57 protein-coding genes, 1 tRNA gene, 1 pseudogene and 1 riboswitch (1 of these 60 only partly in view) are annotated in these 56,886 nt (G+C 46.3%); of the genes and pseudogenes, 32 read left to right on the forward strand and 27 right to left on the reverse strand.

The features are described from left to right. The first annotated feature begins 111 nt into the window (after positions 1-111). From L5M71_RS11110 to L5M71_RS11120, 3 genes are all read left to right on the forward strand, one after another. Positions 112-188 (forward strand) — tRNA-Asp (locus L5M71_RS11110). Positions 189-556: 368 nt separating this feature from the next. Further along, positions 557-1,069 (forward strand): DUF1993 family protein, encoded by a 513-nt coding sequence (locus tag L5M71_RS11115; RefSeq protein ID WP_063885021.1) that lies wholly within the window; start codon positions 557-559, stop codon positions 1,067-1,069. A 411-nt stretch (positions 1,070-1,480) separates the two neighbouring features. Next, the gene (locus L5M71_RS11120) at positions 1,481-1,690 is read left to right on the forward strand and encodes a hypothetical protein (RefSeq protein ID WP_220591706.1); all 210 of its coding nucleotides are present in this window, start codon (positions 1,481-1,483) and stop codon (positions 1,688-1,690) included. Positions 1,691-1,795: 105 nt separating this feature from the next. Here the strand turns inward: L5M71_RS11120 and L5M71_RS11125 are convergent, their stop codons facing one another. From L5M71_RS11125 to L5M71_RS11155, 7 genes are all read right to left on the reverse strand, one after another. Next, positions 1,796-2,263, reverse strand: coding sequence for a GNAT family N-acetyltransferase (locus tag L5M71_RS11125; RefSeq protein ID WP_220591707.1), 468 nt, complete (start codon positions 2,261-2,263; stop codon positions 1,796-1,798). A 130-nt stretch (positions 2,264-2,393) separates the two neighbouring features. Further along, on the reverse strand, positions 2,394-3,710 hold the full coding sequence (locus L5M71_RS11130; protein ID WP_263207333.1) for a sensor histidine kinase: 1,317 nt from the start codon (positions 3,708-3,710) through the stop codon (positions 2,394-2,396). 5 nt (positions 3,711-3,715) lie between these two features. Next, positions 3,716-4,375: a response regulator transcription factor gene (locus L5M71_RS11135; protein WP_263207336.1), complete on the reverse strand. Its 660-nt coding sequence runs from the start codon at positions 4,373-4,375 to the stop codon at positions 3,716-3,718. Further along, on the reverse strand, positions 4,375-4,641 hold the full coding sequence (locus L5M71_RS11140; RefSeq protein ID WP_105251051.1) for a PepSY domain-containing protein: 267 nt from the start codon (positions 4,639-4,641) through the stop codon (positions 4,375-4,377). Before L5M71_RS11140 ends, L5M71_RS11135 begins: the two co-directional genes overlap by 1 nt. Further along, positions 4,634-5,197: a diheme cytochrome c gene (locus tag L5M71_RS11145; protein WP_263207338.1), complete on the reverse strand. Its 564-nt coding sequence runs from the start codon at positions 5,195-5,197 to the stop codon at positions 4,634-4,636. The genes L5M71_RS11140 and L5M71_RS11145 overlap by 8 nt, the downstream gene beginning before the upstream one ends. A 103-nt stretch (positions 5,198-5,300) precedes the next feature. After that, entirely contained in the window at positions 5,301-5,747 is a 447-nt protein-coding gene (locus L5M71_RS11150) for a DUF1924 domain-containing protein (RefSeq protein ID WP_263207340.1), read from the reverse strand. 26 nt (positions 5,748-5,773) lie between these two features. Next, positions 5,774-6,388 (reverse strand): cytochrome b/b6 domain-containing protein, encoded by a 615-nt coding sequence (locus L5M71_RS11155; RefSeq protein ID WP_263207342.1) that lies wholly within the window; start codon positions 6,386-6,388, stop codon positions 5,774-5,776. Between the two features lie 216 nt (positions 6,389-6,604). Between L5M71_RS11155 and L5M71_RS11160 the strand changes: the two genes are divergently transcribed. After that, on the forward strand, positions 6,605-7,060 hold the full coding sequence (locus L5M71_RS11160; protein WP_263207344.1) for a DUF2809 domain-containing protein: 456 nt from the start codon (positions 6,605-6,607) through the stop codon (positions 7,058-7,060). A gap of 71 nt (positions 7,061-7,131) precedes the next feature. Next, positions 7,132-7,635 carry a hypothetical protein gene (locus L5M71_RS11165; protein WP_263147896.1) on the forward strand — a complete coding sequence of 168 codons (504 nt, stop codon included), beginning with the start codon at positions 7,132-7,134 and terminating at the stop codon, positions 7,633-7,635. 165 nt (positions 7,636-7,800) lie between these two features. Here L5M71_RS11165 and L5M71_RS11170 read toward each other — a convergent pair whose 3' ends face one another. Next, entirely contained in the window at positions 7,801-9,321 is a 1,521-nt protein-coding gene (locus L5M71_RS11170) for an aldehyde dehydrogenase family protein (protein WP_263207346.1), read from the reverse strand. 381 nt (positions 9,322-9,702) lie between these two features. Here L5M71_RS11170 and L5M71_RS11175 point away from each other — a divergent pair, with 381 nt between their 5' ends. The 4 genes from L5M71_RS11175 (at position 9,703) to L5M71_RS11190 (ending at position 15,257) form a co-directional block, all read left to right on the forward strand. Further along, entirely contained in the window at positions 9,703-11,604 is a 1,902-nt protein-coding gene (locus L5M71_RS11175; protein ID WP_263207348.1) for a sigma-54-dependent Fis family transcriptional regulator, read from the forward strand. Positions 11,605-11,886: 282 nt separating this feature from the next. Further along, positions 11,887-13,407 carry a catalase gene (locus L5M71_RS11180; protein ID WP_173497778.1) on the forward strand — a complete coding sequence of 507 codons (1,521 nt, stop codon included), beginning with the start codon at positions 11,887-11,889 and terminating at the stop codon, positions 13,405-13,407. 177 nt (positions 13,408-13,584) lie between these two features. Further along, the gene (locus L5M71_RS11185) at positions 13,585-14,103 is read left to right on the forward strand and encodes an ankyrin repeat domain-containing protein (protein WP_263207350.1); all 519 of its coding nucleotides are present in this window, start codon (positions 13,585-13,587) and stop codon (positions 14,101-14,103) included. Positions 14,104-14,276: 173 nt separating this feature from the next. Beyond that, positions 14,277-15,257: an MDR family oxidoreductase gene (locus L5M71_RS11190; RefSeq protein WP_263207352.1), complete on the forward strand. Its 981-nt coding sequence runs from the start codon at positions 14,277-14,279 to the stop codon at positions 15,255-15,257. Positions 15,258-15,350: 93 nt separating this feature from the next. On the opposite strand, the gene L5M71_RS11195 is transcribed toward L5M71_RS11190, so the two are convergent. Together L5M71_RS11195 and L5M71_RS11200 are read right to left on the reverse strand one after the other, a co-directional pair. Further along, a complete protein-coding gene (locus tag L5M71_RS11195) occupies positions 15,351-16,700 on the reverse strand; it encodes an ATP-binding protein (protein WP_113941371.1) in 1,350 nt (449 codons plus the stop codon). 14 nt (positions 16,701-16,714) lie between these two features. Next, complete coding sequence (locus L5M71_RS11200; RefSeq protein ID WP_105251061.1) at positions 16,715-17,401, reverse strand: response regulator; 687 nt, start codon at positions 17,399-17,401, stop codon at positions 16,715-16,717. A gap of 284 nt (positions 17,402-17,685) precedes the next feature. Between L5M71_RS11200 and L5M71_RS11205 the strand changes: the two genes are divergently transcribed. From L5M71_RS11205 to L5M71_RS11220, 4 genes are all read left to right on the forward strand, one after another. Then, complete coding sequence (locus L5M71_RS11205) at positions 17,686-18,195, forward strand: Spy/CpxP family protein refolding chaperone (RefSeq protein ID WP_106648427.1); 510 nt, start codon at positions 17,686-17,688, stop codon at positions 18,193-18,195. Between the two features lie 51 nt (positions 18,196-18,246). Then, entirely contained in the window at positions 18,247-19,137 is an 891-nt protein-coding gene (locus L5M71_RS11210; RefSeq protein WP_131525141.1) for a cation diffusion facilitator family transporter, read from the forward strand. 14 nt (positions 19,138-19,151) lie between these two features. Continuing rightward, positions 19,152-19,604, forward strand: a complete 453-nt coding sequence (locus L5M71_RS11215; protein ID WP_198572482.1) for a hypothetical protein — start codon at positions 19,152-19,154, stop codon at positions 19,602-19,604. 208 nt (positions 19,605-19,812) lie between these two features. Continuing rightward, on the forward strand, positions 19,813-20,370 hold the full coding sequence (locus tag L5M71_RS11220) for a porin family protein (RefSeq protein ID WP_131525140.1): 558 nt from the start codon (positions 19,813-19,815) through the stop codon (positions 20,368-20,370). 138 nt (positions 20,371-20,508) lie between these two features. Here L5M71_RS11220 and glnG read toward each other — a convergent pair whose 3' ends face one another. The 8 genes from glnG to L5M71_RS11260 all read right to left on the reverse strand — a co-directional run bounded on the left by glnG (position 20,509) and on the right by L5M71_RS11260 (position 27,950). After that, complete coding sequence (gene glnG, locus L5M71_RS11225; RefSeq protein ID WP_198572483.1) at positions 20,509-21,921, reverse strand: nitrogen regulation protein NR(I); 1,413 nt, start codon at positions 21,919-21,921, stop codon at positions 20,509-20,511. Positions 21,922-21,959: 38 nt separating this feature from the next. Beyond that, a complete protein-coding gene (glnL, locus tag L5M71_RS11230) occupies positions 21,960-23,006 on the reverse strand; it encodes a nitrogen regulation protein NR(II) (RefSeq protein ID WP_105251067.1) in 1,047 nt (348 codons plus the stop codon). Positions 23,007-23,159: 153 nt separating this feature from the next. Then, positions 23,160-23,666 carry a DUF4124 domain-containing protein gene (locus L5M71_RS11235; protein ID WP_263140863.1) on the reverse strand — a complete coding sequence of 169 codons (507 nt, stop codon included), beginning with the start codon at positions 23,664-23,666 and terminating at the stop codon, positions 23,160-23,162. Positions 23,667-23,870: 204 nt separating this feature from the next. Further along, on the reverse strand, positions 23,871-24,497 hold the full coding sequence (locus L5M71_RS11240; protein ID WP_131525136.1) for a glutathione S-transferase family protein: 627 nt from the start codon (positions 24,495-24,497) through the stop codon (positions 23,871-23,873). A 133-nt stretch (positions 24,498-24,630) separates the two neighbouring features. Next, complete coding sequence (locus L5M71_RS11245; protein ID WP_212600234.1) at positions 24,631-25,323, reverse strand: type 1 glutamine amidotransferase domain-containing protein; 693 nt, start codon at positions 25,321-25,323, stop codon at positions 24,631-24,633. A 59-nt stretch (positions 25,324-25,382) separates the two neighbouring features. After that, complete coding sequence (locus L5M71_RS11250; RefSeq protein ID WP_212600235.1) at positions 25,383-26,540, reverse strand: iron-containing alcohol dehydrogenase; 1,158 nt, start codon at positions 26,538-26,540, stop codon at positions 25,383-25,385. Positions 26,541-26,714: 174 nt separating this feature from the next. After that, a complete protein-coding gene (locus tag L5M71_RS11255) occupies positions 26,715-27,311 on the reverse strand; it encodes a TetR/AcrR family transcriptional regulator (RefSeq protein ID WP_263207357.1) in 597 nt (198 codons plus the stop codon). A 327-nt stretch (positions 27,312-27,638) separates the two neighbouring features. Beyond that, positions 27,639-27,950 carry a pyrimidine/purine nucleoside phosphorylase gene (locus L5M71_RS11260; protein ID WP_063884943.1) on the reverse strand — a complete coding sequence of 104 codons (312 nt, stop codon included), beginning with the start codon at positions 27,948-27,950 and terminating at the stop codon, positions 27,639-27,641. Positions 27,951-28,307: 357 nt separating this feature from the next. Here L5M71_RS11260 and L5M71_RS11265 point away from each other — a divergent pair, with 357 nt between their 5' ends. After that, positions 28,308-30,263 (forward strand): methyl-accepting chemotaxis protein, encoded by a 1,956-nt coding sequence (locus L5M71_RS11265; protein ID WP_263207360.1) that lies wholly within the window; start codon positions 28,308-28,310, stop codon positions 30,261-30,263. 141 nt (positions 30,264-30,404) lie between these two features. Here the strand turns inward: L5M71_RS11265 and ovoA are convergent, their stop codons facing one another. Further along, complete coding sequence (gene ovoA / locus L5M71_RS11270; RefSeq protein ID WP_263207362.1) at positions 30,405-32,519, reverse strand: 5-histidylcysteine sulfoxide synthase; 2,115 nt, start codon at positions 32,517-32,519, stop codon at positions 30,405-30,407. A 365-nt stretch (positions 32,520-32,884) separates the two neighbouring features. Between ovoA and L5M71_RS11275 the strand changes: the two genes are divergently transcribed. The 5 genes and pseudogenes from L5M71_RS11275 to L5M71_RS11295 all read left to right on the forward strand — a co-directional run bounded on the left by L5M71_RS11275 (position 32,885) and on the right by L5M71_RS11295 (position 37,865). After that, positions 32,885-33,280 carry a hypothetical protein gene (locus L5M71_RS11275; RefSeq protein WP_105251074.1) on the forward strand — a complete coding sequence of 132 codons (396 nt, stop codon included), beginning with the start codon at positions 32,885-32,887 and terminating at the stop codon, positions 33,278-33,280. A 459-nt stretch (positions 33,281-33,739) separates the two neighbouring features. Next, entirely contained in the window at positions 33,740-34,591 is an 852-nt protein-coding gene (locus tag L5M71_RS11280) for a PfkB family carbohydrate kinase (protein WP_263140851.1), read from the forward strand. Positions 34,592-34,905: 314 nt separating this feature from the next. Beyond that, a complete protein-coding gene (locus tag L5M71_RS11285) occupies positions 34,906-36,366 on the forward strand; it encodes a diguanylate cyclase (protein ID WP_263207364.1) in 1,461 nt (486 codons plus the stop codon). Between the two features lie 135 nt (positions 36,367-36,501). Further along, positions 36,502-37,191 (forward strand): MOSC domain-containing protein, encoded by a 690-nt coding sequence (locus L5M71_RS11290; protein ID WP_263207366.1) that lies wholly within the window; start codon positions 36,502-36,504, stop codon positions 37,189-37,191. A 309-nt stretch (positions 37,192-37,500) separates the two neighbouring features. Beyond that, positions 37,501-37,865, forward strand: a pseudogene (locus L5M71_RS11295) (DUF4870 domain-containing protein). Positions 37,866-37,941: 76 nt separating this feature from the next. Here L5M71_RS11295 and L5M71_RS11300 read toward each other — a convergent pair. Both L5M71_RS11300 and L5M71_RS11305 read right to left on the reverse strand, forming a co-directional pair. Further along, complete coding sequence (locus L5M71_RS11300; protein WP_263207369.1) at positions 37,942-39,858, reverse strand: methyl-accepting chemotaxis protein; 1,917 nt, start codon at positions 39,856-39,858, stop codon at positions 37,942-37,944. Positions 39,859-40,205: 347 nt separating this feature from the next. Next, a complete protein-coding gene (locus tag L5M71_RS11305) occupies positions 40,206-41,855 on the reverse strand; it encodes an electron transfer flavoprotein-ubiquinone oxidoreductase (RefSeq protein WP_263207371.1) in 1,650 nt (549 codons plus the stop codon). 247 nt (positions 41,856-42,102) lie between these two features. Further along, positions 42,103-42,236, forward strand: a riboswitch (molybdenum cofactor riboswitch). Between L5M71_RS11305 and moaA the strand changes: the two genes are divergently transcribed. The 7 genes from moaA (at position 42,224) to L5M71_RS11340 (ending at position 47,265) form a co-directional block, all read left to right on the forward strand. Further along, entirely contained in the window at positions 42,224-43,204 is a 981-nt protein-coding gene (gene moaA, locus L5M71_RS11310; protein ID WP_105251082.1) for a GTP 3',8-cyclase MoaA, read from the forward strand. It overlaps the preceding riboswitch by 13 nt. A 96-nt stretch (positions 43,205-43,300) precedes the next feature. Next, on the forward strand, positions 43,301-43,777 hold the full coding sequence (gene moaC / locus L5M71_RS11315; protein ID WP_263207374.1) for a cyclic pyranopterin monophosphate synthase MoaC: 477 nt from the start codon (positions 43,301-43,303) through the stop codon (positions 43,775-43,777). Between the two features lie 116 nt (positions 43,778-43,893). After that, positions 43,894-44,145 (forward strand): molybdopterin synthase sulfur carrier subunit, encoded by a 252-nt coding sequence (gene moaD / locus L5M71_RS11320; protein WP_006079756.1) that lies wholly within the window; start codon positions 43,894-43,896, stop codon positions 44,143-44,145. A 1-nt stretch (position 44,146) separates the two neighbouring features. After that, entirely contained in the window at positions 44,147-44,614 is a 468-nt protein-coding gene (gene moaE, locus L5M71_RS11325; RefSeq protein ID WP_006079757.1) for a molybdopterin synthase catalytic subunit MoaE, read from the forward strand. A 77-nt stretch (positions 44,615-44,691) separates the two neighbouring features. Next, the gene (gene modA, locus L5M71_RS11330) at positions 44,692-45,492 is read left to right on the forward strand and encodes a molybdate ABC transporter substrate-binding protein (RefSeq protein ID WP_263169698.1); all 801 of its coding nucleotides are present in this window, start codon (positions 44,692-44,694) and stop codon (positions 45,490-45,492) included. A gap of 8 nt (positions 45,493-45,500) precedes the next feature. Continuing rightward, the gene (gene modB, locus L5M71_RS11335) at positions 45,501-46,181 is read left to right on the forward strand and encodes a molybdate ABC transporter permease subunit (protein WP_011845539.1); all 681 of its coding nucleotides are present in this window, start codon (positions 45,501-45,503) and stop codon (positions 46,179-46,181) included. After that, positions 46,162-47,265: an ABC transporter ATP-binding protein gene (locus L5M71_RS11340; protein ID WP_263164946.1), complete on the forward strand. Its 1,104-nt coding sequence runs from the start codon at positions 46,162-46,164 to the stop codon at positions 47,263-47,265. The genes modB and L5M71_RS11340 overlap by 20 nt, the downstream gene beginning before the upstream one ends. 14 nt (positions 47,266-47,279) lie before the next feature. On the opposite strand, the gene L5M71_RS11345 is transcribed toward L5M71_RS11340, so the two are convergent. Beyond that, entirely contained in the window at positions 47,280-47,441 is a 162-nt protein-coding gene (locus L5M71_RS11345) for a hypothetical protein (RefSeq protein ID WP_263164948.1), read from the reverse strand. A gap of 484 nt (positions 47,442-47,925) precedes the next feature. Here L5M71_RS11345 and L5M71_RS11350 point away from each other — a divergent pair, with 484 nt between their 5' ends. The 4 genes from L5M71_RS11350 to L5M71_RS11365 are packed head-to-tail and all read left to right on the forward strand — an operon-like array spanning position 47,926 to position 51,217. Next, the gene (locus L5M71_RS11350; RefSeq protein ID WP_105251096.1) at positions 47,926-48,447 is read left to right on the forward strand and encodes a hypothetical protein; all 522 of its coding nucleotides are present in this window, start codon (positions 47,926-47,928) and stop codon (positions 48,445-48,447) included. Positions 48,448-48,507: 60 nt separating this feature from the next. Beyond that, complete coding sequence (locus tag L5M71_RS11355) at positions 48,508-49,185, forward strand: response regulator transcription factor (RefSeq protein WP_006079763.1); 678 nt, start codon at positions 48,508-48,510, stop codon at positions 49,183-49,185. A 49-nt stretch (positions 49,186-49,234) separates the two neighbouring features. Further along, complete coding sequence (locus L5M71_RS11360) at positions 49,235-50,491, forward strand: sensor histidine kinase (RefSeq protein ID WP_263207377.1); 1,257 nt, start codon at positions 49,235-49,237, stop codon at positions 50,489-50,491. A 33-nt stretch (positions 50,492-50,524) separates the two neighbouring features. Beyond that, complete coding sequence (locus L5M71_RS11365) at positions 50,525-51,217, forward strand: TIGR01621 family pseudouridine synthase (RefSeq protein ID WP_263207380.1); 693 nt, start codon at positions 50,525-50,527, stop codon at positions 51,215-51,217. Positions 51,218-51,243: 26 nt separating this feature from the next. On the opposite strand, the gene L5M71_RS11370 is transcribed toward L5M71_RS11365, so the two are convergent. Then, positions 51,244-52,413 (reverse strand): GGDEF domain-containing protein, encoded by a 1,170-nt coding sequence (locus L5M71_RS11370; RefSeq protein WP_105251099.1) that lies wholly within the window; start codon positions 52,411-52,413, stop codon positions 51,244-51,246. Positions 52,414-52,672: 259 nt separating this feature from the next. Here L5M71_RS11370 and L5M71_RS11375 point away from each other — a divergent pair, with 259 nt between their 5' ends. Continuing rightward, positions 52,673-52,840: a YqaE/Pmp3 family membrane protein gene (locus L5M71_RS11375; protein WP_006079767.1), complete on the forward strand. Its 168-nt coding sequence runs from the start codon at positions 52,673-52,675 to the stop codon at positions 52,838-52,840. 72 nt (positions 52,841-52,912) lie between these two features. Here L5M71_RS11375 and L5M71_RS11380 read toward each other — a convergent pair whose 3' ends face one another. Continuing rightward, the gene (locus L5M71_RS11380) at positions 52,913-55,090 is read right to left on the reverse strand and encodes a TonB-dependent receptor (protein WP_168826443.1); all 2,178 of its coding nucleotides are present in this window, start codon (positions 55,088-55,090) and stop codon (positions 52,913-52,915) included. 424 nt (positions 55,091-55,514) lie between these two features. Here L5M71_RS11380 and L5M71_RS11385 point away from each other — a divergent pair, with 424 nt between their 5' ends. Continuing rightward, a complete protein-coding gene (locus L5M71_RS11385; RefSeq protein WP_113941341.1) occupies positions 55,515-55,706 on the forward strand; it encodes a DUF2986 domain-containing protein in 192 nt (63 codons plus the stop codon). Between the two features lie 19 nt (positions 55,707-55,725). Here the strand turns inward: L5M71_RS11385 and L5M71_RS11390 are convergent, their stop codons facing one another. The 3 genes in view from L5M71_RS11390 to L5M71_RS11400 are tightly spaced (at most 37 nt apart) and all read right to left on the reverse strand, a layout consistent with a single transcriptional unit that may run on beyond the window. Then, positions 55,726-56,238 carry a M23 family metallopeptidase gene (locus tag L5M71_RS11390; protein ID WP_168826445.1) on the reverse strand — a complete coding sequence of 171 codons (513 nt, stop codon included), beginning with the start codon at positions 56,236-56,238 and terminating at the stop codon, positions 55,726-55,728. A 37-nt stretch (positions 56,239-56,275) separates the two neighbouring features. Next, positions 56,276-56,866, reverse strand: coding sequence for a hypothetical protein (locus L5M71_RS11395; protein ID WP_263147834.1), 591 nt, complete (start codon positions 56,864-56,866; stop codon positions 56,276-56,278). Positions 56,867-56,878: 12 nt separating this feature from the next. Next, a protein-coding gene (locus L5M71_RS11400; protein WP_263147831.1) for a CHAP domain-containing protein crosses the window boundary here: on the reverse strand, positions 56,879-56,886 show its final stretch. 658 nt of this gene lie beyond the right edge of the window; the window shows 8 of its 666 coding nt (coding positions 659-666); its start codon lies off the right edge, out of view — the gene reads right to left on this strand; its stop codon occupies positions 56,879-56,881.

Genomic DNA, 56,886 nt, shown 5'->3' on the forward strand with positions numbered 1-56,886 from the left:
GAACTCAGAAGTGAAACGCAAACGCGCCGATGGTAGTGTGGGGTCTCCCCATGTGAGAGTAGGTCATCGCCAAGCGCCTAATTTAGGTTAACGTGTAGACGTTAAGCTAAAGGAGCGGTAGTTCAGTTGGTTAGAATACCGGCCTGTCACGCCGGGGGTCGCGGGTTCGAGTCCCGTCCGCTCCGCCAACATTAAGAGATAAGCCTCATCGAAAGATGAGGCTTTTTTCGTTATGGCGTCGCGGATAATCCGTCCCAGTGATGCTATCGCTCAAATGGTTATCGTCATAGCCGGCCATCCCAATTCCTACGAGTGTACGTTATTGTTATTCGGATCAGTCTGAGATAATTTTAATCTCTTGGCCTTGTAGCTGACGCCCTATCCCTACTGGTAACGTCTATCTTTTTCTCGTCCTAATTGACTTAATATCGTTTATATTGAAGTATTTATTATTAAGCAGATACTTAAATTCCAAGAATGATTGAAATTGAGTAATTTGCCCCAAGATCGTCTTAAGTGCTGCAGTTTTGTAGCGTCCATCAATGAGGTCTATGCCATGCTTTATGATTTAACGGTTGTACAATTTAGCAAGATGCTGAAAAATTTAAGCGTTATTCTTGAAAAAGGCGAATGCTTCGCAAACCTCAAGAAAGTTGATATGGCGGTGCTATTAAACTCACGTTTAGCGCCGGATCAATTCAATCTTATTCGCCAAGTTCAAATTGCCTGTGATACTGCCAAAATTGGCGTAGCACGTTTGACTGATAACTTAGATACAGTACCAAAGCATGATGATAGCGAGACGACGCTGGCTGAGTTGCAAGCGCGTATTAGCTCGGTTTTGGATTATTTAGCGACGTTTAAAGCGGATGATTTTGCTAATGCGGCCACGATCCATGTCTCACAACCACGATGGGAAGGAAAATATCTTACAGGTTATGAGTTTGCCATTGAGCACGCTATTCCGAACATTTACTTCCATGTAACAACAGCCTACGCGATTTTGCGCCACAACGGTGTGGAAATTGGCAAGAAAGATTACCTCGGCGCTATGCCATATAAGTCGTAAATCTAGGCTAGATGTAGTACTGTTGCGTAGCCTAATTGTTGCGCAGCAGCGCTTTGCCGCTCGAGCTTACCAACCTTTCTGCATTACTACCTGTTCTTTCTCTACCTATGTTATGCCGCTTTGTCGTCGGAAAATTTAGGACTCGTTAGGGTTCTGTTGCGTCGATGAAGTAAATCAATACTCAGTTTTTCATTTCGACCTTATGTCTCGATCATCTTCATCTTATCAGCATGTATTTAATCTTGTTGGCTTAGGTGAATGATATGGACCGTAAGTTTATGAGTCGCCAAATTATCTGTTACTTAAATAGTGAATGGCGAATTGACTCATTATAAAGATGACCTGTTTGTTCGTTTTGAGCAGGGATTTACTGGAAGAGCCTATTTAAGGTTCTAATTAAAGGAGTTAGCTATGTCTATCGAATCTCAAGCCGTCGAGAGTCCAACGGATGCGACGACAACTGATTTACCGATAAAGAGCACGAAAGCAAAAAAAGCCGCCATTACTAGTGGTTTGCGCCTCAAAGACAAGTTGACCCAAGACACTCGCCGCCGAATTGAAATTCTGCACGAGCAACGCCAACTATCCAATCGTTTCGGCGTGGATATAGAAATTGACTAAAGCCATTGGCTTGTCGCTAAGTATTGGATATCACATCTAGATATTTAGCCAGCATGTACAGCTTCACGACGCCCGTCGTGGGGCTTGCTCACTCTCCTTAAGCATTCACTTCTTAAATTCATATTCCATTATCGTGACCATCTCGCCCATATAATCTTCCCGTGAAATCTTTGACCAACCAAGCGTTTGATAAAAGTCTGCTTTGTCTGCGGTAAACAAATAGATTTTTTGTAATCCGAGTGCTTTGGCATAATCAACGACGGCATTGACTAATATTTTCCCCAAGCCTTTATTTCGATAGTGTCCATTAACATACACATTGGCGAGCCAAGGACTTAGGTCGGTTCGGGTATCCATATCTGCTGCAGTTAATGAGGAGGAGCCCATGACTTGGTTAGCGTCTTCACAGATAAACATCTTAGGAATGGCGGCGTCAGAGAGGTACTCGCTCATTTGCTCGATGAGTGTGGTGACTGTGGCGTCCGCAGAACTTAAATGTGCCCATTCTTGATGATGCCATTGTGCCAGTTGTGGAATGTGCTGTGGGGCCGATTTTAGGTCGATAACTTTCATATAAATCTCTGACGTGTGTTATGCAAAGGACTTAATGGTACGACATTATGGCGCGAATACTTAAGTCCGTTCGCTGGTCTACATTATGTGGCGGCAGGTTTGATTGAGCAGGTTTGACTGAGTATACCGCTTAACTTGGGAGTGGTAGAAATACGCTGGCTTCGAGTCCACCTTGTTGCGCGTGGCTAAAGCTAAGTTCGCCCTGATAACTGTCGACGATATCTTTGCAGATAGATAATCCTAAGCCATGGCCTTGGATGCTTTCATCTAGTCGAATGCCGCGCTCAATGATAACTGACAGCGCGGCATCGGAGACGCCTTCGCCATCATCGCTGACTATGATCCCATAACCTGCGGTGGCAGCCGTTTGATGCACTATACGGATCTCAATGTTCTTGCGGCTATGTTTGCAGGCGTTATCCAGTAAATTGCCTAAGAGTTCGAGTAAGTCATCGCGGTCAAATGGCATCACTAAGCCACTCGTGTAATGGCTATGAATAATGCGGTCTGGGTAGATACGCTGCATCACTTGAATCAGCGGCGCGAGGTCGTCATCGAGCACGGTATAACGCCCCGGAGTGGACAGCCCGACAATCTTAGTGCGCTTAAGCTCTCTCTCGATGATGTGGTGCAGATTTGCGAGCACCTTGCTGCCCTCACTCCTCTGTTCCGGTGGAAGGCTTTCTAGGTAGGACTGCAGCCCTTGTAGCGGACGTTTCATTTCGTGGGCTAAGTTACCTAGGGCATTACGGGAGCGTTGCACTCGCTGGCCCAATTGATTGACTAAGCGATCTATCTCCTCAATCAGCGGGATGATTTCGCTCGGCATTTGGTCTGGATTAATTTCTTGCCCTTGGGTGCGCATCTGCCGTATGGCTTCAGGCATCTGCTCTAAGGGTTTAAAGCCGCGTTTAAGTAGCTGATACTGCGCTAGTAATAGAATAACAATCGTGAGTAACACGGCCGCGCTGGCAAAGGCTAAAAAGTGGATTTGGGTTTGTTCGAGCTCGCTGATGTCTTCTGTTACCCACAGAGTCACTAATTGATCATCTTTGATTACGGCCTGACTGAACATCAGCCAATGTTCTTTGCCGACAAACTCAGTGGCTTGGTGCTGCTCACCGGCGGTCAGTTTTGGCATGTCCACTTTATGGTCGAATAGGGAGCGTGAGCGCAGGGTTTGTTCGCCGATTTGAATTGCAAAATAATGCCCAGAATTAACCCTGTGGTACACATTGGGTAAACGGTCGGAGGTGAGCGCCCAGGTGCCATCGGGATTGTGATTCAGGGCGGAGATCAGGCTGTCGGCATCGTGTTGTAATCGCGAGGCAACAAAGTCTTGGGTTAATACTTGGATACCTTGGTACAGAAAATACAGTAACAGCACCATGGCAAAGGTGAGCGTGATCAGCAGATTGCGCGTCAGATAACCCTTGAGTGAATACACGCCTTTTACTCCTTGAGTCGATAACCTTGGCCGCGACGGGTTTCGATATAATCCTTGCCTAAGCGCTGACGCAGGCGGTTGACGTACACTTCGATGACATTGCTGTCTTTGATTTGATCTTCTTCGTAAATGCGTTCACTGAGCTCTGACTTAGAGACGATTTTGTTGGGATTGACCATTAAATAATGCAGTAGGCGATATTCAATCTTAGTCAGCTCTATCACTTCACCTTCGACATTGGTGACGGCTTGTTTGTCGACATCGAGGGAAACGCCCGCATGTTGCAACACATTGTCGGCGCGGCCAAAGTGGCGGCGGATCAACACTTCGAGCCTTGCGAGTAGTTCTTCAATATGAAAAGGCTTGCCAAGGTAATCATCGGCACCCGCTTTGAGGCCATCGACGCGTTCGTGCCACGCATCGCGGGCGGTGAGGATCAGCACTGGCATGGCTAAGCCTTTTTGTCGCCATTGGCCGAGGACTTCTAAACCGGGTTTGCCGGGTAAGCCGAGATCGAGGATCACGGCTTCGAAGTTTTCTTCTTCGCCTAAAAAGGCACCATCAATACCGTTATCGGCGTGCTCGACGGTATAACCCGCCTTGTTAAGGGCGGGAATGAGGCGCGCGACCAGATCGGTATCATCTTCAATCAATAGCAAACGCATCAGTCGACCTTTTCCTTTAGCCACTCGCCGGTTTTGGCGTCAATCTTGATTTCATACACTATGCCATCGTCACGAAGGATTTCGAGCTCGTAGATGATCCTTCCATGTTTTTGCTCGACTTCGAGATCGAGCAATCGTCCCTTTAGCCTTGATTCATAGCGTTGCATTATGGTGTCGAAGGGCAAAACCTTGCCCTCCTTAACCCACTCGACCACCTTGCTGGAAAGATCATCGTCGTGGGCATTGCAGCTTGGACTGCTAATCATCCCAACGGCCAAAGCCAGGAATATTAACGGTATCTTCATCGAATATGCCCTTCTCTGCGAGGTTGTGACAATTGCTGCATTGACTGAATGAGCCGACTTTGGGGTTATCTTGCACCATACGCCTTGGGATCTCATCGTGTTTGCGAATAAAAAATGCCTGTTCTGTGATCTTCTGCGGCCCAGAACCTACGAGCAGCGGCGTGCTGTTTTTCATCACCTTACCATTTTGTGCTGCATGTTGAACCAGATATTCCTCAATTCTGGCAGTGGCTTGAGGCTCTACGCTGGCGTTGTCACCAAAGTGATTCTCAAGATTTTCGGTAATGGCGCGCCACTTGTCGGCGGGGAGTAAGTTTGCGGGATAAGCCATGTGGCAGCTACCACATTCCGCCGTGTATTCCGCATTCTGTGGAATGGCGCGGCTGAGCTCGCGGCCATCGTCCGCATAGCCTGTGCCAGTTAAGGTTAGGCTGATGCCGATAACGCCAATGGCTAATGCCGCGGCTGTGAGTGATGAGCCGAGGAGCCAGCTAATAGAGTGTGCTTGTTGAGTCATGACATCTTCCTTTTTGTGCCGTTACCTTCTGTGGAAGGTATTGAAATTAATTGATCTAATTAAATTAGCTAATTGAATGAGTTATAAGGTAGACATTTGGCGGTTATTGCAGGCTTAACCAGAGTAAGGCATCGCCTTTTTCCTGCGGCGTGCAGTCGCGTTTAAAAGTCCAGTTACAGTTACGGGTAAACCATTTCTCAATTTTGGCTGAGTCGGTTAACCGATCTGCGGTAATCGACGGCGCCATAGGGTCAATGGGTTTACGGGTATTTTGGTGCATCCCAATGTCGGCGACTTTGGCGGTATGGCAACTGGCGCAGCTACGACCGTCCATGTCCTGTAGCCAAAGCTTTTGTCCTGCGGCGGCGGTAAAGGGTCCTGCGCCTTGGGCTTGATAGCGTTGCAGTTGCGTGCCGATACGCTCAGCGCTAAGTGGTAGGCTTGGCACTTTACTGTTGACGGCGCTAACGCTGAGGCTAGTCAGCAGCAAGGTGGAAATTGCGACAATGGCAAGGCAACTTTTATTCGTGTGTCTGGTTAATCTGTTCATAGGGCATTCCTTTTGGGCTGGATGTCTTATTGCGAAGCAAAATGGCTAATGGATTGATCTTCTTGTTCCACAGGGCGTTGTTTCTTGCCCGTGACCATGGCTCTGACTAAGTTTTCTTTGTGTAACAGGCTGCTGACGATGACGCCGCCAACATGGATGACCACAAGGAACACGGTGAAGTTGGCAAAGAATTCATGGACTTCTTTTATGGCGCCTTCGGGCCAAGTGGCGAAAAAGCTCGTAGCTAATGGGCCGTGTCCGTCGGTTGCGTACAGAGCCATGCCTGAGAATCCCGTGATGGCTATGCTGGCAATCAAGGCCACTATCATCATTGCCCCTGCGGGGTTGTGGCCTATGTAGTCTTTGGCTTTGCCCGTGACGAGCCCTTTGAGGTACACCAGTACTTCTTTAGGGCGAGTGATAAAGTTGCTAAAGCGCGCATTGTGGGTACCCACCACGCCCCATAACAGGCGAAACACCAGTAAAATTAAGATGCTATAACCAGCGTAACTGTGGATGGTCATCCATTCGTCTTCGCCTTCAGTGAGGTAGGCTAAGGTAAAAAAGCCGACGAGTGACCAATGGAATATGCGGATCAACAGGTCCCAGACTTTGATGGTTTGCAGTGTGTTTGATGACATGGTGTGACGCTCCTAAGTGGGTTTAGGTGTAGGCTACTTAACCCAAACTTAAACCTCGCTTAAATTTTGAGGCGCGAACATTTATCGAATTGATGGGGGTGAGTGGTGCGGTTGCTCGGGTGGTGAGCCTTAAATGTCAACGAAAACTCACTTGTTAACCTATTGGTATTACGTTAGATTCTGCCACCTCAATCGAGTGAAGGGATTAACTTATTTATGTCTACCGCCGTTATTCGCGCTTTTATCAGCCGCAATCCGAGTCATAAATCCTTTTGTATTTATGCCGTTTTATTATTTTTGACCGAAGTCTTAATCGCCTTATATGCACCTGCGGGTTTTATTCGTGGTTTTGTGGGCGATGTATTGGTGGTGATCTTACTGTTTTGCATGGTGCGCGTTGTTGTACCCCCAGTAGTCAATCCGGTAGCCAATAGTACAGACGAGGGTATTAAACGCTTTTTTCAAACGCCTTGGCTGGCGTTGGCGGTATTGCTGTTTGCCTTTGCTATCGAGTTTGGCCAATATTGGGGCTTAGTCGATAAGCTGGGCTTGGGCGGAAATCGTTTGGCGCGAATAGTGATAGGTAGCCATTTTGATCCACTAGATCTCGTGGCATATTTTGTCGGCTATTTGATATTACTGGGCTGTTATTGGAAAAGCCGTCAGTCCTAGTGATTTGAGTTTGCAAGAGCCGCGTGACGTGTGTTTTCGCGGATAGGAATGCGAGATAAGTGGGGTAAGGGATGCAGCCGATAACGGGGTTTTCACTGCTAACAGCACGTACTGATGGACTTGAGCCTGATCCACTGAAAATGCCTTTGTATTTCAATGGCCAACCTACTCACTCTTTTATTGCAGGCCTAGTGATTGAAGGCCAATACCGCTGCGTTTTACCCAATAAAACCTCGGGGTATTTGGTCATCACTTCTTTCGATTGTCCCTTCGAAGAATCGACCGAGTTTAGTTTGCTTGATGAAGGGTTTAAGCTCATTGCGACAACCTCTTTGGCGCAAATGTACGATTCTTTTCTGCTTTATGCCCATTGGCCTATGACGGATAACCGACTGAGGTTGCACTATTATGGTCAGTTTGTGCTGGATTTAGTGATTACAACGGGTAGTTCTTGGTTAACTTTTCAGCCAAAACTTAAACTGGTTGAAGTTATCGATCCCCAAAGCGATCCACAAACAGCCTCATCTCTTGCTGAATTAGCTCAGCGTTTAGCGCGGATTGATAATATAAACTGAGTGAGGTTTGAATTAAATTCAGTTAAAAAAGAAAGGGCTATTCGCCCTTTCATGTTTATCACTTGTATCTATTACTCATGCGGAAAGTTTTATAAGCTTGCTTGCAAAGACGTTTAAAAACCTAATAAAAGCTTCCTCACATCAGCTTGTTTGAGCCCCAAAACCTTAGAAGAAACCTAAAGGATTAACATCGTAACTCACCAAGAGATTCTTGGTATTTTGATAGTGGTTGAGCATCATTTTATGGGTTTCGCGACCGATGCCGGATTTTTTGTAACCACCAAAGGCGGCATGGGCAGGATAGGCGTGGTAACAGTTAATCCACACTCGACCAGCTTGAATGCCACGCCCCATACGTTGAGCCGTATTCATATCACGCGTCCACACACCAGCACCTAGGCCGTACTCAGTATCGTTCGCGATCGCTAAGGCTTCGGCTTCATCTTTAAAGGTGGTGACCGAAATGACGGGGCCGAAGATCTCCTCTTGGAAGATACGCATCTTATTGTGGCCTTTCATAATCGTCGGGCTGATGTAATAACCTTCACTTTGGCCGCCATCGAGTTGGCAAAGTGTGCCGCCCAGTAGCACCTGCGCACCTTCAGCCTTACCTATGGCTAAGTAACTTAAGATTTTATCGAACTGTTCTTTAGAGGCTTGAGCGCCAACTTGAGTGTCGGTATCTAATGGATCGCCTTGCTTAATGGTTTGCGCACGGGCGAGTACTTTCTCGATAAAGCGATCGAAAATCGACTCTTGGACTAACACCCGTGATGGGCAAGTACAGACTTCGCCTTGGTTAAAGAAGGCCAGCAACATGCCTTCGACGGCTTTATTTAAATACTCGTCTTCATGGTCCATCACATCGGCAAAAAACACGTTAGGCGATTTGCCGCCAAGCTCAACGGTCGATGGAATTAAGGATTCGGCGGCGCATTTTAAAATGTGATAGCCAATTTCGGTGGAGCCCGTAAAGGCCAATTTAGCGATGCGTTTGCTGGTGGCCAATGCTTGTCCCGCCTCCGCGCCAAAGCCGTTGACTACGTTAAGAATACCCGCAGGTAATAGGTCTTCAATCAGTTCGAGCAAGACCAGAATCGAGACTGGTGTTTGCTCCGCAGGTTTGAGTACCACACAGTTACCCGCCGCTAGCGCAGGTGCGATTTTCCATGCGGCCATTAAGAGTGGAAAGTTCCAAGGAATGATCTGGCCGACCACGCCTAAAGGCTCTGGAAAGTGATAACTGACTGTGTTGCCATCGATATCGGCAGCGCTGCCTTCCTGTGCGCGGATACAACCCGCAAAGTAGCGGAAGTGATCGACGAATAAGGGCAAGTCGGCATTTAAGGTTTCACGCACCGCTTTACCGTTTTCCCAGGTTTCGGCAACGGCTAAGTATTCGAGATTTTGCTCGACGCGATCGGCAATGCGCAGTAACAGGTTTGAGCGCTCGGTGACTGAGGTTTTACCCCATGCTTCTTTCGCTGCGTGAGCGGCATCTAATGCTAATTCAATATCTTGTGCATCGGATCGCGGGATTTGGCAAAAGTTTTGGCCATTCACGGGTGAGCGATTGTCGAAGTATTTGCCATTGACTGGGGCGACCCATTTTCCGCCGATAAAGTTGGCGTATTTTTCTTTGAAGTTAACGATTGCGCCTGCGGTTCCGGGTTGAGCATAAATCATAGAATCATTCCTTCTTGTGGATGGCCTGCTGGGCGTTGGCGATTTTTACGCTCTTGGCTTCAGCAAGGGAGTCTTGTTGATGCATCTCTGCTGGATGCCTTTTTAAATATTTTTCGTTTTGCTTTAAGCCAATCCTATTGATTGGCTTAGTGTTCTCTTATGCAACACCTGAGGCTTGCATACCAAGGGTGCATCGCAAGGAGAGTGCCAAACTGGCAGGAGTTGTACACTTGTTGTGCTAACAGTATGATGAAAAGCTAATTTTGCAGATTTGAATAAGTATGGGCACTCAGGGAGAGAAGTGTGTCCTGTGGTTACTTTGTCATTGAGTGGCACACAGCAATTGTGCCGAAACGGAACACAGCTCTGGGGAGCACGGCTATGGCAGTTAAACCGCATTTACCATCGACACAGGCGTGGTTGGCCGATTCGTGGCAGCGCAGCATTGGCGCTGGCTTGTCAGAGTTTCAGTTACCCCAGGAGCTCAGGCTCGATGCCTGCGAACTAAAGCAGAAACATGAGCAATATCAAATGCTAATAGCATTAGCGCAATCCCATGCCTTGCCTTTGTTTAATCAGTTGATGGCGCATTCTAATAGCCGACTCCTGCTCTCCGATGCCGAGGGTTATGTACTTAGGCATTGGGGCGTGAGCCGTTACTCCACAAAACTGGCGGATGTAGCTCTGGATATTGGGGTGAATTGGCTCGAGCAGCACAAGGGCACCAATGCGATAGGGACGGCACTTACCGCCAAACAAGCGGTATCCGTGGTGGGTGAGCAACATTTTATTCGCCAGAACCGTTTTATGAGTTGCACTGCTTGCCCGATATTTTCCCCCCAAGGTGAGATGCTCGGGGTGATTGATATCACCAGCGAGCAGCAAAGGCACACCCAGCAGACGCTGATGTTAGTGTCCAGTTTGGCGCAACAGGTCGAGACCGCGCTTTTGTGCCATCTGCCCGATAGTCATTATCGAATCGATTTAGCTGCGCAGCCAAACCTGTTGAATTCGGGTTGGCAAGGTATAGTGATTGCCGATAGCGATGGTCGCATTGTGGGGTGCAATCCCATGGCGAAACAATTGCTTAATCATGCCAAGGTGGGCGATGCCGTCGAACAGTACTTAGGCGATAATTGGAGCCGTGCGGGTGGCTTTAATCAACATTTAGCTTTGCATTTACAGACTCAATCCTTAAATATTCCCAGCGCTAAGGGTCGAGTTGCGATTAGCAATAAATCGCTCAATCAATTGGGGGTTCGGTTTCGCGATCCTCAACTTGAGCGCGCTTGGCAACATGCCAATAAGGTGATCACCAAGCAAATTCCGCTGCTAGTGCTCGGAGAAACGGGCGTAGGTAAAGAGCAGTTTGTTAAAAAGCTCCATGCCCAGAGTGCACGTCGCACCGAGCCCTTAGTGGCAGTGAACTGCGCCGCATTGCCCGCTGAATTAGTCGAATCTGAACTTTTTGGTTATCAGGCTGGCGCTTTTACTGGGGCAAACCGCACTGGATTTATCGGTAAAATTCGCCAAGCCCACGGCGGCTTTTTGTTTTTAGATGAGATTGGTGAAATGCCGCTGGCGGCCCAGAGTCGTTTACTCAGGGTATTGCAAGAGCGCGAAGTGGTACCCGTTGGCAGTAATCAAAGCTTTAAAGTCGATATCCAAATCATTGCCGCAACCCATATGGATTTAGAACAACAGGTGACTCAAGGGCTGTTTCGGCAGGATTTATTCTATCGATTGAATGGTCTGCAAGTACGTTTACCTGCGCTGCGTGAGCGGCAGGATATCGAGCGTATTATCCATAAATTGCATCGTAAACATCGTATCGCCGCGCAGGATATCTGCCCAGAACTGTTAGGGAAAATGATGCAATACGACTGGCCGGGGAATTTGCGTGAGCTGGATAACCTCATGCAAGTCGCTTGCTTGATGGCTGAAGGCGATGACACTTTAACTTGGCAGCATTTACCTGATTATCTGGCGGCCAAACTCACATGCGAGCCGTTAAAAGGAGACCTGTTACAAGCTGCATCTTTATGTGATGAATTTAAAGAGGTAAGCCGTCAATGTTCTGCATCACCCCTGCAAAGTGGTAAGTTCGCTGTGGAGCCAAATGCCACAAAGGCTCAATCGGATTCCCTAAATGAGGCGATTTATAGCAATGTGCTGCAGGCATACCAAGCCTGTAATGGCAATGTGAGCCAATGCGCTAAGCGTTTAGGGATCAGCCGTAATGCCTTGTACCGTCGATTAAAACAGATGGGGCTTAAGGATTAATACTCGCTTACGGCTCTTGTTACGAAGCTCAATCAATCGCCAAATATCTCCTAATCACCCCACGTTTATCCACTTCGCAATAGACTAAAACCGAGAGGTTTTAGTCCACAATCTCTAGCTTCAGTATCTGACAATGTGACTTTTTGTTGTTGCCAATTTATGTCTAATAGGTTTTATTGATTCATATAATCGATAAAGATCGTTTCTTCTAATTACAAATTCAGAACTATACTGCGGGCAGGCAGAAAAGAGCTTGGCGTTATGCATAGAAGAGGAACTGTTATGCATCTTACTAAAAGCCTTTTAATTATTTCTATGGGTCTGACATTGAATGTGCAGGCTCAAACTTTACCAACAAATACCCTGACACGTGACAATGGTGCACCTGTGGGTGATAACCAAAACTCGACCACAGCGGGTAGTAATGGCAGCGTGTTATTGCAAGATGTGCAGCTTATCCAGAAGCTACAACGCTTTGCCCGTGAACGTATTCCTGAGCGTGTCGTCCACGCCAGAGGCACAGGTGTCCATGGTGAGTTTGTATCGAGTGGCGATTTTAGTAACCTAACCCAAGCGGCACCCTTTGCACAAAAAGGTAAAGTGACGCCCGTATTTGTGCGCTTTTCTACTGTGATCCACTCGAAAGGTTCGCCAGAAACGCTGCGTGATCCCCGTGGGTTTGCGACCAAATTTTATTCGGACCAAGGTAACTGGGACTTAGTCGGTAATAACTTACCCGTATTCTTCATTCGCGATGCGATCAAGTTTCCTGACATGGTGCATTCACTCAAACCATCGCCAGTGACCAATATGCAAGATCCGAATCGTTTCTTCGATTTTTTCAGTCACGAAGCGGGTTCAACCCATATGTTGACTCAGGTTTACAGTAACTTAGGTGTACCTGCCAGTTATCGTGAAATGGACGGTTTCGGTGTGCATGCGTACAAATTTGTGAATCGAGATAACCAAGTTAAATACGTGAAATTTAACTGGAAGAGTCTGCAAGGTGTTAAAGGCTTACGTCCCGATGAAGTGGTTAAAGTCCAAGGGCAAAACTTTAACCATTTAACTGATGATCTTTATAGTGAGATCAACAAGGGTAACTATCCTAAGTGGGATCTGTACGTTCAATTACTCGACCCGACTGAGCTTAATAAGTTTGATTACAACCCGTTAGATGCCACTAAGGTGTGGCTAGATGTGCCAGAACAAAAAGTGGGCACTATGACGCTGAACCGCATGCCTGCAAACTTCTTCCAAGAGACTGAGCAAGCGGCATTTGCGCCATCGAATTTGATCCCAGGGATTGAGCCGTCGGAAGACAGATTACTGCAAGGCCGTATGTTCTCCTACGCCGATACTCAGCTGTATCGACTCGGCGCGAATTTGTCGCAATTGCCGATTAATAAACCCTTAGTGGCGGTGGCAAACCACAACCAAGAAGGTGCGGGCAATATGGGGCATACCCAGTCCGATGTGAACTATCAACCGAGCGTACATTTAGCCTTGGCCGAAGATAATCGTTATCGTGCGGTAACAACTGCGCTGACGGGGACTGTGCAACAAACGGCTATTAGCAAGCAGGATAACTTTAGCCAAGCGGGCGTCTTTTATCGCAGCTTGAGCAAGCAAGATAAAGCAGATCTGATCACTAACTTGGCCGGTGACTTAGGCAAAGTGAACGATACCAATGTGAAGCATCAGATGCTCAGTCACTTTTATCGCGCAGACCCAGAGTTTGGTGAGCGTTTAACCAAGGCCGTAAAGGGGGATCTGGCCGACGTTAAACAGCGTTCAATCTGATTTTGTTATTTTTAGGACTGTTTTGGTCGCAGAGATTTGCGCGTTAACAGTCCGAACCTAGTAAGTCCCGCAAGACGTAAACAAGCTCTTTTCTGCCCAGTTTAAGAGGGCGTCTTGCGGGCATTTCGTCACGTCTCATTGTTTAAATCTCTATTTTAGCTGTGCTGGGAGCCATTGATGAAACACACTATTGCTATCTTATTATTGATTATTGTGGCCCTGAGTATGTCGGTGGCAATGGGGGCGGGTTCGCTTCAAGCGCCATTGGTTACACCCGCAACTGCCAGTCAAACGGACGAGCCCGATACCGCACAAGTACAATTGCTGGTGGACTACTTTTTTGCTGCAGCGCGTACCGGCGATATCACAGTGCTTGAGCATTTTCTCGATGCGGGCTTCCCTATTGACCAGAGAAATAGTCAAACCTATACCGCGCTAATGGTGGCGGCCTATAACGGCCAAGAGGCTGCAACGGATTTATTGCTTGAGCATGGTGCTAATGCTTGTTTGCAAGATAAGCGTGGTAATACGGCAATGATGGGCGCAGTGATTAAGGCCGAATTCACTATCGTAAAGCGGCTATACGCGAAAGAATGCGATGCGAACCTAACGAATAATGCCGGAATGACCTTGACTGAGTTTGCCCGCTACTGGGGTCAAAGCGGCGCTTTACAGCAGGCGAGTTTAAAGCAATAAAGACGCTAGATCTTGCCATCTCTTGCGCTCGATCACTTTTGGTCATTATCTTTAATCTGTTTAGATCTCAGCATTTACTATTAGCAATAAGTCTGCTTGTTAATGATGTCTATGCCTTTTATGGTAACTTTTTGAATATCGTTTAATACGGTTTGGCCTTCGGAGAGCGATTTATGTTTGATGCCTTACTACTGACACAAGAAGATAAACGCACGTTTGCTCAAGTTTCACAGATCACAGAAGCTGATTTGCCAGAAGGGGAAGTCTTGGTTGATGTCGACTATTCCTCGCTGAATTATAAAGATGGTTTAGCTGTGACTGGTGCTGGCAAAATCATTCGTCAGTTTCCTATGGTACCAGGCATCGATTTTGCGGGCGTGGTGCGCGAATCGACGGATGTAAGATACCAAGTTGGCGATCAGGTGATTTTGACCGGCTGGGGCGTGGGCGAAAATCACTGGGGTGGTATGGCGCAAAAAGCGCGAGTTAAAGCCGACTGGCTGGTGCCCATGCCGCAAGGTTGTGATGCCGCTAAATCCATGATGATAGGCACGGCTGGGCTTACGGCTATGTTGTGCGTGCAAGCGCTGCAGCAGGCTGGGGTAACACCGCAAAGTGGGGATATTCTTGTTACAGGTGCCAGTGGTGGTGTGGGTTCTGTGGCGGTGACTTTGCTCGCCAATGCTGGCTATCGTGTGGTCGCCTGCAGTGGTCGAGTTGAACAGAATGCGCCTTTATTGAAGGAGCTTGGTGCCGCAGAAGTGATTGATCGCAGTGAGCTTGAACAAGATGCTAAGCCGCTTGAGGCGCAGCGCTGGGCGGGTGTGGTCGATACCGTTGGTAACAAGATCCTTGCCAAAGCATTAGCGCAAATGCAATACGGTGGTGCAGCCGCTATCTGTGGTTTAGCGGGCGGTTTTGCATTACCCACAACCGTAATGCCATTTATTTTACGGGGAGTGAGTTTGCTGGGAATCGATTCTGTTTCTTGTCCATTTGAGAAACGAAAAGCGGCGTGGGAAGCTGTGATTAAAGCACTACCCGAACATTTTTATCAGCAAGCTTGCCAGCAGATATCATTGGCAGAGGTGCCTGATTTCGCGAATAAAATTATCCAAGGTCAAGTTACCGGACGTGTATTAGTTAAGCTATAATCTCGTTTTCTACGTTTTAACACAATGGCAACACTGAGGTGTTGCCAATTACGATTAATTAGTTCAGCCTCCTGTACTTGTTCTTCATATCGGCTATTTCGGCAGTGTAATCGTCACTTTAAGGCCCGTTGGTATACGGTTCTCGGCTTTAATCTTACCTTTGTGGGCGGTAATCGCCGCTTCAGTGATTGCCAGCCCAAGTCCCCAGCCGCCGCTTTCTCTCTGTCGTGCCGAGTCGGGGCGGTAGAAAGGTTTAAAAATGGCATCGAGTTCGGCGGCATCTATGCCTGGACCATCGTCTTTTATGGTAATTTGTACTTGATCAGCCGTCGCACTCGCCTGTAGGTGAATGTCGCTTGCGGCATAACGGATCGCGTTACGCAGCAGATTTTCAATCGCGCGGGAAAGTGATTTAGGAAAATGCGCTAACTCAATTTCTTCATCGATATCGATAGTAATGCTTTTACCTTGCTGTTCTGCTTCAAATTCCGCATCGTCTAAAACTTGGCTCAGGGATTCGGCCAAGCCTAAATGTACTTTGGTTTCGTTAGTACTGAGCTTGACCCGCGAGAGCTCTAATAATTCACTGATAAGCTTTTCGAGTTGCTCAGCTTCATAACCTATGCGTTCCGTTTCGGTGGTCTGCTGACCTTTTTTACGGGCGAGGGCTAGGGATAATTGCAGTCGCGTCAATGGGGTGCGTAGTTCATGGGAAATATCCCCCATGAGCCGCTGCTGATTATTAACCATAGCTTCGATGGAGTCGGCCATGCTGTTAAAAGCCGTGGCGAGCTGACCAATTTCATCGTTGCGCTGAGTGGTGGACTTATCGACTCGGTGACTTAAGTCACCCTCAGCGAGGGCATTAGCACTCTTTTTAAGTGAATTTAATGCCTTACCTAAATGCCACGCGAGCAAGCCACATAATAATCCCGAAAGGAAAATCGCTAGGCTTAAGGTTAATAACTTATTTTCGGCGAAGAAGAAGAACCAAGGCCGTGGATGGTTATCCGGTAGGCGGCCATAAAGTGAATAGGTTTCAGCGCCCAGATTGAATTGATAGGGACCAAACACCAGCTCATCTTTAAACTGATGGCTAATCGGTTGTTTTTCTTCATCTGCCATCAGCATAAAGCTGCGCACACCGCGACTCACCCTGTGGGTGTTGATCACTTGGCCTTGGCTGTTGACAAGATAGACCCGCAGAGGTTTGCCTTCCATGTCTCTGTGTCTTTCCCAGCGCCGAAGAAAATCGGATTCCAGTAAGGCTGGGTTTTCTTGAATGCGCTTAGCTATAGTCGATAGGACTTTTTCAAGGTGAGGTGGCAGTGGCGCACGGTCGTGATTTTGTTGCAGCAATGGTAACAGACCCACTAAGGCAATGATTAGCGAGCTGCAAAGCCAAAATCCGAGCAATAATTTGATAAATAAACGATTAGGCACAGTCGATACCGCCGTTATGGAAGCCAAATATAACCTTTGCCACGGATGGTTTTCACCCTTGGCCGACCATCGCTACGCTCGGGGAGTTTTTTACGTAGATTCGATAAATGCATGTCTAAGCTGCGATCGAAGGGCATGAGTTTTTTGCCGAGCACTTTCTCGTTTAACTCTTCCTTGTTCATCAACTCTCCAGCGTGCAGTGCTAGGGTGTGCAGCAGAGTGAATTCGGTGCCTGTGAGTATGATTAATTGCTCATTACAGTAAGCTTCTTGGCGCGATGGATCTAAGCGTAGATCGCCAAACTCTTGGGCGGGCGCGGCATGGATTTCTTGGGTTGTTAAGTTCGAACGACGAATAATGGCGCGGATACGGGCAATTAATTCTCTGTCATTAAATGGTTTTGGCAGGTAATCGTCGGCGCCTATCTCAAGCCCAACCACGCGATCGATTTCATCGCCGCGGGCGGTCAACATTAATACTGGGGTTTGTTTATGTTGGCGCAGTGCGCGTAGCACTTCAAAACCGTTTAATTTAGGCAGCATGACATCGAGTAGGATCAGATCGTAATCTGCGGTCAGTGCCAGATCTAAACCTTGTTTACCGTCGTAGGCCAAGGTTAATTGAAACCCTTCTAACTCGAGCAGTTGCCCTAGTAGCTCAGATAACCCCAGATCGTCATCGATTAATAATATCCGACTCATACTGTTCCTTAATCTCAGTAATGTGGCCTCATGTGCCTGTTTATCATAGGCACTTTTAGCGCTTTGGCTGAGTATACCTGTTTTGATGTCAATTGCTGTGTAGCAATGTAAGCCAAAGTAAAGAATAGAGTTATTGCCGCAACTTTACAGTGATTTACTCAGGCAACGCCCTCACTTACATATAGGGGTTTAGACTGGAAGGGTCGAAAGTGACTCGGCTTAAAAGGGTCGTCACTGTGTCTTATTACTTGCCATATTAAAGTTGAACCATCGAGGTTAACACTATGAAAACATTATCACCTTTGAAAGCGAGCCTGTTTGCCATTCTAGCGAGTTCTGCGGTTTTCGCGACGGCAGTTAATGCTGCACCTAAGGATGCTGGCTGTGACTTCTCTAAATCTGAATTCCATAAAGGCGACCGCATGGAACATGGCGGCCGACATATGGACCACGGTGGCATGCATCGTATGTTTGAAGGGCTCGATTTAACGGATGCCCAGAAAGCTGACGTCAAAAAGTTGTTTGCCGATCAGAAAGCCACGCGTGCTGATAATCGTCCAACGAAAGAGGAACGCTTGGCCCATCGCACTGAGATGCAGGCCTTAATTACCGCGCCTAGTTTTGATGAAACACAAGCAAAGGCACTGATGAGTGCGCAGCAAGAGCAGCGTCAAATTCAAGCCATTGAACGTATGAAGCTGCATAATCAAATATTTAATCTGCTGACACCAGAGCAGCAAGCTAAGTTTAAAGCGCGATTTGAAGCACAAGCTGGTAAAGAACCTCGCGGTTAAGCGTCTTAGCTGATATACAATAGGGTCATAGCTTCCCAAGATAGATCCCTTATGACTCAAACTTCCCAATACGATTTTTGGGTCAAACTGGCTAGCCGCGCTTCCGTGGCTACCGCTTTGATCCTTATTCTTATCAAGATGTTCGCTTGGCTTTATTCCGGCTCTGCCAGTATGTTGGCATCTTTGACGGATTCCTTTGCCGATGCTCTCGCTTCTATTATCAATTTTATTGCCATTCGTTACGCGCTTGTGCCGCCGGATCATGACCACAGATATGGCCATGGTAAGGCTGAGCCGTTAGCGTCTCTAGCGCAATCCGCCTTTATTATGGGCTCCGCATTTTTATTACTTTTCTATGGTGGCGAGCGTCTATTAACACCTGTTCCGGTTGAAAATGCCACCATAGGTGTAGTTGTTTCTATCATAGCGATTGTGATGACGTTAGCTTTAGTCATGTTGCAGAAACGCGCATTAGCGGCGACAAAAAGTACTGTGGTTGAAGCTGATTCGCTGCACTATAAATCAGATTTATTCCTTAATGGTGCGGTATTGTTGGCATTAGTATTAGCGCAATACGGTTGGTGGTGGGCTGACGGTTTATTTGCGGTAATGATTGCATTTTATATTGGTCATCAAGCCTTTGGCTTAGGTTATCGCTCAATTCAAGCCTTGTTAGACAGAGAGCTAGACGAAGAAACTCGCCAGCAAATAACGCAAATCGCGATGGAAGATCCACGGGTGCAAGGGCTGCATGATTTACGCACTCGTCAAGCAGGCAAAACTGTTTTTATTCAATTTCATTTAGAACTCGATGGCAATTTGAGTTTGAATGAAGCCCACAGTATTGCTGATACAACAGGGATAAGAGTCAAAGCCGCCTTCGAAGATGCTGAGGTGATTATTCACCAAGATCCAGTCAAACCTGAAGTCAACGAAACATAAATTAAGGGCAAGCTATGGCATGGATGCAGATGCAAAGTCACAGATGGGATCATTCCACTCGATTGATATGCCGCTATCATAGGCTATCGACTCGCTTTGAGTTGATAGCCGAATCTGTGATTTCTGACATTAGCATTCCTATGAGTACAGAAATCACGCTCCTGATGGAACAGAAACCTTCGATAGTAAATCAAGCGGATAGTACCGTATCTCCTGTGATAGCGGGGGCTTGGAGTCAGTTAGTCCTGCGTAAACATCTTTATTACTTACCGCAGAAAATTGATCTCGACATTGCTAACCAAGCTTATCGAGTCCATATTTGGCCATTATTCCTTTGGTGCACCCGTATTACTTGTGTGGCGACTAGCAGAGTTGTCGTATCCGAATGTTTGGATGTGAGAAGGCGTCGTTCCCTCATCCGTTGGCTATATGCAAGTTTTATAGGATTGTTGCGGGTGCTAAGTTAAAATCGTTAGTTGTTTCAATTTAAAAAATAATACCTACAGTAAATATGGTTTTGTTACATAACGAATAACTATAACTTCCATTTTCCGACTCAAGCTGAATCAATGCTGTATGATTTGTATTTTGATAATTTAAACCATGACACTTCTGAATTGCTTATTGTAATATCCGCGCCGTCTAATACTTTCGTTAAATCATTAGGGAATTATGATGAATAAATTATCAATTGTTGCTATCTCTTTACTATCAGCATTAGCGGCCACTCAAGTCTCTGCAGCAACCGACACTACTGGATTTTATGTGGGTGGTGCATTAAATAGAGTCACAGCTGATGCTTTTGATGGTTCAGAAACCGGTACTGGTGTAGGCGTATACGGTGGCTATAACTTCAATGAATGGTTTGGTTTAGAAGCTAACCTGTTTGCCACTGGTGACTTAGGCGATAAGGATGTTGATATTAGTGCAGGTGCATTAAGCTTCACACCTAAATTTACTGCACAAATTAATGATATTTTTTCTGCCTATGCCAAAGTGGGTATTGCATCTATGGCGGCGAATGTTGATGGCTATGGTTACGATGAAGACTTTACTGGTTTTGGTTGGACTTATGGTGTAGGTGTTAATGCCGCCGTAACAGAGCACTTAAATATCCGTGTAAGCTATGATGTCACTACAGGTGATTTAGATGCCGACCGTAGCTATTTAGGATTAAAAGATATTGACACTGATATTAAGCAATTCGCTGTAGGTATGCATTATCAATTCTAATTTTTTAGATTTGGCATATTTAATTCATGCCAATGAAAATTAATTTCAAATAGAAAGGGATGTGAAGATATCCCTTTTTATTGTTTGATATGAATAAGCTTGTATTGATATAACGAGTAGTAACGTTATTTTATCTACTCAATCCATCGACAGTTCTTTTAATTTCCGCGTTAAGGTATTTCGTCCCCAGCCTAAACGTTTCGCCGCTTCTTGTTTATGGCCTTGAGTATGGCGCAGCGCAGTTTCTAACAGTATGCGTTCGAATGCGGGCTGCACCTCAGTTAACAGATCGCTGTTTCCTTCCGAGAGTTTTTGGTCTATCCACTCAGTCAGTGCCGATTGCCAATCTTGGCTGCCTTTTGCCGTGTGGGTGACACTCACAGGGTCTTTCAGTAATTCTGGCGGTAAATCTTGGGGTAAAATTTCTTGCCCCGATGCCATTACGGTTAACCAACGACAGGTGTTTTCGAGTTGTCGGACATTACCGGGCCAAGGTAATTGGGAGAGTTTTACCGCAGTCTCCTTGGTCATGATCTTAGTTTCCACGCCAATTTCCTTTGCTGCAGAGGCGAGGAAATGGGTAGCGAGCTGGGGAATGTCCTCCCGTCTTTGTGATAGTGGCGGCAAGTGCACGCGGATCACGTTGAGGCGATGGAACAAGTCCTCTCTAAAGCCACCTTTTTGTACTAATAATTCAAGATCTTGGTGGGTCGCCGCTATGATACGCACATCGACTTGTACCGCATTATGACCTCCGACGCGGTAGAATTGGCCATCGGCGAGCACTCTGAGTAACCGTGTTTGTACGTCTAACGGCATATCGCCGATTTCATCTAAAAAGAGCGTGCCACCGTTTGCTTGTTCGAAGCGACCTTGGCGCACATTGGCTGCGCCAGTGAAGGCACCTTTTTCGTGGCCGAATAGCTCAGATTCGATCAAATCCTTAGGGATCGCTGCCATGTTCAGCGCGATAAATGGCTTGTCTTTACGTGGGCTGTGTTTGTGTAACGCACCTGCCACTAACTCTTTTCCCGTACCCGATTGCCCATTGATCAGCACGCTGATGGATGAGCGTGAAAGTCTGCCTATGGCGCGAAACACTTCCTGCATCGCTGGCGCTTCACCTATGATTTCGGGTGTTTTGACTTGGGTTTCCTGCGCGGGTGCTGGGCTCTGTTCAGTGGCATGGGTAAGTGCGCGCTCAACCAGAGAGATTGCCTCATCGATATCGAAGGGTTTAGGCAGATACTCAAATGCGCCCGCTTGATAGGCACTCACTGCACTGTCTAAGTCTGAGTGCGCTGTCATAATGATCACGGGAATATGGGGATAATGCACCTGCAATCGTTCGAGCAGGCTTAAACCGTCCGTGCCGGGCATACGGATGTCCGACACTATCACGTGCGGTTGCGATATTTCTAATGCCTGCCACAGGGATTCGGCGGCGGCAAAGCTGGCGGTGCTGAGCTTAGCACCTTGCAGTGCCTTTTCGAGTACCCAGCGTATCGAGCTGTCATCGTCGAGGATCCACACTTGTTCACTAATTCGCATCTTGCTTCCTCATACGGTATGGGTAGGTACTGTCGAAATTATTTAGCGCTTAAAATTGGTAATGAAATGATAAATTCTGTGTGCCCTGCGCTGGAGAGGCAATCGATCCTTCCCGAGTGTAAACGGGCAATATTATGAGCAATCGAGAGGCCTAAACCTGAACCTTGCTCACGGCTTGTCACCATGGGATAAAATAATGTGTCCATTAGCTCAGGCGGTATACCGGGGCCGTTGTCGATAATCGATAGGGTTAACACTAGCTTGTGGCGCTGTGAGCCTATGGTGACTTGGTGTTGAGTGCGAGTGCGGATCAAAATTTCGCCGCCCGTATGTTCAAGCGCCTGCACCGCATTTTGTAAAATGTTCAGCACAGCTTGCTGCATTTGGTCAGGATCCATCTCGATATCGGGAATGGATGGATCGTAATCCCGTTTGAGCTGGATGTTAGCGGGCAGCGCCATTTCAACTAACTTATAGACCTTTTGCACCACTTGATGGATGTTGTGCAGACTGTGCTGTGTCGGCCTTTGGGGGCCGAGCAGACGGTCCACTAAATTACGCAGCCGATCGGCCTGCTCTATGATGAGCGTAGTGAATTCCTTCAGCGCCGGATCATCCAGCTCCCGCGATAATAGCTGTGCCGCACCGCGAAGGCCGCCTAAAGGATTCTTGATTTCATGGGCTAAGTTGCGCACCAAAAACTGCGCCGCTTGTTGCTGTGCATCTTGACTCAGTTGCTGATGAATGCGTCTTTGTTGGTCAACTTGGCGCAGTTCGAGCAGGCTGAGTTCAGCCTCGTCATCGAGGGGAATAAGGGTTAAATCAACGGTATGATGTTGGCCATCGAGCGTGACTAGTGCTGCCGTATTGACCGTTAAGCCTTGGCCGGCTGTTACTGCATCCATTAATAGCTTGGCGTCGACACCGAGGATTTGATAGTGCTCAGGCAAAGTTTGTTCTACGAGTCTATGGCTACCAACACCTAATAATTGCTCTGCTGCTGCGTTGGCATAACAAGGCTTGAGATCCTTATCTATGACAAGTACAGCGGTAACTAAATGATTGAGCAGTGTCTCTTTATCCATCGACCGTTCCTAGAAATAGGGTTGCACCACTATGGTGCACCAATCTGGTGCAAGCTGCAACTTGTCTTCATCAAACGGTTTAGTCAGGAGGAGTTAATCTAACTTCATGTATTTAAAGTTTTTATACTAACTTTTACTATACAAATAGTGACATTAACGCTTAGCTGCTTGATGAAGAAATATCTTTCTTGGTGAACTTGATGCAAAGACTTTGCCGTTTTGAGTCAAAGCGTCAACGACTAAGGTATGTTCACCTCGGTCGATGTTTTTGAGTTTGAAGGTACCGCCAATTTGTGGCTGACCTATGGGGTTGCCATCGAGCTTGAGGGCCATCAAATACTGACTTTTTAGCTCTGGGGTGATAGTCGCAACGACGTCGAAATCGCCATTGTTATCTCTGACGGTTTCCTCTTCGGTCGGAGAGGTAATATTGACTTGATATTTAATAGATTCAATTGCTTGATTTGAGCTGTTTAAGTCTGTTTTGGGCAGAGGAAGGGCAATTTGATTTAAGGTCTTATCTTTTAGCTCAACGACTTGGGCATTTGGCTGCGGCTCATCGGAGTAATGGACTTTGCCATCTTTATCGACCCATTTATAAACAGTCGCTTGCGCTAACATGCTAAATAGCACTAAGCCGATGAGTGTGAGTGAACGCATGCTAAAGTCCCTGTAGCCTTGAGATAGAGTTAATCAAGATTAGTCTCTTTTACATCAAAAATCATGGTGTTTGTTGCGCTAAGTGGTTAAGGACGTCACCACTGAGAAGGTATAAAGTCGACAGAAAATGGGGAGGCAGAAACAGGGGTTAGTTAAAGTGGGTTAAGCTCGGGCACTAACATGTGCCCGAATTCGATCCATCAATTACAGGCTTGCATCGAGTTGTTTCTCGATCTCACTCGCTTTGACCCAAGCGGCATGTTGGGATAATTGAGTGGCATAGCGTTCAATGTGTTCAAATTTCGCGAGATCGCCACTGTTAGCCAGTAGCTCCACCACGAAGGACATCATGATATCCGCACCCGTGAGCTTGTCTGCAACAAGATAGGTTTTATCAGCCAACATATCATTGAAGTAATGACTAATCTTACTGACTTCCGTCGCGGCATAACCTTCAAGGAAATTGGTTTTACAACCGTCCTTTTGCACGAACATACGCAGTAACAAAGGCAGCATGGCTGAGCTTTCGGCAAAGTGTAGCCATTGCAGATAACTGACATAGTCTGCGCTGTCTCTGGCGGGGGCTAAGGTATCCGCCGCATATTTTTCAATCAGATATTCGGTGATCGCACCCGATTCTGCTATCACTTGACCGTCCATTTCGATAACGGGTGATTTGCCTAACGGATGAATTTGCTTAAGTTCGGGTGGCGCGAGAAAAGTCTGGCTATCACGTTGATAACTCTTAATTTCATAGGGTTGACCGAGTTCCTCTAGCAACCAGATGATACGTTTAGAGCGTGATTTATTGAGATGGTGCAAGGTGATCATGGGCTTTCCTTTGGACACTGAGAGTACATTTTGGCTGTCGCACCATTATGGTGCTACAGCTCTTTTTAACGCATTTAGCACACTTGTGCGCCTGTCTTTGTTCATTTCAAGCTGAGCGTCGCGTATTTATCGCTTAGCCTCTCGCGTTCAATTGCGCAACTATGGTTTCGGCTACGGCTTCGGATGATCCCGGATTTTGGCCTGTGATCAAATGGCCATCTGCGACGACAAAGCTTGTCCAGTCATCACCTTTGACATAATTGCCACCATTTTTCTTCAGCATGTCTTCAACCAAAAATGGCACGACATGAGTGAGTTGCACGGTTTCTTCTTCAGAGTTGCTGAAACCGGTAACACGCTTGCCGCCGACCAATGGCTTGCCATCACTGGTTTTAGGGTGCAGCAATGCAGCAGGCGCATGACATACGAGCCCTAGGGGTTTATTGGCTTGATAAAACTGTTCAATCAAGACGATAGAATGTTTATCTTCGGCAAGATCCCACAGTGGACCGTGGCCGCCCGGATAAAAAATCGCATCATAATCGGCTGCATTGATTTCACTTAAGCGAGTGGTATTCGCTAGCAGTGCTTGAGCCTCAGGATCTTTGCTAAAGCGCGCAGTAGCTTCGGTCTGAAAGTCTGGCTCATCACTTTTTGGATCGAGTGGTGGTTGACCGCCCAGTGGCGAGGCTAAGGTAATGTCAAAACCTTTATCTTTAAAAACATAAAAAGGTGAGGCGAATTCTTCTAGCCAAAAGCCGGTTTTTAAACCCGTATCACCGAGTTTATCGTGTGACGTGATTACCATTAATATATTCATTTTCATACCATTACCTAAGTTGCTCACATCAATATGTGTGAGCTTTGGGTTTAGTTCATTTGACGTTATAGGGCTAAGGTCAAAATGTCACGGCTCATGGTTGGGTCAATATTGCCATGTTCGCCTAGTGCCACCATGCCGTGCAGTTCAAGCTGTTTCACTACAGCATCAACGTGGCTGGCATCGAGATCATAGGCAGATAAATGTGTCGGTATGCCCATGGCTTCGAAGAAAGCCTTGGTTTTTGCGATAGCGGCGTCGATACGCTCGTCATCTGTACCTGTGTTGATGTGCCACACACGGTCGGCGTACTGGAGTAACTTGTCGCGTTTAGCCTCTTTTGTACATTGCAGCAGGGCAGGCAGTATGATTGCCAATGTGCGCGCATGGTCGATATCGTAAAGTGCAGTTAGTTCATGGCCAATCATATGGGTTGCCCAGTCGTGGGGAACGCCGACGCCAATTGTGCCGTTGAGTGCCATAGTGGCAACCCACATTAAGTTCGCGCGAATGTCGTAGTCTTCGGGTTGAACTAGTACCTGTGGACCAAGCTCAATCAAGGTTTGTAACAGACCTTCGGCAAATCTGTCCTGTACGGCGGCGTTAACTGGGTAAGTGAGGTATTGCTCTGTGATATGTACAAAAGCATCGACAACACCGTTGGCCACTTGGCGTTCTGGCAGAGTGAAGGTTTTCGTCGGATCAAGTATTGAGAATTGTGGATAAACCAAATCATTACGGAATGGCAGTTTAGCCTGTAGTGATTTACGGGTCACTACGCTGGCGTTGTTCATTTCGGAACCGGTCGCAGGTAAGGTTAAGACTGAGCCAAAAGGCATAGCTTGAGTCACATTGGCGCCCCAGCTAGTGAGAATGTCCCAAGGTTCACCTTCGAATACCGCTGCAGCGGCAACAAATTTAGTGCCATCGATAACCGAACCACCGCCAACCGCGAGGAGGAAGTCGATATTCTGCTCACGCACTTGGGCGACGGCTTTCATTAAGGTTTCATAGGTTGGGTTTGGCTCAATGCCATCGAACTCGACAACGAAACGATTACCCAATGATTGTTTAACTTCGTCTAACGTGCCTGTTTTTCTAGCACTGCTGCCGCCAAAGAGGATCATCACTTTAGCATCGCTCGGTACTAGGGAATCAATTTCGGCGATAGTGTCTTTACCAAAACGGATGCGGGTCGGGTTGTAATAGTTAAAATTTAGCATGGATGATGTTATTCCTATTATTACTTTAAATGAGCAGCGTTAATTGAGCCGCATTTATTAATCGCCCGTTAAATTAGTAGACCAGTCGTCTAATGTTGGGGCGTGAAAATGTATTCTTTAAAAAATCTTTGGCTGATCGATATCAGCCAGTATTAGTTTTGAGTCGGTATTAGGTTAAAGGGCCGTTTTAGGCGTTAAAATGGCTTTAGTCGTTACGAGTGCACGTTCGAGTGCCGCAGGGCTGTGGCCCAACTTGTTCATTAAGCTGGCGCCTAACCACATGTGATACAACATTTCTGCGGTCGATTGCGGATCTTGCTGGGCGATTGATCTATCGGTTATGCCCACTTGAACGCAAGTCGTTAACCTCTCTATGATGCCGGCGGAGCCTTTAAGTAAGGCAACACGCATAGCTTCCGATAAATCGGCCACTTCGGCGCTGAGTTTCACGACCAGACACTTTTGATCTACGCAGCCATCGGCTTGTACGCGCAACCATTGTTGCCAGTATTGCATCAAGCGTTGATGGCCTGTTAGTGTCGAGTCATTGAATAATGCGTCTAAATCTAATTGATATTTTTCAAAATAATCAGTAATAAGCGCTTCGCCAAATTGTTCTTTGGATTTGAAGTAGTGATAAAACGAGCCTTTTGGCACTTCGGCCGCCTGCAGCAGTAGGGATAAGCCGACGCTGGAGAAGCCTTTGCGTACGATCAGCTTGTAGCCGATGTCGAGAATATGCTGGCGAGTGGATTGAGTTTCAATTTTCATGGGGGTTAGGATAAATCAAATTAGACCGGTCGTCTAGTGTTGTTTTTATCGACGATTTCAACATATTCGATTTAGTATGCTTTGCATTGTGACTTTTGCGCTGCCTTGAGCCAAGTTAATAAAATTGCCAAATTGATAAATGTTAGACGGATAAGGCATTCTGATGGTGAAATGGTGAAATGGTGAAATGGTGAAATGGTGAAATGGTGAAATGGTGAAATGGTCGGGTGGACAACATACTCACAGTGCTGAGATAAACCGTCACTGTGAGCATTCGATTCACGATTGATGTGAAATATTAATCGTACTGCCACTCAATCGAGATGATTAGAGGTAGCTACAGCAATATTCGGCAATGGCTGTGTTACGAATTTTAAAGCTAACATTTGCAGCCAGCTCAAACTGAGTTCCTTCGCTAAATTCTTGCCAAGTCGTTGTTTCTGGAAGTAACACCTCAAAACGGCCGCTAGTCACTTCCATGATTTCGCCTTGGGAGGTTGAGAACTCATATTCCCCTGGTAATACAACACCTAAGGTTTGCTTGCTGCCATCGGCAAAAAATACGCTACGGCTAGCCACTTTGCCATCAAAGTAGATGTTGGCTTTTTTAGATACTGACACTTGCTCGAGTAAACTCATTATTAATCCTCTATAAATTGGCTTGATATGAATTTATATGCATATTTAATAAATTTCAATGCATCATTGTCGCATGGATGTGCGCATTCAATATCAGTTGATGCTAACGTTCGGTTTATCGCTTATTTCCCACTATATCATTTTATTTGAAATGGTCGGTATGGCGTGGCTGTCATTTAAAGTTGTTAATCATTTTTTTACTTAAAAATAATGAGTTGTCGGCATTTTAGTGAACTTTTGATGAAAATAGTCGGCACCGCTTTGTTTAGCTGAGATTCTTCTCCTATAGTTTTAAGGCAGGTTTGATTCTGCAAAGATTGAAGGAATGGAATTCGACGCGCGACAAGGAGTCTCACCATGGGTTTTACTCGTAAAATTCAGCTTATCAGTTTATTGATTGTCCTATTACCCCTCATATTTGCCACCGCAATAGTGACTTACATTGCTCGCGATGAATTGTTTGCCGAGGCTCAGTCTCGTTTAGTGGCTGTGCGTGAGATCAAGCAACGGCAGATTGTTGGCATGTTTCAGGACTTTTCCGATAACCTGCAGGCCGTCAGCGCCGTAATTGCCAGCCAAAAAAGCCTCGATACTCTTACTGACATAGATCAAACCTTGCAGTCATTAAATAAATCCCTCGGTTTTTATGACCTATTTATTATTAGTGACGATGGCACCGTTTTATATACAGTGGCGAAGGAGTCTGATTTCGGCACCAATTTGCGTACTGGACCCTTCCATGATTCGGGATTAGCACAGTTATTTAATAAGGCATTGGGATCGGCGGGCACAGTATTACTACAAGATTTTTCCGCATACGCGCCTTCAAATGGTCAACCTGCGGCATTTATTGGCCAGTCGATTCAGTTCAATCAGCAAAGATTGGTGGTGGCGGCTCAAGTATCAATCGATCGCATCAACAGAGTTATGCAAATTCGTGAGGGTATGGGGCAAAGTGGTGAAACTTATCTTATTGGCCCAAATAATCGTATGCGTTCCGATTCCTTTCTTGACCCCATTAATCGCACGGTTACGGCTTCGTTTGCGGGAACGGTAGCTCAGAATGGTGTTGATACGCTGGCGGTAAAGGAGGCGCTGGCTGGTAAATCGGGTGTGATGCAAGTGAATGACTATAACAATAATCCCGTTTTATCCGCTTATTCTCCTGTCGTTGAGCTCGGTTTACGTTGGGGTTTGATGGCTGAAATTGATGTGAGTGAAATAGCAGCTCCCGCCTACCGTATGATGTTTATCGGCTTATCTGTTTGTGCAGCAGCCTTAGTGTTGGCGTTCGCTGCCGCTAAGTTAGTTACAGGGTTTGTATTAAAGCCGCTCGGCGGTGAGCCTGAGGACATGTGTAACTTGACCAGTATGATCGCCTCTGGCGATTTAACTCATAATTTACCGCATGTTCAAACGGATAATCACCTGATGAGTTGGTTGGCGCGGATGCAAACTAAGCTCAAAGAAATCATCAGTCAGCTGGTGGGCGTTGGACATGAACTCGAATCCGCCGCTGAACAAAATTCTGCCGCTATGACCCAAGCCGATTGCAGTATTCAGATGCAGGCGAAAGAAACCGATATGTTAGCAACCGCGGTCGAAGAAATGAGTTATGCCGCCGCGGAAATCAGCACGAATACGCTTAAATCCTCCGATGAAGTGTCAGCCTGTACCCATTCGAGTGAAATTCTTTCGCAAAATTTAGCCAGTACACGTAAAAGCTTGAAAGTGACCTTGAGCAGTTTTGCGACCATACATCAACAGGTGGGCAGCCTTGAGGCCGACAGTCAGAAAATCGGTTCGGTATTGGCTGTGATTAATGCCATAGCCGAACAAACGAATCTGCTGTCACTTAATGCGGCGATTGAAGCTGCGAGAGCTGGCGAGCATGGTCGTGGATTTGCTGTGGTTGCGGATGAGGTTCGCCAGTTAGCGGTGAAGGTTCAATTAGCAACTCAGGATATTGGGCAAGTGTTAAAAGGTATTCAGCAACAGTCAGGTGTGCTGGCGTTGCATAGTGTGACTTGTTCCACTGAAGCCTCTAAAACCGCAGAAGATGCGGATGGAATGCAGACCGCGGTGGATGATATTGCTTTGCGCTTAGAAACCTTAAAGGCATTAATGATTCAAACTGCAACCGCTGCGGAAGAACAAACAACGGTTTCGGCGACGATTGCGCAGGGGATTGCGGGCTTAAGCGTGGCGGCGGAGGAAAATAGTGCGGCTATCAGTCAAGTAGCAGCGAGTACGCGGAGTCTGTTGGGGTTAGCAAATCAGCTTGGTTTAACAACGGCACAGTTTAAGGTGTAGATATTTTTCGCTGCATTTACAGTGTTCTCACCTTAGTTGGTGCTGTAAATGTGACTGAGCTGGATGTTACACATCCGCCAGAAATGGATTTCTGGCGGATATTTTTATCAGGACTTCAGTTGGTTATCCCATGAGTGAGCATTAACGTTTACGCCAAATTGTCATTTCTGAGATGGAATGTTGGAATTTACGTTTAGTCTCGCGGATCACGAAGGGGATTTCCTTCACTGCGACCAGCTCAAATTGGCCGATCAAGGTTTCGGTCAAACCATCTAAGGTGGTGAAGTTCTCTCCTTTGACTTTAACGCCACCTAACCATTTATCCTTGGGCGTATAATCTTCAAGCCAAGTGTATGGCGAGGCAATCACAAGGTATCCTCCTTGATTAATCCGCTGGGCAATACTGGTTAAAAAGTGTTTAGGCTCGTTCAACCTGTCGATAAGATTTGAGGCATAAACCAAATCATAACCTGTGTAGATGGGCTTTAAATTACAGGCATCACCTTGTATAAAGTTGACCTTTTTCGCCTCAAGCTCATATCCCAGTTTCGCGAGACTCGCACTCTTAAATTCCTGTAAGTCGCCTTCGGTGCGTATGGTGTAACGTTTTTCACCTTGTTCTGTCAGCGCATAGGCCTGTTGAATAAAGCGCGCCGAGAAGTCGATACCATCAACATGATCAAACACTTTTGCCAGCTCGAAACTCGCGCGACCAACGGAGCAGCCGATATCAAGGGCTTTAGCTGTATGAGTCAATTGAATTTCACTCAGCGCTTGCTGCACACCATTGACGCAGAAGTTAGCAACCCCGAAATATTCGGCGCCATAGTGGAATTCAAGGTATTGGGAAATCAGTTCATCTGTTTCGTACACATTGACCTCGGCCATTTGAGCTGGATTTTGGGGGGATTCCACATAGCGAAAGCCCGCGTGTTGATAAAAATGTCGACGAAACGCATAGCGTGATGAAGCTATTGCCTCATTACCCGTAGAGATCCACGAGCCGCCTTTGATGAGATTATGTTTGCCATCGAAGGTTGGGGTGGAGAAATCATCGTAAAGTGGGTGTACGGCGAAGCCGTCAAAACCGTCGATTGCGCTTTCTGTCCATTGCCAAACATTACCGACAATATCGAAAAAGCCATTATGTTCGAAGCGATTCACTGGGCAAGAAGAGGCGTAATAAGCCAAAGCAATATTGCCCGGCACTTCATGCCAATCGGGCGCATCTGCGGGCACATTCTCGCGTAAGATGTACCACTCAGCTTCAGTTAATAGACGTATATTGCTTTGCTTTTGTTCGGCTTTCCAATTACAGAAGGCCTTAGCTTCGAGCTGATTCACTTCAACAGGCCAGTTTAATGGCAGCGGAATTTCTTCCACTAAGTTACGTTGCCACCATTTATCTTGTCTTAAGCGCCAAAAACGCGGCATTTGTGCTTGGGTATAGGCAAGCCAAGCTTGGCCTTCTTCATTCCAAAATTGGGGTGAGCGATAGCCGCCAGCTTCGACGAATGCGAGATACTCTTGATTCGAGACTAAGAATTTAGCCGCCTTAAAGTCGTTAACGTTAAATATTTTATGGCCGTACTCATTGTCCCAGCCGTAGGTTTGGTCTTGTTCTGTTTTGCCTAAGGTCACTTTTTGCCCTTTTACAGCCAATAAACTGTTGGTCTCGGCAGGGGCGGTGTCTTGGCACGCAGGCCAGAGGTGGTTGGGCGCGACATACTCCAGCGGCAGTTGGCGGATGATCACCGATGAGGTTTCTAAATGAATACGCTCATGTTCAATGCCCATCAAAATGATCCAAGCTGGACTATTTTGAGTGATAGGTAACGCTAGAGGCATTTCATCGATAACACGATTGATGACAGCATTAACTTGTTGGCGATAGCTTCGCACCTCTGCTACATCCGGCCACGGATAATGTTGTTCGTTCAAATCATCCCAAGACATCTCATCGACACCAATGGCGAACATGGATTCGAAGTTGTCGTTTACTCGTTCATCGAGAAATTTACCAAGTTTGAGTTTGTTGATATAGAAAGTGGCCGTATGGCCAAAGTAAAAGATTAACGGATGGCGCAGCGGCTCGGCTTTGAGGTAATAGGCGCTATCTTCTTGGATCAAATCATACAGAGACTCGTATAAAGCCCATGTCTGATTAAAGTATTGCTTAAGCTCTTGACGCTTTCCGGCCTCAGTTTCACCAATGAGCTTAAGGGTTTGAGGGGGTTGCGTTATGGGCTTATCCATAGACAAGTAAACTCCGTATTTATCGGCCTGCGGTGCAAGCATGGGAAGATTAATCTATCGTGTGTGACTCTATACGCGATTACTGAGCTCAGGATCACTTTGTCAGCTTAATGTGTCGGTTTGAGGCAAAGTGTTTTACAAACTAACAGAAAGACCAATGGGGTCCAACATCAGTGCTGGAGCTTAAAGCATCTCAGGTATGACCCTTTGGTTTGGAATTATCTTACAAAGAAAGTGATGCGCTCAATTTAGTGATGCTATCCCTTACAGGGATTAAAATTATTTTATCCCTGAAGAGTATTTTCTCTGTCGGGGTTAAGGCAGAATGATCCCGTCCGTAAAATTATTATGCAGGATATAACGGGATGACAATTAACGCATTATGGATACCCGCCTGGTATGAGCTTGATCCGTCGATCGTAGTGGGTGTGACTGAGGAGTTTGTTTTTCACAAGACTGCCGCAAACGAGGCGTTAAAGTTTTACAGCGGTGCAAAGGAAAACGATGCCGTTAAGGCAACCGGAACTATTTCGGCCATTAAGCACAATGTCTTGGGGGACATTGAAAGTGTCGATGCGCAGGGGCTCGATTATACGCTTGTGTTGCAAGATGGACGGCGTTTGTTAGTCAACGCAGAGGAAAACCCTGGCTTGGTTTATGAGTGGGTTGATGACAGTTGGCAGCCTTCAGATATGGTCATTACAGATTGGACATTAGCAGTACAATTTGCGTCTTTATCACCATTGACACCAATAAAGTAATTGAAGGTTTATCGTGAGTAACTAGATGGCAAAGTGCAGTTAGCGCTCGAGATCCGAGGTTGACTGCACTTTTACTTGTTCAGCAAGTTGTTGGTATTCTTGTTTGATTCCATTCATAAATTTAATATATGTATCCTGCATGCATTTTAACTATGTCTACTGATAATTAATCGAGTCGGCTTCAAAATGGTTACGCTTCATTTTGTCCTGAGACGTTATCTTTTCTATAAATCGATTTTAAACAAAGTGTTAGAGTTAACAGCTATGTTATACCGTATGAGTGTATAACTGTTTTCCTCGTCTTCTTCGGGACAAATGCTTACATCAAGGTGCTGCCATATCCTTATAGTGTTTCTATCTCGATGATTGGATTGTGCCTGTGAGCATTTTGCTCTAGATTGATATTTCTTTGTTTTTATCTTCTGGCCTTGATGCTTTTTTGCCCTTTGGAGCCTTGTAATGGCTAATATTCTGTTAGTTGCCAATCTCAACTGTGATCGGATTTTACTGCTTGATAAACCTTTAAAAACAGGTGGACGTTTCCATTATCAAGATGGCGGCCAAAGGCTCGGCGGCGGTGGGGCAAATACCGGATTAGGTTTAGTCTGGGCTGGGCATAGCGTCGCGCTGGTGAGTCAAGTGGGCCGTGATGACATGGGGGATTGGCTCATTGCAGAAGCCAGTACGCAAGGGCTCGATTGTCGCTTAGTGCAGCGCCGCACCGGCAATACATGCGAAATGCTGCTTGTAATGACGCCAGACGGCGAGCGCACCATTATTCGGCCACAAAGACCCATATTTGAATTATCTGTACCGCCGAAATGGCAGCCATGGGACGCGTTGTATTTTAATACTTCCGCTGAAGGCTCTGTCAGCTGGGCAAAAACAGCTTTAGAACATTGTCTTGTGGTCGCGCAATTAGCCAAGGACGACAGACAGAGACCTTGTCATATTTTATTGGCCTCCATGAGTGATATTCAGGGGCGTTGTGATGGCGCATCTTGGGAATATGGCAAAAGCATTGGTGGCGATTGTCTGCGTTACTTTATTGTCACCGATGGTATCAATGGGGCTAAGGTTTACACGCACGATCAAGTGCAGCATGTTGCTGCTATCCCTGCCACAGTTGTTGATACCACTGGCGCGGGTGATGCCTATGCGGCAGGGTTGATCCACAGTCTCTGCATTGGCCAATCAATTACTGAGGCCATGGCAGAAGGGGCGATTTGGGCGGCATTTGCGGTGGCAACCGATAGTTCTATTCCGGGTGAGGCACTAAAACAGTATTTAGAGACAAAGCAAACGACATGATAAGTATTATTGTGACCAGTTTGAGTCATCTTTTTGTCATACGTCCTTGCTAGAGTATGTCTTGTGGCGCATAGCTTGTCCCTTAACGTTTTCTTGTACTTTTCTCCCATTTATTGGTTAGTATGTTTTTGCCTCGTTTCCCCAACGAGGCATTTTTTTGCTCAAAATAAAGTTATTCCATCGTAGAACGCCAATACGACAGAAATCTTGTGCGGCCATGGCGCAATTGCGTTAACATTTATTCAACTAAAATAGTTATCGTTAAATTAAAATAATAAGCCACTCAAGGTGTTCTGTAGTCTTTGGAGTTGAGAATGGGCAATAACGCTTGGAATGATAAAAATAAATTTATTTGGCTTCTGTCTGTTTTGCTTTTGGTCGCCTTTTTAGTGACCAGCGGTATCAGTTACAAAGTGGCCCATGATTCACTGAGCCAACAAATAGAGAGCAATACCTTACCGCTCACAAGTGACAATATTTATTCAGAAATTCAACAGGATTTGTTACGACCCATCTTTATTTCATCCTTGATGGCGCAGGATACCTTTGTTCGGGATTGGACCTTAAGTCATGAGCAAGAGCCCGAAAAACTCATTCGTTACCTTAAGGAAATCCAAGAAAAATACGGTACTGTCACGAGCTTTTTTGTGTCTGAGAAAAGTCGAAATTATTACCATTCCACGGGCATTTTAAAAAAAATCCAAGATGTAGAGCCTGACGATGCTTGGTATTTTCGAGTGCGTTCTTTACCTGAATCTGAACATTATGAGGTTAATATTGATGCCGATACGGCAGACCGCAGTAAGACAACCGTATTTGTGAATTATAAGGTTTTTGATTTTGAAGGAAAATTTATTGGTGTTACCGGTGTGGGGTTGGCGGTTGAAAAGGTTAAAGCCTTAATTGAGTTATATCAAAAGCGTTATAACCGCCGAGTGTTTTTTACCGATCGGCAAGGTAATGTCACTTTGCATGGCGATCAATATGACGGTACGGATTCGCTGCAAACGAACGTAGGGCTTGATAATTTGGCTACGCGTATTTTAACCAGCCCAAGTGCCGCCTTCAGCTATCAGAAAAACGGGAAAACGGTTTATCTCAATAGTCGCTTAGTTCCTGAGTTTAAGTGGTATTTGATTGTTGAGCAGGAGGATGCGCCACAAGAGCGGGAACTGTTAAATACGTTTTGGGGTAATTTGGCGTTAAGCCTAATGGTGACCCTAGGTATTTTATTCATCTCAAACATGACCTTAGGTCGTTATCAGCGCAAACTAGAAATTATGGCTTCTACCGATAAGCTCACTGGCGCCGCTAACCGTCAGGTGTTTGATGAGTACTTTAGGCAGGCGTTAGATAAAGCTAAGCTGACACAATCGCCGATTTCAATACTCTTGTTGGATATCGACCACTTTAAAAAAGTGAACGACAGTTATGGGCATGGGATTGGTGACTTAGTATTAAAAACCATGACTAATATGCTGCGTGGTTTACTGCAACAACAGGATATTTTATGTCGCTGGGGCGGTGAGGAGTTTTTAATTTTACTCCCTGAGATGGATTTATCTCGAGCGGCAGAACTGGCAGAACAGATCCGTGACCTCATTTCCCAGCGGGAAATTAAAGTGAATGGATTGCACATTTCTATTACTGCCAGTATTGGTGTTGCTGAGCATCAACTGCAAGAGCCCGCAGAGGACCTTATCAAACGTGCCGATCTGGCCTTGTATCAGGCAAAAGAAGCGGGCCGAAATCAAGTGGTGTTAAATCATTCATAGACTCTACTCGGTTCTTCTTGGCAGCAATGTTTAGTCTACCTTTGTGGGTTATGGCGCGGGTTGATTGTGTTATTGGCGTATCGCGGTTTACACTCTGACAGTAATGCGCGATAGGCCATTGATTTGGAGTTGCTGATGTCAAAGTTGTTGATTAATAAATTGTCTGGATTGTACTTAGGAACCCATCTTCAAGAAATGTCCGGAGTTGCTACGGGGATTGATGGTAAGCAAGCGGCTCAACAACTGTTAGTGCATATCGACCATGTTGAAGGGGACGTGCAGGCCGATCCAAAACACCATGGCGGCCTTGATCGCGTGCTACATCATTTCCCCCGCGAGCACTACGGCCAATATCGTCGTTGGGACTTAATCACCCAGCTCGAAGATGCACCCAGCATGGGAGAGAACATTAGCACCGTTGGACTGAACGAAACTCAAGTCAATATTGGCGATATCTTGCAAATTGGCGCAGTAAAAGTGCAAGTGACTCAGCCGCGTTCACCTTGTTTTAAATTGAATCTGCAATTTGGTCACAGAGAATTCGCACTCGCCATGCAGCAAAGCCAATTATGTGGTTGGTTTTATAGAATCTTAACCCCAGGGATTATTCAGTTAAACGATAAGATTGAATTAGTTGAGCGTCGTACTGATATCAGTGTTGCCGAGGCCATGTCACTCTATTTCTCGCCAACGTTTAATGCCAGCGGCTATGATCGTTTAGCTTGCTGCGAGGGATTAGCGCAGAGTTGGGTTAATAGCCTACAACGGCGCTTAGCATCACAAACGGTGGAAGATTGGCAAATGCGCTTATACCAATCGTATTAAATATCTGTTCATTCAGCGGGAGTTCAACGCGCTTTAGACAAGACGAAGGCTTGAAGGCATAGTGGTGCTCTGTCTAAAGCCTTGAACGCAGTATAAAGCGCATTGAAACCCGCCCTTCGGGAGCCTCACAGGCATCCCACTCCCGTGTTGCATTGCCTTAAAAGGGAATAACCATTTCTGCGTCAATGCGCCTTGGATTGAGATGCCTGTGAGGCTCTGAACTGATTAGATATTTAATGTGATTGGTATTATGTGGGCCGAGCGGTAAATAAGTATTTATATTCATAATGATAAAACAGGGATGACCTTATGATTGAACCCGTTACAAAAAGTGATAAAGATTTTGGCTTACTGGTATACGCCTCAAGTTTTATTGGATACTTAGTGCCGTTGGGCTCTATTCTTGGTCCTTTGGTCCTTTGATCATTTGGCTGATGAAGCGTGAAGAGTCCGCATTTGTTGATCAATGTGGCCGTAGTTGCTTGAACTTTAAATTGAGCCTGTTGATTTATGTGATCATCAGTGGCGTATTAGCTTTGGTCGGCATTGGTTTCATCTTTTTAGCCATACTCGGCATATTCGATTTGGTGTGCACTGTGCTGGCGATTATTAAGGCCAGCGAAGGTAAAGTGTATCGCTATCCATTAACGATTAAATTTATTGCTATGGATTAATTACCTCTGCGAGTTAAAGAAAAACGCCTTAGATGGAAACATCTAAGGCGTTTTTTATGGCGTAAGTTTTAAGGTTTTACACCTTAAACTTGGCCACTAAGGTATCTAAGCGGTGTGACAGTTGATTCAAGGCTAAACTCGCCTGTGCCGCCGCTTGTGCAGTATTGGCAGTACGTTGAGTAATGTCATTGATTTCAGTGACGTTACGGTTGATGTCCTCCACCACTGTGGATTGTTCTTCCGTTGCCGCAGCAACTTGGATATTCATGTCGCTGATAAGACCAATGCGATCGCTAATGCCAATTAACGATTTGCTGGCTTCATCGACGGCCACAACGCCTTCGTGGGAGCGGGTACGACTCTGGGCCATCGCATTAACCGCGCGGCTGGCTTCCGATTGCAGCTTGTCGATCATGCCTTGCACTTCATTGGTCGATGCTGCTGTGCGTGAGGCTAAGTTACGTACTTCATCGGCCACGACAGCAAATCCGCGTCCAGCTTCGCCGGCACGTGCTGCTTCAATGGCCGCGTTGAGGGCTAACAAGTTAGTCTGCTCAGAGATTGCGCGGATCACATCTAAAATACCACCGATGGATTTAGTGTGGGTCGCGAGGGACTCAATCACTTCACCCACTTGGCCAACGTCTTTCGACAATTGGTTAATGGTATCGCGGGCACGGGTTACCACAACTTGGCCGCTGCTGGCTTCAGTATCTGCATCTCTGGCGGCAACCGCAGCTTGGGCGGCATTACTGGCAATTTCGTTAACCGTCGCGCCCATTTCATTAATGGCCGTTACCACCATCATAGTGCGATCTTTCTGCTCATGGCTGTCTTCTAAGGTTTGCTGTGCCTGATTCGACACATCCTTAGCCGAGAAACCGAGCTGTTCGCTGGTTTGTGCCACTTCGATGACCGAATCTTGGATCTTACTGATAAAGCTGTTAAATCCCTTGGCGAGTTGCGCAATTTCATCTTCACCATTGACAGGTAGACGTTGACGTAAGTCACCTTCGCCTTCGCCTATGTCGTGGAACATCGCGGCAACTTGGGCAATAGGACGACTTACTGAACCTGCCACCACGATGGCGAGGACAATAAAGCCCGCTGCAATGATTAGCGTCCAGATTAAGATCTGATAAGCCGCTTCGGTTAATAGTGCGAATACTTCGGCCTCTGGCACCTGTGCGACTAAGTACCAATCCATAGATGCGATATAACTACTGGCAACCAGCATGTTTTCGCCATTGATTTTGGTATTGATCAGATTGAAATCACTGCGGTTTAATAATGAGCTTGAACTCGCATCCTTGTATAAGCTGCTTAGGTTGCTCTTACCAATTTGGTTCGTATCTGGGTGGAGTTTTACCTCACCTTTAGCATCCACTAAGTAGACTAAACCGGTTTCTTCAATTTTAAACGAGCTCAGCAAACGCACCATGTCATCGAGTGATTTAGCAAGCCCGACTAAGCCGCGACCATTGGGTTGTTGGTAGTTGATGAAGAGTTTGACTTCGCCGTTGGCCTCAGTAAATACGTTCAACATACGTTCTTGGCCACTGTCTCGGTAACCAAAAAACCAGCCATCCTGCGCAGGAGTGAGCACGCGCAAAAAACCATCCTGAGTGTAGTAGGCGGCAGTTTGTCTATCTGCGTAGGAAGCTTGCGCTAGCTTATACTGACGAGTGATGTCTTTGAGTTGGGCTACGACTTGGGTTTCTTGGGCCTGCGGTCTACCGTCTTCGAGCCATTGCAGTAACATGCGGCTACTGGCCAATTGCTCTGCAGCATTCATCAAAGTGGAAATGTCGAGATCGATCTTATTGCGAATTTGCATCATTAAGCTCGGTAATTCCGAACCTAACATCCTTTGTTGTACGACATTTTTCGCGCTACGTTGGCTTAATACGCCGACGAGTATGGTCGACAACAGTACTGCAAATGTCACTGTTAACAGAATTTTCTGCTTAATGGTGAGGTTATTAAATATCATAAATATCAATATGCCTGTGTTGGACTATTTTGAGTTATCGGTCAACGCACTCTTGTACGGTAAAAGATTATCGGACAGAAATGTTAAAAGTTAACCTTAGTCTAGGCCGATTGCCGAATAAAACAGCGTATAGAACACTTATTTGGCCTAACCTGTTGGTCTTGCTGTAGATCTAATTATGTAGAGTATAGATGGAAATGAGATGGTGATTGAAAACGAACTCTTTTTTGTGTGGCAATTGTGGCCAATGTCGCGAGTAAGGGCAAGCAAAAAAGTGAACTATTCGTGTAAAAGGTGAAAAAAAGGCGCTCCACTGAGCGCCATTATTTACATTTATCATCCAAATGTTACATGTTGGGGTAGTTTGGACCACCACCGCCTTCTGGTGTAACCCAAGTAATGTTTTGGCTCGGATCTTTAATGTCGCAGGTTTTGCAATGAATGCAGTTTTGCGCATTGATTACAAACTTGGGTTGACCCGCCTCTTCGACGATTTCATACACGCCTGCTGGGCAGTAACGCTGTGCTGGCTCATTAAACTGAGTCAAGTTAATGCCCAGTGGAATGCTGCTGTCCTTGAGACGTAAATGGCAGGGCTGATCTTCCTCATGATAAGTGCTCGACAGATACACTGAGGACAGTTTATCGAAGCTAAGCTTGCCATCGGGTTTTGGATAATCAATCTTGCTGTAAGCGTTCACAGGTGCCATTTGCGCATAGTCTGGGTGCTCATCACGCAGTGTGATAGGGAACTTTCCGCCAAACCAGTTTTGATCTATATAGTTGAATGCGCCGCCTAAATAGGTACCAAATTTGTGCATCGCTGGACCAAAGTTGCGGGATTTATGCAATTCTTCGTATAGCCAGCTTTCTTCAAGGTGGGTTTGGTAACAGTCGAGATCTTTACCGCCTTCAACCCCTGCCATCATGGCTTTACCTAAGGTTTCTGCTGCAACAATCCCGCTCTTCATCGCAGTGTGAGTGCCTTTGATTTTAGCAAAGTTCAACGTACCCGCGTTGCAGCCTATGATAAGACCGCCAGGAAAACTCATCTTAGGTAGCGAGTTTAAGCCGCCTTTAGTAATCGCGCGGGCGCCATAACTAAGGCGTTCGCCACCCGTTAAATACTTAGCAATCACAGGGTGGGTTTTATAGCGCTGGAATTCGTCAAATGGGCTCAGATGCGGATTTTTGTAGTTCAAATCAATAATAAGGCCGACCGCAATTTGGTTATCTTCTATGTGATAAAGGAAGCCGCCACCCGATGCGCCCTCGGTTAATGGCCAGCCACCTGTGTGAACGACTTTGCCTTGTTCGTGTTGCTCGGCGGGGACTTTCCAAATTTCTTTGAAGCCTAAACCATAATGCTGTGGTGTTTTACCATTATCTAAATGGTATTTTTCGATAAGTTGCTTGCCTAAGTGGCCGCGGCAACCCTCGGAGAAAACGGTATATTTAGCATGCAACTCCATGCCTGGCATAAAGCTGTCTTTGGGTTCGCCATCGGCACCCACTCCCATATCGCCAATTAAAATACCTTTAACGCTGTTATCGGCGTTAAATAGCAGTTCACTGGCGGCAAAGCCGGGGAATATTTCGACACCGAGTTCTTCTGCGCGATTGGCAAGCCAGCGGGACAGATTACCGACGCTGATAATAAAATTGCCGTCGTTGTGCATGGTTTTTGGCACAAAAGCATTAGGCATGACTCTGCCGTCGGTGGCTGAGCTGAGTAGGTAGATTTCGTCGTGGGTGACAGCGGTTTTTATTGGGGCATCTTTTTCGCGCCAGTCGCTGAATAGCTCGTCTAGCACTTTTGTCTCGAACACTGCGCCTGACAGAATATGCGCGCCCACTTCTGAGCCTTTTTCTACCACACAGACGGTAATTTCTTTGCCTGAATCCTGTGATATTTGCATTAATCGACACGCCGTGGCCAAGCCAGCTGGACCAGCACCGACGATAACAACATCGAATTCCATTGATTCGCGTTCCATCAGTTCACCTCTTCCTTCACGTTTCCTCGATTTTTATCGAGTGTTGTAGTTTGTAAACGGGCGTTTTATTGCTTGCACCACCTTACCTGAAAATAAGATAAGGTCACAGTGGATTAAGCTGCTGTTTAGTCTAATTCAATACAAATCTTTAGGTGAGGACTGTCACAGATTATTCACGCTAGCGTGATCTAGGTTAATAAATACCTGTTTAGGGGTATAGCTAGTGAGTACTTTCGGCCTATAATCACCGACGACGGTTCTCCGAGCTTGCCTGCCTAAGTCGAAAGATATGGAGGTGTAGCCGTGGTAATAATGCCACCGGGGTGGGATAAGAAATGCTCTCACCTCCCACACTTGGAAAGGTGATCATGTCTCAATTACAAGACAGCTTTGGTCGAAAATTTCACTATTTACGGATGTCAGTCACTGACGTTTGTAACTTCAAATGCAGTTACTGCCTCCCTGATGGTTATCATCCAGAAGGTAAACCAAAATTCTTATCTCTCAATGAGATAGAAAACTTGGTCTCCGCATTTAGCCAAGTCGGCACCCAAAAAATCCGCATTACAGGCGGTGAACCTACCCTGCGTAAAGACTTTACCGACATCATTCGTGTCGTCGCTGATAACCCGCGCATTCATACTATTGCGACGACGACTAATGGATATCGACTCGAAAAGCATGCCAAAGAATGGTTCGATGCTGGCTTGCGTCGTATCAATGTGTCCGTGGATAGTTTAGATCCCAAAATGTTTTACCAGATCACCGGCGAAAATAAGTTTGATGAAGTGATGCGGGGGATTGATGCCGCCTTGTCGGCAGGTTTCGAGCGAGTAAAAATCAACGCCGTACTGCTTAAAGGTTTAAACGATAAAGATTTGCCACGTTTTTTACACTGGATTAAACACACGCCAATCGACCTGCGTTTTATTGAGCTGATGGAAACGGGTCTTGGTCGTGAGTATTTTGAAGCACATCATCTAGCGGGCGCTGACATCAAAGCGCAGTTACTGGCAGATGGCTGGCAATTAGATACGCCAAGCGCCTCCGATGGTCCAGCCCAAAATTTCAGCCGCAGCGATTATCAGGGCCGTATCGGCTTGATCATGCCCTATGCCAATAATTTTTGTGCTACCTGTAACCGTTTACGGGTATCTGCTAAGGGTAAATTGCACTTGTGCCTCTTTACGGAATCCGGTGTCGATTTACGTGATCTGCTACAGCATTCTAACCAGCAAGCGGAATTAATTGAGCGTCTGCACGGTCAATTAGCCCAGAAGAAAGAAACCCATTACTTGCATCAAGGCATCACAGGTGTCACTCAGCATCTTGCCTCTATTGGCGGCTAGACCTGATTTTAGGTCAGTTGCCATAGCCAATTTAGCGCGAGTATAAGCTCAATTTCCCTTGTACCCTGTTTTGACCTCAATTAAAGGATCGCTCCGATGAGCAATGTATTTACCCATATTAATGCCGATGGCAATGCCCATATGGTCGATGTAACTGAAAAAGCCGTTACCGAGCGCGAAGCCCGTGCAGAAGCTTTTATCGAGATGGCGAGCACGACACTCGAGATGATCATGAGTGGTAGCCACCACAAGGGTGATGTGTTTGCGACCGCGCGTATTGCGGGCATTCAAGCCGCGAAAAGAACCTCAGACCTTATCCCTTTATGTCATCCACTAATGCTGACTAAAGTTGAAGTTGATTTAGAGGCACAACCTGAACATAACCGCGTGCGTATTACTAGCCTGTGCAAGTTATCCGGCAAAACGGGCGTAGAGATGGAAGCGTTAACTGCAGCTTCAGTGGCGGCGTTAACTATCTATGACATGTGCAAGGCCGTGCAAAAAGATATGGTGATCTCCCAAGTCCGTTTGCTAGAAAAACGTGGCGGCAAATCGGGACATTTTAAGGTTTAGCCTGACAGAATAGGCTTTAGCCACTCGGCAGATTACCAAGTGAGCGAAGCTGTCCAAGCTTAAGTCTGACGCGCTATTGGTGAGTCAGTTAAGCGGATCAAAAACGAGAGAAGATTATGATTAACGTGTTGTTTTTTGCTCAAGTTCGAGAATTATTGGGCACAGCTAAATTAAGCCTAGAGGCGAGCGAGCAGACACAAACCGCTGAAGCGTTACGTGCGACGCTGGCCGCCACCGACGATAAATGGGCTAAAGTATTAACCTCAGACAAATTGCTGGTAGCGGTAAATCAGACCATCAGTCAATGGGATACGCCTGTAAACGATGGTGATGAAGTCGCCTTTTTCCCACCCGTTACCGGAGGTTAATATGCGCTTATTACCCGCAGTTCGAGTGCAAGAAGTCGATTTTAGTGTGACCGACGAATATCGGCAGTTGGCTCAAGATGATAGCGATGGTGCCGTAGTCACTTTCGTCGGTAAAGTGCGTGATTTTAATGATGGCGCCGCCGTGACTGACTTAACCTTAGAGCACTATCCTGGCATGACAGAAGCCGTGCTAGAACAAATCGTTGTCGAGGCGCGCAGTCGCTGGCCACTGAACAAAGTCACTGTGATTCACCGCGTGGGCACTATGGCCTTAGGTGAGCAAATTGTATTTATCGGCGTAACCAGCGCCCATCGCAAAGCCGCCTTCGCGGCCTGTGAATTCTTAATCGACTTCCTAAAAACCAAGGCGCCATTCTGGAAATTAGAAGCGGGCGAGCAAGGTAAAAGTTGGGTTGAGGCGAAAGATGCCGATGAACAAGCTGCCAAACTGTGGCAACACAAAGATTAATTACAGCAAAAATACGCGCAGTGGCAAGGCAGCTTGCTAGCTCTACATGAACGCGAACACGGCACTGAGGTGACCCAATGCAGAGTTTGACCCGTTTCTTCCACTCCCTTGGTTTTGTATTACTGTTTTGCTTAGCAGTTGTACCATCGACCAGTCGCGCAGTGGATAATGCGCCGATTCCTGCCATCGCCGCGGCGGCTAATATCAAGTTTGCCTTGGATGACATTGTTAAAAACTTCACCGCAGAAACGGGTCTCAAAGTACGGGTCTCTTATGGTTCATCGGGAAATTTTGTCGCGCAAATTCAACACGGTGCGCCGTTTGAAATGCTGCTGAGCGCCGATGAGCGTTATATTGCCGAGCTGAACAAAGTCGGTTTTACCCAAGGCGAGGGCGTGCAGTATGCCGTTGGCCGTTTAGCCTTAGTCGCCCCTAAAAATTCACCGCTCGCACTAGATATCGAACTCAATGGCCTAAAAGCATTAATGGCCGCGGGTCAGCTAGAGCGTTTTGCGATTGCCAATCCTGACCATGCACCCTACGGTGAACGCGCCCGAGAGTTATTGAAAAAACTCGGTTTATGGGATGAGCTACAAACTAAGTTGATCTTAGGCGAAAACGCCTCCCAAGCGGCGCAGTTTGCGATCAGCGGCTCTACTCAAGGCGGAATTATTCCTTTATCACTGGCAATTGCGCCGCAGTTTCAGGCCCTCGGTCATTATTTAGCTCTGCCCTCAGATCTCCATGGTCCGCTGAATCAACGTATGGCGTTAATGCCTAAGGCTAGCTCAACCGCCGAGCGTTTCTACCAATATCTACAGTCAGACGCCGCCCGCGCCGTATTCACTCAATACGGTTTTGGTTTGCCAGTAAGTTAAGGATTCCAATGGATTGGCAGGCGCTGTGGTTATCGGTCAAACTCAGCAGCATCACAGTATTGGTGCTGATCCCCCTTGCGATACTCGCGGGGCGAGCTTTGGCCTACCGCCAATTTGTCGGTAAATCTTGGGTCGAAGCGCTGATCATGGTGCCCTTAGTGTTACCGCCGACTGTGATTGGCTATTACTTGCTGGTGGGGCTCGGTAGTCAGAGTTGGCTCGGACAATGGATAGAGCAACTGACTGGCCAGCAGCTCGTGTTTCATTTTTCAGGTCTGGTTATCGCTTCCGTGTTCGTCAATATCCCCTTCGCGGTGCAGCCGATCCAGCGGGCCTTTGAAGCTGTGCCGAATGATGTCCGCGATGCCGCAGCTTGTTGTGGCATGAGCCGACTTAAAATATTGCTTAAGATTGAATTGCCTATGGTGTGGCCGGGTGTGCTAACCGCGCTGGTGTTGTGTTTCTCCCATGTGCTCGGCGAGTTTGGCGTTGTGTTGATGATGGGCGGCAATATCGCTGGCGAGACTAAGACAATTTCTATTTCTATCTACGACAGTGTGCAAGCCTTCGATTTTAATGCCGCAGGCACTATGTCATTAGTGTTATTACTGTTTGCGGTAACGGCTTTGGCGCTGACTACCAGTTTATCACGGCGTTTAGGAGGTCAGCGTGGCGCAAATCATCGCTGATCTGCAGTGTCAGATCCAAAACCATAAATACATTAAACTCAACGCTGATTTTCGTTGTAAAGCTGGCGAAGTGCTCGCTGTGGTGGGGCCGTCTGGCGGTGGCAAAACGACCTTGCTACGGATGATCGCTGGATTAAATCATCCCGATACGGGCCAAATCCATTTTGGCGAACGGCCTTGGTTTGATGATAAAGCGCGCATCGCCTTAAGCCCGCAGCAACGCCATATCGGTTATATGCCGCAGCATTTTGGCTTATTTCCGAATCTCACTGCCTTGGAAAACGTAGTCGCTGGACTTGACCATATCCCTAAATCTGAGCGCATTGTACGCGCGAAAGATTGGCTTGAGCGAGTCAACCTACAAGGCCTACCCGATAGATTGCCAGCGCATTTATCTGGCGGTCAGCGTCAGCGGGTCGCGCTTGCCCGGGCACTTGCCCGCGAACCTTCAGTATTATTACTCGATGAGCCTTTTTCGGCGGTAGACAGGGAAACCCGCGAGCGTTTATATCTCGAACTGGCGCGCCTCAAAGAGCAGTTACTCTGCCCAGTGATCATGGTTACCCATGACTTAAATGAAGCTTTGTTGCTAGCCGATTCGATGATTTTGATCAGCCAAGGGAAGATGCTACAGCAGGGCGCACCTTTCGAGGTGTTGTCGCGGCCTCGCAATGAAGCGGTGGCGCGGCAGATGGGGCTAAGGAATATTTTCGACGGTGAAGTGGTGTTTCAAGACAGCACAAAAGACCTCACTTGGCTTAAGTTTGGCGAACAGTTAATTGCCTGCGACTATGGCAAAGATCGCCCTGTGGGAAGTCGAGTTCGTTGGGTTATCCCCAACCAAGGTATTCGGTTTAATTCGATTTCCAAAGGGCGTTTATGCCGCAGCTTTAATAAGTTAGATGTCACTATCGACGCTATGCTGGTGATGGGGGAATCGGTCCGGCTTATCTGCTATATCACAGGTACTCAGTTACAACTTAACACCGAAGTCTCGCTGCATTTTGCCCAAAAACTTGCACTCACAAAAGGAATGCAAACCACAGTGGCACTCAAATCCGAACAAATTCATATTTTGGAATAACGTGATATCGCACTCTAATGACGTTTTTTACCCAGCAATCCAATCCAAAATGTCCCTTCCAATAGCATGCCTAAGATGATGAACACCAATACACTGGTGGCGCTGCCATAGGCATAAGCGCTTAATGCTGCTATTAATAACAAGCTTAAGCTTATCCATCGCATGACTGGTTTCATTTTCGCTCCGATTTAAAAATACCGTTACCTGACGCTAAGTTATCTGACTTTAGTCGAGGGAGATTTATTTGCCAATCCCACTTTTTAATGACACAGATAGACTAAAATACCCGCTAAAATTCAATCCTCTTGATTCTAAATGGCGAAATTGAGGGTTATCACTGAAAATGTCATGTTTAAAAATCCTCAGATGATCAAAGCTTAATCTTGTTTCCATCGGTGTTTAAGCTGGTATTAGGTAGACTTTACACATTAGCCACAAAATGATTTAGTGTTTGGCTTATCAGCGAGTTAGGTTCTGTTGACGTTGGATTTCAGATCAATTGATGGCCGAACCTGAGTTAACGCTGACACAGTGTGATGCTATATCCAGTGGTAAATTGTGAGGGATTAGCTTGGAATTGCATACAGGCGCAATAGGTCCATCGACTTCTAACTGATTGTCTCATAAGATACAAACTTAGCTGATTTATATGGAGGGGCCATGAGACTATGGTTGCTAGGATTCATGTTGGTATCTGGTGTCGCAACGGCGGCTCAGAGCATGTATTCGATGTTTGCGGGTGGAGACTATGTACCGCCGTTGAGCGTTATGCAGCAGATTGAAAAAGGGTTCTCCGGTGTGATTGCCGAATTTCATATGGAAGAGCAAGAGGGTGAATTAGTCTATCAATTTGAGTTGATTAATCCTTTAGCAAACTCTATAACGCGGTTTGAATATCGTGCCAGTGATGGTAAGTTACTGAAACAAAAGGCGAGTAAAGTAAGCGCCGATGATCTGGGTGAGGTTGAGGCAACGCGTATGATCGCGGCAAAAGATCAAACCTTTTCAGGTCTAATCATTAAGGCCACTAAAGATCATAAAGCCTTCTTAACCGAAGCAAAGTTAGACCACGACTTAGGTATTAGTTACTTAGAACTTAAGCTGCTAGACGATACGGGTAAGTTTAAGTTGGCCTTTGATGTCGAAAATTTACGACCGTTACCTTTACTTAAGTGGGATTGAAATATCTAAGTCAATCGAGTGCTTACACGAGTGCTTAAGATTGAGGAGCGCAACATACAGATGAAAATACTTTTAGTTGAAGATGATGCGACGACGATTGATTACATCGTCAAAGGATTTCTTGAGCAGGGCCACAATATCGAAACGGCGAGCGATGGCCACCAAGGTTTGTCACTCGCCACGAGTAGTCAGTACGATCTCGTGATCCTCGACCGCATGTTACCCCAGCTCGATGGCTTAAAATTGCTGGCTGCCTTAAGGGCAACGGGCAATCAAACCCCAGTGCTGATTTTATCTGCCTTAGCGCACGTTGATGAGCGAGTGAAAGGCCTGCGCGCGGGCGGCGACGACTATATGACTAAGCCGTTTGCTTTCTCCGAGTTATTAGTCCGCGCTGAAAAACTAATGCACCGTGGGCAATCTGTGCCTGTGACAACTGATCTCGTTGTTGGTGGTTTGAAGATGGAGTTACTGACCCGTAATGTCACTTTAGACGGGCAGGAGTTGATGCTACAGCCAAAAGAGTTTCAGTTACTTAAGTATCTGATGGAACATGCTAATCAAGTTATTAGCCGCACCTTATTGTTCGAAGCAGTGTGGGATTATCACTTCGACCCGCGCACTAACGTCATCGATGTGCATATCGCAAAATTACGCCGTAAATTTGAAGAGTTAGGCCATGGCGAGCTTATCGAAACCGTGAGGGGAGCGGGTTATCGCTTACGACAAAGGCATTAAGCCTTACCAAAGCAGCGCCTGGCGCATCACAATCGTTTTTTCGACCTTAGTGATAGTGATCATCGGGGCGTTGCTATTTGCCCTTTATCGACAGTTGATTATTGAGCAGCAGTATCAAGTGACTCAATATTTAGAGTCAGAGACCCAACGTTATCAGCAACTTGCCCTAACGGTTGATCGCCGTAGTTTTGCCGCTCAAATTCGCGCCGCTGATCCACAAACGGCCCTGATCGCTTGGCGTAATAGCTACGATATGGTCGGTGCCTTGAGCTTTATGCCAGAAGGCATGCCCATGCTGCCGCAAACGCGGGATTTTCCTATCTTAACCGGTGGTCCAGATAAGCTGCATATTCTTACCGGCGGTCTGGTGATGACCCGCTACGGCCCAGTGTTGATTGCGACCCGTACCGATAACTTAGCGACGTTAATAGATAAGTTTATCAGTGCCGCCGCGACGGCTGTCATGCTTACCGTAGTGTTGACTTTAGCGCTCGGCTATCTGTTTTCTAAGGCGATTTTACGTCGATTAGTGCAATACAACCGCTTGAGTGAACAGATTGAACGCGGTCATTATGACACCCGCTTACCCTTGAGTTGGCGTCAGGATGAGTTCGATATGTTGGCGCTGCAGTTTAATAATGTGCTGGATATTCTCGAAAATAACCTGATGGCAGTGCGTGGTGCGACCGATAATATCGCCCATGATTTACGTACTCCACTGTCACATATCCGTATTGGTATTGAAGAGTTGGCGAGTAAGCCGAGCAATGAGATTAGCGAAGGTTGCGCCATTTTGACCGAGGAACTCGATCATTGTTTAGCGACGTTTGATGCCATGTTGTCGCTTACGCGTATCGAAGAAGGTCAGCAGACACTCGATTTGCAGGAGTTAAGCCTAGCGCAACTGTGTACTGACTTATTGGATATGGCCGATGCTGTGGCTGAATCTAACGAGCAAACCTTGAGTTTATCGTTACTGACAGAACATAAGGTTTTTGGTGATAAATACTTATTATTCCAAGCCTTATATAATCTTGTCGATAATGCGATGAAGTATTCTGGCCAAGGTGCGCGGATTGAGATTATTCAGTCAGGCCCACAAATTCAGATCCGCGATAATGGCCCTGGTATTCCAGACGAGAGTAAAGAAAGAGTGTTCGAACGTTTAGTGCGCCTCGACCCTAGCCGGCATTTACAGGGTACTGGTTTAGGATTATCTATGGTCAAAGCGATTCTCTCACGGCACAATGCCAAAATTAATCTCACGGATAATCATCCTGGCTTAGTCGTCACTATTCAGTTTTAAGTCGATGATCCGCATTACAACGCCGAGTACTCCATGTATCGAATCATAGCCGATGAGGCTGATTTTATTGTTATTTCCAAATCAGCCAAAGTGCATTTCCACAGTCAGGATGGGACTGCAGGCGTGGTGGCGCAGGCTGAGCAAGATTTAGGGATTAAGCTTTTTGCCGTACATAGATTAGACACGCCCACGTCCGGTCTGTTGATTTTGGCTAAGAGCGCGGTCGCCGCCAAGCAATTTACTGAGCTGTTTACCGCCCATAAAGTGCAGAAATATTACCTCGCCCTCGCGAAAGGCAAGCCGAAGAAGAAGCAAGGCTGGGTGATTGGTGACATGGCAAAGTCGCGTCGTAGCATGTTTAAGTTACTGCGGACTAAAGAGAATCCAGCGATTACGCAGTTTTTCTCCTTGAGTGTTGGCGAGGGATTGCGTTTATATTTGCTTAAACCCCACTCAGGTAAAACCCATCAATTAAGAGTTGCCTTGGCGAGCTTAGGTGTACCCATTTTAGGGGATGATTTATATGGCGGAGAGGCCGCGGATCGGTGTTATCTGCATGCCTATTGTCTGCATTTTCGCTATGGTGATGACGTGACAGGTTGGCATGATTACGCTTACCGGGATTTGCCGACTCAAGGTGAGCATTTTGGTGCTGAAGGTGTCACTGAGGCGCTAGTTGCATGGCGTGAGCCCGATACTTTGGCTTGGCCGGCGAAAGGAGATTAATCTTTGCAGCGTTATGTTGCAAAAGCCTAGCAAGCTTGGCAAATACGGTCTCGGCCCTCAGATTTTGCGCGGTACATAGCTTGGTCTGCTTGAATGAGTAGTTTGTCAGGTTGGCATCCTTGATAAATCGTGGCGTAACCTAAACTGGCATGGATTTTAATCGTAACACCTTGCCAGATAAATGAATTGTCCTTAAGTACTTGATGCAATTTCTCGGCGACGACTCTGGCCGCGGGTGCATCAGTCGCGGGTAAAATCACCAGAAACTCCTCTCCACCGTGACGACATAGGGCGTCATTTTCTCGCAATACCGAGCCAAACAGTCTCGCCGCCGTCAACAGGGCGAGATCGCCCGCATCGTGCCCATATTGATCGTTGATATCTTTAAAATGATCAAGATCCAATAAAATCATACTGTAAGGTACTTTATCCCGCAGCCAGCGTTGATGGATATTGTTTAAAAACTTATGCATAGCACGGCGATTCCACAGGCCTGTGAGTTGGTCCCGCTCCGCTAACATGCGGATTTTACTGACAAGCCGAGTCATGGCATTACCTATCATCACGATATTGATCAATAGGGCCAGAAAGACATAGAACCAAAGCACAGGTATGGCTTCTTGCGTGTGCATGGCGATAAACATCGGACTTTCTTCGGGAGAAAGCAGGGCGATAAAGATACGAATGATAAAAATACCCACCATGGCGACTAAAGGCATGACCATAGCGATGGCAACTCGATTTCCCGTATCGCGTTTGATGGCAAGATAGTTATCTCGAGTTAACATGGCGAAAATGAGCGCGGCGCAGGCTGAGAATACGATGGCCAAAATGCGTTCGGAGCTGAAATTAGGTGGAACCAAGAGCATCACACCAGCGGTGAGTGCTAAAAGAATAAGATCCGATTTTACGCTGGGCTTGAGTCTAAAAAGCGCCTTCGTTCCCCAACGCGCTAGAATGAAGCCAAATAAAATCGCCATATCCGAGCAGAACCAAAAAAAGTAACTGGAGGCTTCGGTGCGTTGGCTGTTGAGTATGATGCCAAGGAGGACGAACAAGTTCGCCAAAGAAAAGCGCATACTGGCTTGAGTGGCAATTTTTAAAGGTTGTGCAATGAGTCCCCATGCGACGGCAGCCGTGCTAGTCAGCAGGCAAATAAACTTGATGAGTAATAAGGCTTGGGGATCAAATATCATTCTTTTACTTCATATTTTTCTTTAACTATAGATGCTTTTAGGGATTTTCGGTTGGAGTTTACTGGATATCTTAGTCTACTCTGGACAGATAATGGGTTGAATATCCTTTTTCATTTTAGGGAATGGTAAGGGCCTTCATTTAGGCTGCGGCTGGGATTATTTACGCCTTGCAAACTAAAAGGTTTGCAAATTCTGAGTCTTCCTGCGAAGTTAGATCTTGTTGATTTGCCTACAATCTCCGTTTTGAGGATGTTCTGTTATGGATACAAATAAACTACTTTTAGTCATTATTGCGATTTTATTGCCCCCAGTTGCTGTATTTTTGAAGGCGGGAGCGGGTAAAGATCTGCTAATAAACATAGTGTTATGTTTACTGTTCTGGTTCCCTGGTTTATTACACGCACTCTGGGTCGTGACCAAGGCATAATTTGCTTTCTTCCACACAATAAAAAAGCGCAATGTAATTGCGCTTTTTTATGTTTCAAAATGGGTCTTTCACTTAGAAAGGCAAGGTGTAGCCTATTGTTGCAGTACGTCCCATCCCTTTGAAATAACGATCATTTGTACCCATGGTTTGTGAGTAATAATTGAAATAATCCTTATTAAATAGATTTTGCAAACCTAGGCTCAGGGTGCCAGTGTAAAGCGGCATTGAGAAGGAAGCATCGACTGTCGTGTAACCATCAAACTCTGCATACTTATTGCCCGCCGCGTTTTTAAAATCGCGGTCCATGTAGTAATTAGCTTGAACGCGGGTCGACATTTCATTATCGAAGCTATGGGTCCAGAACAGGTTGATACGGTTTGGCGAAATATTTGCACCATCGAGATCGGTATCGACTTGGCTATCACCATTTGAATCGTATTCGCCCTGCTGGAAGGCGATATTCATGCCGAGATCATCATTGCTGGTAATGTAGGCGGTGACATTGGCTTCAATACCATCGATCACACTCTTTTCGCGCTTCACGTCGTAGAAACCATCACTATTTAAGGCCAAACGTGAGCCAAAATCAGTGGCGGAACGATAGTAAGCTAGCTTAGCACTTAAGTATTTACCTTGGTAATCGGCGCCGACTTCAACGTTATCTGTGACGATCGGTGTGAGCGCCAGTGAGCCATCTATGCTGGGATTGTCGCCGGGGAAGCTTTTACCATCACGCAGAATTCGGCCGATATCCGGCATGCCAAAACCTTGGTTATAGCTGGTATAAACGCGAATGTCAGGAGTGATTTTATAAGAGATACCGACGTTAAATAAGGTTTCATCGAAGGTGGCTGAACCGCCCGCAATTTGCTTATTGCCTGCACCCCATAGGGTTTTGTAGTCATCGACACTTAACTCGGCATGTTCGTAACGAACACCGGTCGATAAGGTTAAATTTTCAATTAAGTCATAATCTAACTGCAAGTATGGCGCAACGTTGTCATAGGTACTTTCGGGAACCCATGAAAAGCCTGTTTTTACTAAATCTTGCTCAGTGGTGTCGCGGAAAAGGTCGACACCGTAGGCCGCATCAATTCCTGAACCAGCAATATCCTTAGCGATTAAGGCGCTTTTTAAGCCCCATTTAACCGAAGAGTTACGCGATTGCTCGTAGTACAAGCTTTCACCTTTACTGCCGACACCGCATTGGATGACTTGGTCGCTGCCTTCGAAGGATGGATCGTAGAAGCTATCGAAACAGCCACCGCCATAAACCGCTTTAAAATCTTGATTAAAGAGTTGCAGGCTAAGTTGCTGGCCACCAATATTGGCGTGGGTGTAAGTCAAACTTGTGGTGGTCACTTGGTTGTTGGCGGCTTCCCATGGCTGAGTTTCTTTAACTGCACCTGTGGGGACACCATTGGGCTTGTCACCTGCAACGGGCATCCAATCACCATTGTTGTCTGCATTGTAATGGTTAACCATTAATTCAAGGCGAGACTCATCGAAGTTATGGCCAAGCTTGATGAAGAAGTCTTTACTCTGACTATCCATCGACTCGCCTTGAGTCGTGTCGACACCCACTACGTTATGATTGGCATCGTAATAGACGCCATTATTGCGGTAGCTAACCGAACCTATCATGTCGATAAATTCTGACTCGCCAGAAAACGCATAGCTAGCACCAAAGCTTAAGCCATTGGATTTCATTGAATCAGGCACTGTGACATCGAAACTAGCAACCTGTTCGCTGTCGCCTGTTGGCTTTTTAGTGATGTAGTTGATGATGCCGCCTTGGGCACCGAGACCGTGCATTGCATTGGCGCCGTGAATGATTTCGATGCGTTCAATCATGGCAGGATCTATAGTTTGTCCCTCTCTACCACCACTGCGAAGTGGGTTCGATTGAGGCACGCCGTCGATCATAATCAATGGCGGACGACCACGCAGGGTTTCACCTGTGTTACTCATCTTCTGGCGGCTCGGTGAAAAGCTAGGCGCTAAGTTACCGATAATAGTCGATAAATCTTTAGTGGTGCGGAACTGTTCTTCTAATTGGGCACGGTCGATGATAGTGACAGTATTGGGGATCGAGCTGGGAGATTTATCCATTCGACTTGCGGTGACAGTGATTTTTTCTATGTCTTTATTTTTGTTGTTTGGACTGTTGTCGGTGGCATCTTGGGCCGCAGCGGATTGGGTTAACGCTGCCAATACGGCTAAAGCAACAAACGAGGTTTTGAATGTCATATAACTTCCTGCTAAGGGCGAATGAGTTTGTTACACCGGCTCCCTTGGCATAGGTTAATATTCCATTAAATTGTATTACAAATGATAACGATTTTTATTATTCGCGATTTTAGGGGAGGAATTACAGCTTGTCTAGTCACGCCATACAGGAAATTGCATGATTTGACGACAGTATGAATAAATTGCGACACAGCACTCGGTATCGAGAGGTTTTACTGTAAAGGCCATGCATATAGTGCGAGTTCATGTCGGTAAGGCATTACCTTTTTTGGCATTTGTCTTTGATTTAGGAGACCTATGTTTTAGTCGCAGGTTTGATTATTTGATTGGATCACGCGTTTGCTTTAGTGCTTTCGATTGTCTGGCGCGTTGATGGAAGGCTATAATCGCGCCCCTTTATACCGTATCTCGCATTGGTACTCTGATGAACCGTAAAAAGAAGATTAATCAAACCTTGAAGAGCAAGGCAAAAAAGGCCAATGCCAAACTGCAATCTAGCAATAAACCTAAATATATTGCGAAGGCAGAGAGAGAAGCATTAGCTGCGGCTGTTGAGCATGAGACCCCATCAAAAACCGCAGAACCTCAGCTTGATATTGCACTGCCAATAAGCTGATTAAAGTAAGTTGTTAAGCCTATAGTGCAGTTAAATACTCGATAGGGTTTTGATAAAAGGCCTTTTTATAACCTTGGGTTGAAGTATCCATCAGCCAAGGTTTAGGTAATAAGCTCAAAATGGAATAGTGCAAATGGGGCGGTTTACCTTGTGCATTGCCCGTATCGCCGACAGTGCCCAAAGTGTCACCTTGGTAGGCAATCAATCCTGTGGCTGATTCAATTTGTGCTAAATGGGCAAAGTAATGAATTTGCCATTTAGGACCTAAACCAACCACTACATTTCCTCCTTTGAAGAAGTCACCTCGATACAAGATCAGCATAGGCGTTGGCGCAATCACTGCGGTGTTTTTGGCGGCGAAAATATCTATCCCCTTGTGAACGCCCGATGGACCCCAAGGTTCATACCAAAAGGTTTGGCTGTTCCAATCTTTACTGCTGGCACCTTTTACTGGGATCGCGGGTGACTCAGGGATCAGATAACCACCAAGTAGCAGTAACGTCAGTGCTAATCCAACATATTTCAATTTCATTTTTTATCCTGCATTAAGTGTTTGCGTACCTTAAGTTTTAATGAAACTCGCTAAATTCCCGCCAACTTTCAGGATATTGCAAGTGCTCGGCTTCTGAGAGTGATAGCCAATAGGGGCGCCAAAAATAGCTGCACCAAAAGTCGATATTACCTTGAAGACTGCCGAGAGTATCGGGATCGATATTGGGAAAGCTTTCCCATGGATTGGGCGGGGCGGATTTGAATCTGATTAATGCTTCTAGCAAGGGTTTGTCATTGGTCACTAAGGTTATGCACACACCCGCAAAATCGTCATATTGGTTCAGTAATACGCAGGTCGCTTGGGTTGGGTGTTCGATAAAACCGTTAAAGTTGACCGTTTGCTCGGGCAATGTGTTAAAGCCTGCCTGGCTAAGTAAAGTGTTTAAGGCCTCTTTCCCTTGGTAAGTCAGCAAGCAATGCAATTGATAAGCAAAAATATCTTCTCTGTTCATAGGTACAACGAGTGGATAGGTTTGTATGATTGGCAAGCTGATATTGGGCATCTGGGTTTGATGAAAAACAGTGCGTAACTCAGTTTGTGGCCTAGATTGCTTGAGGCTATCACTATTACGCACAAGGCGTTGTTTAATCCAAGTTAATACTGACATTATTGTTATTTCTCAGTGAA

This window comes from Shewanella sp. SW1, assembly GCF_025653545.1.
Lineage (GTDB): Bacteria > Pseudomonadota > Gammaproteobacteria > Enterobacterales > Shewanellaceae > Shewanella > Shewanella oncorhynchi.

Excerpts from the sequence above, each read along its gene's own strand:
- L5M71_RS11115 (WP_063885021.1), top strand. The coding sequence starts at position 557 with ATGCTTTATGATTTAACGGTTGTACAATTTAGCAAGATGCTGAAAAAT.
- L5M71_RS11120 (WP_220591706.1), top strand. The coding sequence starts at position 1,481 with ATGTCTATCGAATCTCAAGCCGTCGAGAGTCCAACGGATGCGACGACA.
- L5M71_RS11125 (WP_220591707.1), bottom strand. The coding sequence starts at position 2,263 with ATGAAAGTTATCGACCTAAAATCGGCCCCACAGCACATTCCACAACTG.
- L5M71_RS11135 (WP_263207336.1), bottom strand. The coding sequence starts at position 4,375 with ATGCGTTTGCTATTGATTGAAGATGATACCGATCTGGTCGCGCGCCTC.
- L5M71_RS11140 (WP_105251051.1), bottom strand. The coding sequence starts at position 4,641 with ATGATTAGCAGTCCAAGCTGCAATGCCCACGACGATGATCTTTCCAGC.
- L5M71_RS11145 (WP_263207338.1), bottom strand. The coding sequence starts at position 5,197 with ATGACTCAACAAGCACACTCTATTAGCTGGCTCCTCGGCTCATCACTC.
- L5M71_RS11150 (WP_263207340.1), bottom strand. The coding sequence starts at position 5,747 with ATGAACAGATTAACCAGACACACGAATAAAAGTTGCCTTGCCATTGTC.
- L5M71_RS11155 (WP_263207342.1), bottom strand. The coding sequence starts at position 6,388 with ATGTCATCAAACACACTGCAAACCATCAAAGTCTGGGACCTGTTGATC.
- L5M71_RS11160 (WP_263207344.1), top strand. The coding sequence starts at position 6,605 with ATGTCTACCGCCGTTATTCGCGCTTTTATCAGCCGCAATCCGAGTCAT.
- L5M71_RS11165 (WP_263147896.1), top strand. The coding sequence starts at position 7,132 with ATGCAGCCGATAACGGGGTTTTCACTGCTAACAGCACGTACTGATGGA.
- L5M71_RS11170 (WP_263207346.1), bottom strand. The coding sequence starts at position 9,321 with ATGATTTATGCTCAACCCGGAACCGCAGGCGCAATCGTTAACTTCAAA.
- L5M71_RS11175 (WP_263207348.1), top strand. The coding sequence starts at position 9,703 with ATGGCAGTTAAACCGCATTTACCATCGACACAGGCGTGGTTGGCCGAT.
- L5M71_RS11180 (WP_173497778.1), top strand. The coding sequence starts at position 11,887 with ATGCATCTTACTAAAAGCCTTTTAATTATTTCTATGGGTCTGACATTG.
- L5M71_RS11185 (WP_263207350.1), top strand. The coding sequence starts at position 13,585 with ATGAAACACACTATTGCTATCTTATTATTGATTATTGTGGCCCTGAGT.
- L5M71_RS11190 (WP_263207352.1), top strand. The coding sequence starts at position 14,277 with ATGTTTGATGCCTTACTACTGACACAAGAAGATAAACGCACGTTTGCT.
- L5M71_RS11200 (WP_105251061.1), bottom strand. The coding sequence starts at position 17,401 with ATGAGTCGGATATTATTAATCGATGACGATCTGGGGTTATCTGAGCTA.
- L5M71_RS11205 (WP_106648427.1), top strand. The coding sequence starts at position 17,686 with ATGAAAACATTATCACCTTTGAAAGCGAGCCTGTTTGCCATTCTAGCG.
- L5M71_RS11210 (WP_131525141.1), top strand. The coding sequence starts at position 18,247 with ATGACTCAAACTTCCCAATACGATTTTTGGGTCAAACTGGCTAGCCGC.
- L5M71_RS11215 (WP_198572482.1), top strand. The coding sequence starts at position 19,152 with ATGGCATGGATGCAGATGCAAAGTCACAGATGGGATCATTCCACTCGA.
- L5M71_RS11220 (WP_131525140.1), top strand. The coding sequence starts at position 19,813 with ATGAATAAATTATCAATTGTTGCTATCTCTTTACTATCAGCATTAGCG.
- glnG (WP_198572483.1), bottom strand. The coding sequence starts at position 21,921 with ATGCGAATTAGTGAACAAGTGTGGATCCTCGACGATGACAGCTCGATA.
- glnL (WP_105251067.1), bottom strand. The coding sequence starts at position 23,006 with ATGGATAAAGAGACACTGCTCAATCATTTAGTTACCGCTGTACTTGTC.
- L5M71_RS11235 (WP_263140863.1), bottom strand. The coding sequence starts at position 23,666 with ATGCGTTCACTCACACTCATCGGCTTAGTGCTATTTAGCATGTTAGCG.
- L5M71_RS11240 (WP_131525136.1), bottom strand. The coding sequence starts at position 24,497 with ATGATCACCTTGCACCATCTCAATAAATCACGCTCTAAACGTATCATC.
- L5M71_RS11245 (WP_212600234.1), bottom strand. The coding sequence starts at position 25,323 with ATGAAAATGAATATATTAATGGTAATCACGTCACACGATAAACTCGGT.
- L5M71_RS11250 (WP_212600235.1), bottom strand. The coding sequence starts at position 26,540 with ATGCTAAATTTTAACTATTACAACCCGACCCGCATCCGTTTTGGTAAA.
- L5M71_RS11255 (WP_263207357.1), bottom strand. The coding sequence starts at position 27,311 with ATGAAAATTGAAACTCAATCCACTCGCCAGCATATTCTCGACATCGGC.
- L5M71_RS11260 (WP_063884943.1), bottom strand. The coding sequence starts at position 27,950 with ATGAGTTTACTCGAGCAAGTGTCAGTATCTAAAAAAGCCAACATCTAC.
- L5M71_RS11265 (WP_263207360.1), top strand. The coding sequence starts at position 28,308 with ATGGGTTTTACTCGTAAAATTCAGCTTATCAGTTTATTGATTGTCCTA.
- ovoA (WP_263207362.1), bottom strand. The coding sequence starts at position 32,519 with ATGGATAAGCCCATAACGCAACCCCCTCAAACCCTTAAGCTCATTGGT.
- L5M71_RS11275 (WP_105251074.1), top strand. The coding sequence starts at position 32,885 with ATGACAATTAACGCATTATGGATACCCGCCTGGTATGAGCTTGATCCG.
- L5M71_RS11280 (WP_263140851.1), top strand. The coding sequence starts at position 33,740 with ATGGCTAATATTCTGTTAGTTGCCAATCTCAACTGTGATCGGATTTTA.
- L5M71_RS11285 (WP_263207364.1), top strand. The coding sequence starts at position 34,906 with ATGGGCAATAACGCTTGGAATGATAAAAATAAATTTATTTGGCTTCTG.
- L5M71_RS11290 (WP_263207366.1), top strand. The coding sequence starts at position 36,502 with ATGTCAAAGTTGTTGATTAATAAATTGTCTGGATTGTACTTAGGAACC.
- L5M71_RS11300 (WP_263207369.1), bottom strand. The coding sequence starts at position 39,858 with ATGATATTTAATAACCTCACCATTAAGCAGAAAATTCTGTTAACAGTG.
- L5M71_RS11305 (WP_263207371.1), bottom strand. The coding sequence starts at position 41,855 with ATGGAACGCGAATCAATGGAATTCGATGTTGTTATCGTCGGTGCTGGT.
- moaA (WP_105251082.1), top strand. The coding sequence starts at position 42,224 with ATGTCTCAATTACAAGACAGCTTTGGTCGAAAATTTCACTATTTACGG.
- moaC (WP_263207374.1), top strand. The coding sequence starts at position 43,301 with ATGAGCAATGTATTTACCCATATTAATGCCGATGGCAATGCCCATATG.
- moaD (WP_006079756.1), top strand. The coding sequence starts at position 43,894 with ATGATTAACGTGTTGTTTTTTGCTCAAGTTCGAGAATTATTGGGCACA.
- moaE (WP_006079757.1), top strand. The coding sequence starts at position 44,147 with ATGCGCTTATTACCCGCAGTTCGAGTGCAAGAAGTCGATTTTAGTGTG.
- modA (WP_263169698.1), top strand. The coding sequence starts at position 44,692 with ATGCAGAGTTTGACCCGTTTCTTCCACTCCCTTGGTTTTGTATTACTG.
- modB (WP_011845539.1), top strand. The coding sequence starts at position 45,501 with ATGGATTGGCAGGCGCTGTGGTTATCGGTCAAACTCAGCAGCATCACA.
- L5M71_RS11345 (WP_263164948.1), bottom strand. The coding sequence starts at position 47,441 with ATGAAACCAGTCATGCGATGGATAAGCTTAAGCTTGTTATTAATAGCA.
- L5M71_RS11350 (WP_105251096.1), top strand. The coding sequence starts at position 47,926 with ATGAGACTATGGTTGCTAGGATTCATGTTGGTATCTGGTGTCGCAACG.
- L5M71_RS11355 (WP_006079763.1), top strand. The coding sequence starts at position 48,508 with ATGAAAATACTTTTAGTTGAAGATGATGCGACGACGATTGATTACATC.
- L5M71_RS11365 (WP_263207380.1), top strand. The coding sequence starts at position 50,525 with ATGTATCGAATCATAGCCGATGAGGCTGATTTTATTGTTATTTCCAAA.
- L5M71_RS11370 (WP_105251099.1), bottom strand. The coding sequence starts at position 52,413 with ATGATATTTGATCCCCAAGCCTTATTACTCATCAAGTTTATTTGCCTG.
- L5M71_RS11375 (WP_006079767.1), top strand. The coding sequence starts at position 52,673 with ATGGATACAAATAAACTACTTTTAGTCATTATTGCGATTTTATTGCCC.
- L5M71_RS11380 (WP_168826443.1), bottom strand. The coding sequence starts at position 55,090 with ATGACATTCAAAACCTCGTTTGTTGCTTTAGCCGTATTGGCAGCGTTA.
- L5M71_RS11385 (WP_113941341.1), top strand. The coding sequence starts at position 55,515 with ATGAACCGTAAAAAGAAGATTAATCAAACCTTGAAGAGCAAGGCAAAA.
- L5M71_RS11390 (WP_168826445.1), bottom strand. The coding sequence starts at position 56,238 with ATGAAATTGAAATATGTTGGATTAGCACTGACGTTACTGCTACTTGGT.
- L5M71_RS11395 (WP_263147834.1), bottom strand. The coding sequence starts at position 56,866 with ATGTCAGTATTAACTTGGATTAAACAACGCCTTGTGCGTAATAGTGAT.